Source organism: Acaryochloris sp. 'Moss Beach' (assembly GCF_021497025.1).
Classification (GTDB): Bacteria; Cyanobacteriota; Cyanobacteriia; order Thermosynechococcales; family Thermosynechococcaceae; genus Acaryochloris; species Acaryochloris marina_A.
In genome coordinates this window covers 576,714-634,243 of the sequence record NZ_CP071717.1, presented here as the reverse complement: position 1 = coordinate 634,243, position 57,530 = coordinate 576,714, and the positions used below count along the sequence as shown (strand labels likewise).

56 protein-coding genes and 1 pseudogene (2 of these 57 cut by a window edge) are annotated in these 57,530 nt (G+C 47.3%); 39 read left to right on the top strand and 18 right to left on the bottom strand.

The window, feature by feature from the left end; translation table 11 throughout:
• From HRE53_RS03010 to HRE53_RS02970, 9 genes are all read left to right on the top strand, one after another.
• Positions 1–135, top strand: the 3' end of a protein-coding gene (locus HRE53_RS03010; RefSeq protein WP_235109018.1) for an aspartyl/asparaginyl beta-hydroxylase domain-containing protein. It extends 597 nt beyond the left edge of the window; only the last 135 of its 732 coding nucleotides appear in the window; the start codon falls outside the window, past its left edge; its stop codon occupies positions 133–135.
• Between the two features lie 73 nt (positions 136–208).
• The gene (locus HRE53_RS03005; RefSeq protein WP_235109017.1) at positions 209–991 is read left to right on the top strand and encodes an aspartyl/asparaginyl beta-hydroxylase domain-containing protein; all 783 of its coding nucleotides are present in this window, start codon (positions 209–211) and stop codon (positions 989–991) included.
• A 13-nt stretch (positions 992–1,004) separates the two neighbouring features.
• A complete protein-coding gene (locus HRE53_RS03000) occupies positions 1,005–2,885 on the top strand; it encodes a fatty acyl-AMP ligase (RefSeq protein ID WP_212662157.1) in 1,881 nt (626 codons plus the stop codon).
• Between the two features lie 363 nt (positions 2,886–3,248).
• The gene (locus HRE53_RS02995) at positions 3,249–3,704 is read left to right on the top strand and encodes an acyl carrier protein (RefSeq protein ID WP_235109015.1); all 456 of its coding nucleotides are present in this window, start codon (positions 3,249–3,251) and stop codon (positions 3,702–3,704) included.
• Positions 3,697–5,022, top strand: a complete 1,326-nt coding sequence (locus HRE53_RS02990; protein WP_235109014.1) for an aminotransferase class I/II-fold pyridoxal phosphate-dependent enzyme — start codon at positions 3,697–3,699, stop codon at positions 5,020–5,022. The genes HRE53_RS02995 and HRE53_RS02990 overlap by 8 nt, the downstream gene beginning before the upstream one ends.
• Before the next feature lie 14 nt (positions 5,023–5,036).
• Positions 5,037–5,708: a histidine phosphatase family protein gene (locus HRE53_RS02985; RefSeq protein ID WP_235109013.1), complete on the top strand. Its 672-nt coding sequence runs from the start codon at positions 5,037–5,039 to the stop codon at positions 5,706–5,708.
• A 53-nt stretch (positions 5,709–5,761) separates the two neighbouring features.
• Positions 5,762–6,577, top strand: coding sequence for an SDR family oxidoreductase (locus tag HRE53_RS02980; protein ID WP_235109012.1), 816 nt, complete (start codon positions 5,762–5,764; stop codon positions 6,575–6,577).
• A complete protein-coding gene (locus HRE53_RS02975; protein ID WP_212662152.1) occupies positions 6,577–7,857 on the top strand; it encodes a DNA methyltransferase in 1,281 nt (426 codons plus the stop codon). The genes HRE53_RS02980 and HRE53_RS02975 overlap by 1 nt, the downstream gene beginning before the upstream one ends.
• 18 nt (positions 7,858–7,875) lie before the next feature.
• The gene (locus HRE53_RS02970; RefSeq protein ID WP_235109011.1) at positions 7,876–8,826 is read left to right on the top strand and encodes a cation diffusion facilitator family transporter; all 951 of its coding nucleotides are present in this window, start codon (positions 7,876–7,878) and stop codon (positions 8,824–8,826) included.
• Positions 8,827–8,886: 60 nt separating this feature from the next.
• Here the strand turns inward: HRE53_RS02970 and HRE53_RS02965 are convergent, their stop codons facing one another.
• A complete protein-coding gene (locus HRE53_RS02965; protein WP_235109010.1) occupies positions 8,887–9,279 on the bottom strand; it encodes a hypothetical protein in 393 nt (130 codons plus the stop codon).
• Between the two features lie 141 nt (positions 9,280–9,420).
• Here HRE53_RS02965 and HRE53_RS02960 point away from each other — a divergent pair, with 141 nt between their 5' ends.
• Complete coding sequence (locus tag HRE53_RS02960) at positions 9,421–9,705, top strand: DUF427 domain-containing protein (protein ID WP_212662149.1); 285 nt, start codon at positions 9,421–9,423, stop codon at positions 9,703–9,705.
• A 41-nt stretch (positions 9,706–9,746) separates the two neighbouring features.
• Here the strand turns inward: HRE53_RS02960 and HRE53_RS02955 are convergent, their stop codons facing one another.
• Positions 9,747–10,133, bottom strand: a complete 387-nt coding sequence (locus HRE53_RS02955) for a RidA family protein (RefSeq protein WP_235109009.1) — start codon at positions 10,131–10,133, stop codon at positions 9,747–9,749.
• Between the two features lie 34 nt (positions 10,134–10,167).
• A complete protein-coding gene (locus HRE53_RS02950) occupies positions 10,168–10,695 on the bottom strand; it encodes a GNAT family N-acetyltransferase (RefSeq protein ID WP_235109008.1) in 528 nt (175 codons plus the stop codon).
• Between the two features lie 282 nt (positions 10,696–10,977).
• Between HRE53_RS02950 and HRE53_RS02945 the strand changes: the two genes are divergently transcribed.
• The 8 genes from HRE53_RS02945 (at position 10,978) to HRE53_RS02910 (ending at position 18,743) form a co-directional block, all read left to right on the top strand.
• Positions 10,978–12,189: an S-layer homology domain-containing protein gene (locus HRE53_RS02945; RefSeq protein ID WP_235109007.1), complete on the top strand. Its 1,212-nt coding sequence runs from the start codon at positions 10,978–10,980 to the stop codon at positions 12,187–12,189.
• Positions 12,095–12,340 (top strand): hypothetical protein, encoded by a 246-nt coding sequence (locus HRE53_RS02940; RefSeq protein ID WP_235109006.1) that lies wholly within the window; start codon positions 12,095–12,097, stop codon positions 12,338–12,340. The genes HRE53_RS02945 and HRE53_RS02940 overlap by 95 nt, the downstream gene beginning before the upstream one ends.
• 587 nt (positions 12,341–12,927) lie before the next feature.
• Positions 12,928–13,884, top strand: coding sequence for a hypothetical protein (locus tag HRE53_RS02935; protein WP_235109005.1), 957 nt, complete (start codon positions 12,928–12,930; stop codon positions 13,882–13,884).
• 406 nt (positions 13,885–14,290) lie between these two features.
• The gene (locus HRE53_RS02930; RefSeq protein ID WP_235109004.1) at positions 14,291–15,664 is read left to right on the top strand and encodes an FAD-binding oxidoreductase; all 1,374 of its coding nucleotides are present in this window, start codon (positions 14,291–14,293) and stop codon (positions 15,662–15,664) included.
• 60 nt (positions 15,665–15,724) lie between these two features.
• On the top strand, positions 15,725–16,486 hold the full coding sequence (locus HRE53_RS02925; RefSeq protein ID WP_235109003.1) for a GNAT family N-acetyltransferase: 762 nt from the start codon (positions 15,725–15,727) through the stop codon (positions 16,484–16,486).
• 64 nt (positions 16,487–16,550) lie between these two features.
• Positions 16,551–17,483 carry an NAD(+) kinase gene (locus HRE53_RS02920; RefSeq protein ID WP_212666306.1) on the top strand — a complete coding sequence of 311 codons (933 nt, stop codon included), beginning with the start codon at positions 16,551–16,553 and terminating at the stop codon, positions 17,481–17,483.
• A gap of 210 nt (positions 17,484–17,693) precedes the next feature.
• Positions 17,694–18,383, top strand: a complete 690-nt coding sequence (gene nfi / locus HRE53_RS02915) for a deoxyribonuclease V (protein WP_235109002.1) — start codon at positions 17,694–17,696, stop codon at positions 18,381–18,383.
• 99 nt (positions 18,384–18,482) lie between these two features.
• Positions 18,483–18,743, top strand: coding sequence for a hypothetical protein (locus HRE53_RS02910; RefSeq protein WP_235109001.1), 261 nt, complete (start codon positions 18,483–18,485; stop codon positions 18,741–18,743).
• 104 nt (positions 18,744–18,847) lie between these two features.
• On the opposite strand, the gene HRE53_RS02905 is transcribed toward HRE53_RS02910, so the two are convergent.
• Entirely contained in the window at positions 18,848–19,780 is a 933-nt protein-coding gene (locus HRE53_RS02905) for a transposase family protein (protein WP_396133410.1), read from the bottom strand.
• A 239-nt stretch (positions 19,781–20,019) separates the two neighbouring features.
• Here HRE53_RS02905 and HRE53_RS02900 point away from each other — a divergent pair, with 239 nt between their 5' ends.
• From HRE53_RS02900 to HRE53_RS02885, 4 genes are all read left to right on the top strand, one after another.
• Positions 20,020–20,508: a hypothetical protein gene (locus HRE53_RS02900; protein ID WP_235109000.1), complete on the top strand. Its 489-nt coding sequence runs from the start codon at positions 20,020–20,022 to the stop codon at positions 20,506–20,508.
• A gap of 473 nt (positions 20,509–20,981) precedes the next feature.
• Positions 20,982–22,079, top strand: coding sequence for a DUF4268 domain-containing protein (locus HRE53_RS02895; protein WP_235108999.1), 1,098 nt, complete (start codon positions 20,982–20,984; stop codon positions 22,077–22,079).
• A 106-nt stretch (positions 22,080–22,185) separates the two neighbouring features.
• A complete protein-coding gene (locus tag HRE53_RS02890; protein ID WP_212662142.1) occupies positions 22,186–22,893 on the top strand; it encodes a peptidase E in 708 nt (235 codons plus the stop codon).
• A gap of 193 nt (positions 22,894–23,086) precedes the next feature.
• The gene (locus HRE53_RS02885; RefSeq protein WP_235108998.1) at positions 23,087–26,023 is read left to right on the top strand and encodes a UPF0182 family protein; all 2,937 of its coding nucleotides are present in this window, start codon (positions 23,087–23,089) and stop codon (positions 26,021–26,023) included.
• A 39-nt stretch (positions 26,024–26,062) separates the two neighbouring features.
• On the opposite strand, the gene HRE53_RS02880 is transcribed toward HRE53_RS02885, so the two are convergent.
• The 5 genes from HRE53_RS02880 to HRE53_RS02860 form a co-directional block, all read right to left on the bottom strand.
• The gene (locus HRE53_RS02880) at positions 26,063–27,025 is read right to left on the bottom strand and encodes a methylenetetrahydrofolate reductase (protein WP_235108997.1); all 963 of its coding nucleotides are present in this window, start codon (positions 27,023–27,025) and stop codon (positions 26,063–26,065) included.
• A gap of 174 nt (positions 27,026–27,199) precedes the next feature.
• Positions 27,200–27,670, bottom strand: coding sequence for a DUF192 domain-containing protein (locus HRE53_RS02875; RefSeq protein WP_235108996.1), 471 nt, complete (start codon positions 27,668–27,670; stop codon positions 27,200–27,202).
• Positions 27,671–27,724: 54 nt separating this feature from the next.
• On the bottom strand, positions 27,725–28,432 hold the full coding sequence (gene nblR / locus HRE53_RS02870) for a response regulator transcription factor NblR (RefSeq protein ID WP_235108995.1): 708 nt from the start codon (positions 28,430–28,432) through the stop codon (positions 27,725–27,727).
• On the bottom strand, positions 28,433–29,047 hold the full coding sequence (locus HRE53_RS02865; protein ID WP_235108994.1) for a hypothetical protein: 615 nt from the start codon (positions 29,045–29,047) through the stop codon (positions 28,433–28,435).
• Between the two features lie 120 nt (positions 29,048–29,167).
• Positions 29,168–29,704, bottom strand: a complete 537-nt coding sequence (locus tag HRE53_RS02860) for a hypothetical protein (RefSeq protein WP_235108993.1) — start codon at positions 29,702–29,704, stop codon at positions 29,168–29,170.
• 313 nt (positions 29,705–30,017) lie between these two features.
• Here HRE53_RS02860 and HRE53_RS02855 point away from each other — a divergent pair, with 313 nt between their 5' ends.
• From HRE53_RS02855 to HRE53_RS02845, 3 genes are all read left to right on the top strand, one after another.
• Positions 30,018–30,560 carry an NADPH-dependent FMN reductase gene (locus tag HRE53_RS02855; RefSeq protein ID WP_235108992.1) on the top strand — a complete coding sequence of 181 codons (543 nt, stop codon included), beginning with the start codon at positions 30,018–30,020 and terminating at the stop codon, positions 30,558–30,560.
• Positions 30,561–30,745: 185 nt separating this feature from the next.
• The gene (locus tag HRE53_RS02850) at positions 30,746–31,663 is read left to right on the top strand and encodes a cation diffusion facilitator family transporter (RefSeq protein WP_235108991.1); all 918 of its coding nucleotides are present in this window, start codon (positions 30,746–30,748) and stop codon (positions 31,661–31,663) included.
• 25 nt (positions 31,664–31,688) lie between these two features.
• On the top strand, positions 31,689–31,994 hold the full coding sequence (locus HRE53_RS02845) for a hypothetical protein (RefSeq protein WP_235108990.1): 306 nt from the start codon (positions 31,689–31,691) through the stop codon (positions 31,992–31,994).
• A gap of 6 nt (positions 31,995–32,000) precedes the next feature.
• Here HRE53_RS02845 and HRE53_RS02840 read toward each other — a convergent pair whose 3' ends face one another.
• Positions 32,001–33,206: a glycosyltransferase gene (locus HRE53_RS02840; RefSeq protein ID WP_235108989.1), complete on the bottom strand. Its 1,206-nt coding sequence runs from the start codon at positions 33,204–33,206 to the stop codon at positions 32,001–32,003.
• A gap of 234 nt (positions 33,207–33,440) precedes the next feature.
• Between HRE53_RS02840 and rfbD the strand changes: the two genes are divergently transcribed.
• On the top strand, positions 33,441–34,355 hold the full coding sequence (gene rfbD, locus HRE53_RS02835; protein ID WP_235108988.1) for a dTDP-4-dehydrorhamnose reductase: 915 nt from the start codon (positions 33,441–33,443) through the stop codon (positions 34,353–34,355).
• Here rfbD and msrP read toward each other — a convergent pair.
• A complete protein-coding gene (gene msrP, locus HRE53_RS02830) occupies positions 34,332–35,339 on the bottom strand; it encodes a protein-methionine-sulfoxide reductase catalytic subunit MsrP (protein WP_235108987.1) in 1,008 nt (335 codons plus the stop codon). The two genes, rfbD and msrP, sit on opposite strands and share 24 nt — an antisense overlap.
• Positions 35,340–35,617: 278 nt before the next feature.
• Between msrP and HRE53_RS02825 the strand changes: the two genes are divergently transcribed.
• From HRE53_RS02825 to HRE53_RS02815, 3 genes and pseudogenes are all read left to right on the top strand, one after another.
• Entirely contained in the window at positions 35,618–36,544 is a 927-nt protein-coding gene (locus HRE53_RS02825) for a cell division protein FtsQ/DivIB (RefSeq protein ID WP_212662128.1), read from the top strand.
• A 359-nt stretch (positions 36,545–36,903) separates the two neighbouring features.
• A pseudogene (ftsZ, locus tag HRE53_RS02820) lies at positions 36,904–37,858 on the top strand (cell division protein FtsZ); the annotation flags it as partial.
• Positions 37,859–38,160: 302 nt separating this feature from the next.
• Complete coding sequence (locus HRE53_RS02815) at positions 38,161–39,156, top strand: ribose-phosphate pyrophosphokinase (RefSeq protein ID WP_283250022.1); 996 nt, start codon at positions 38,161–38,163, stop codon at positions 39,154–39,156.
• A 22-nt stretch (positions 39,157–39,178) separates the two neighbouring features.
• Here HRE53_RS02815 and HRE53_RS02810 read toward each other — a convergent pair whose 3' ends face one another.
• Positions 39,179–39,625, bottom strand: coding sequence for a DUF3531 family protein (locus HRE53_RS02810; RefSeq protein ID WP_235108986.1), 447 nt, complete (start codon positions 39,623–39,625; stop codon positions 39,179–39,181).
• 169 nt (positions 39,626–39,794) lie between these two features.
• Between HRE53_RS02810 and HRE53_RS02805 the strand changes: the two genes are divergently transcribed.
• Together HRE53_RS02805 and HRE53_RS02800 are read left to right on the top strand one after the other, a co-directional pair.
• Entirely contained in the window at positions 39,795–40,463 is a 669-nt protein-coding gene (locus tag HRE53_RS02805; protein ID WP_212662126.1) for an ABC transporter ATP-binding protein, read from the top strand.
• A 113-nt stretch (positions 40,464–40,576) separates the two neighbouring features.
• Positions 40,577–41,215, top strand: a complete 639-nt coding sequence (locus HRE53_RS02800) for a Crp/Fnr family transcriptional regulator (protein ID WP_235108985.1) — start codon at positions 40,577–40,579, stop codon at positions 41,213–41,215.
• Positions 41,216–41,224: 9 nt separating this feature from the next.
• On the opposite strand, the gene HRE53_RS02795 is transcribed toward HRE53_RS02800, so the two are convergent.
• The gene (locus tag HRE53_RS02795; protein ID WP_235108984.1) at positions 41,225–42,439 is read right to left on the bottom strand and encodes a TetR/AcrR family transcriptional regulator; all 1,215 of its coding nucleotides are present in this window, start codon (positions 42,437–42,439) and stop codon (positions 41,225–41,227) included.
• A 161-nt stretch (positions 42,440–42,600) separates the two neighbouring features.
• Here HRE53_RS02795 and HRE53_RS02790 point away from each other — a divergent pair, with 161 nt between their 5' ends.
• A complete protein-coding gene (locus tag HRE53_RS02790) occupies positions 42,601–43,458 on the top strand; it encodes a fatty acid desaturase (RefSeq protein WP_235108983.1) in 858 nt (285 codons plus the stop codon).
• Positions 43,459–43,527: 69 nt separating this feature from the next.
• On the opposite strand, the gene grxC is transcribed toward HRE53_RS02790, so the two are convergent.
• The gene (grxC, locus tag HRE53_RS02785; protein WP_235108982.1) at positions 43,528–43,845 is read right to left on the bottom strand and encodes a glutaredoxin 3; all 318 of its coding nucleotides are present in this window, start codon (positions 43,843–43,845) and stop codon (positions 43,528–43,530) included.
• A gap of 39 nt (positions 43,846–43,884) precedes the next feature.
• The gene (locus HRE53_RS02780; protein ID WP_235108981.1) at positions 43,885–45,192 is read right to left on the bottom strand and encodes a pentapeptide repeat-containing protein; all 1,308 of its coding nucleotides are present in this window, start codon (positions 45,190–45,192) and stop codon (positions 43,885–43,887) included.
• 255 nt (positions 45,193–45,447) lie between these two features.
• Between HRE53_RS02780 and HRE53_RS02775 the strand changes: the two genes are divergently transcribed.
• From HRE53_RS02775 to HRE53_RS02765, 3 genes are all read left to right on the top strand, one after another.
• A complete protein-coding gene (locus tag HRE53_RS02775) occupies positions 45,448–46,812 on the top strand; it encodes a cytochrome P450 (protein WP_235108980.1) in 1,365 nt (454 codons plus the stop codon).
• 62 nt (positions 46,813–46,874) lie between these two features.
• Entirely contained in the window at positions 46,875–47,573 is a 699-nt protein-coding gene (locus tag HRE53_RS02770) for a J domain-containing protein (RefSeq protein ID WP_235108979.1), read from the top strand.
• 429 nt (positions 47,574–48,002) lie between these two features.
• Positions 48,003–48,239 (top strand): hypothetical protein, encoded by a 237-nt coding sequence (locus HRE53_RS02765; protein WP_212662118.1) that lies wholly within the window; start codon positions 48,003–48,005, stop codon positions 48,237–48,239.
• Between the two features lie 26 nt (positions 48,240–48,265).
• Here the strand turns inward: HRE53_RS02765 and HRE53_RS02760 are convergent, their stop codons facing one another.
• The 3 genes from HRE53_RS02760 to HRE53_RS02750 form a co-directional block, all read right to left on the bottom strand.
• The gene (locus HRE53_RS02760; RefSeq protein WP_235108978.1) at positions 48,266–48,646 is read right to left on the bottom strand and encodes a response regulator; all 381 of its coding nucleotides are present in this window, start codon (positions 48,644–48,646) and stop codon (positions 48,266–48,268) included.
• Between the two features lie 36 nt (positions 48,647–48,682).
• Entirely contained in the window at positions 48,683–50,827 is a 2,145-nt protein-coding gene (locus HRE53_RS02755) for a PAS domain S-box protein (protein WP_235108977.1), read from the bottom strand.
• 128 nt (positions 50,828–50,955) lie between these two features.
• Complete coding sequence (locus HRE53_RS02750; protein WP_235108976.1) at positions 50,956–52,086, bottom strand: cob(I)yrinic acid a,c-diamide adenosyltransferase; 1,131 nt, start codon at positions 52,084–52,086, stop codon at positions 50,956–50,958.
• Between the two features lie 766 nt (positions 52,087–52,852).
• Here HRE53_RS02750 and HRE53_RS02745 point away from each other — a divergent pair.
• The 4 genes from HRE53_RS02745 to HRE53_RS02730 all read left to right on the top strand — a co-directional run.
• Positions 52,853–53,113 (top strand): hypothetical protein, encoded by a 261-nt coding sequence (locus HRE53_RS02745; protein WP_235108975.1) that lies wholly within the window; start codon positions 52,853–52,855, stop codon positions 53,111–53,113.
• A 43-nt stretch (positions 53,114–53,156) separates the two neighbouring features.
• Entirely contained in the window at positions 53,157–56,312 is a 3,156-nt protein-coding gene (locus HRE53_RS02740) for an AAA family ATPase (RefSeq protein ID WP_235111032.1), read from the top strand.
• Positions 56,313–56,321: 9 nt separating this feature from the next.
• A complete protein-coding gene (locus HRE53_RS02735; protein ID WP_235108974.1) occupies positions 56,322–57,206 on the top strand; it encodes a DUF3237 domain-containing protein in 885 nt (294 codons plus the stop codon).
• A gap of 126 nt (positions 57,207–57,332) precedes the next feature.
• A protein-coding gene (locus HRE53_RS02730; RefSeq protein WP_235108973.1) for an encapsulin crosses the window boundary here: on the top strand, positions 57,333–57,530 show its beginning. Its footprint extends 672 nt past the window's final position; the window shows 198 of its 870 coding nt (coding positions 1–198); it begins with the start codon at positions 57,333–57,335; its stop codon lies off the right edge, out of view.

The window sequence follows — 57,530 nt, the reverse complement described above, 5'->3', positions numbered from 1 at the left end:
TTCCCGATCTCTCTGTTGAACCGAGCTGTGATTCAGCTCTTTTCCTGGTCCCCTTATATTCAAGGTGCAGCCGCTAATCAAAAGAAATGGGACCAGCGATTTGATGCGTTATCAGCGGCTAAAGGGTCCCAATAGCATCGAGACAGATCATGGTGTACATTGGCTGGAGTGTTAATGCGCCCAATTGTTGATTTCTACCCCCTAACTTATGAGTGCATTGAGCCAGTTTTACACCGATTTCAAAACTAAGAACCGTGAGGTCGCCCTAAAAGCAGGTGAAAATCTGCTGCGTCAATTAGAGCGCATCATTCGGTCTGCTTCCCTGGTGGGAAACTCGACGTTCTTTGATACCGCTCAGTTTGAATGGGTAAAAACTTTTGAGGATAATTGGCAGGTTATCCGTAAGGAATTAGATGAAATTCTTAAATATAGAGATGACCTCCCTAATTTTCAAGACATTTCCCCCGATCAGTACAACATCACGAATGATCAGCGCTGGAAAACCTTTTTCTTTTATGCCTACGGGGTGACGGCAGAGCAAAACTGTCGTCTTTGCCCGGAAACGGCGAAACTATTAGCCAGTATTCCCGGTGTAAAGACTGCTTTTTTCTCTATTTTGCTGCCACAAAAGCAAATACCGCCCCATCGTGGCCCCTTTAATGGCGTTCTGCGCTACCATCTGGGACTGGTCATTCCCGAGGCCGCTTCAGACTGCGGGATTCGAGTGGGAGATGATGTGCGCCATTGGCAAGAAGGCAAAAGCCTAGTGTTCGATGACTCCTTCGAGCATGAGGCCTGGAATAATACCGATGAAGTTCGGGTCGTCCTTTTTGTCGATATTGTCCGTCCTCTAAAATTCCCTGCTTCCCTACTGAATCAGTTCATTATCCAATTGATTGCTTGGTCTCCCTATATCAAAGATGCAGAGACCAATCAAAAGAAATGGGATCAGCGGTTACAAGGGCTGTTCAAATCGAAAACGAATTCATAATCCTGTAGTCAGGATGGAGTATAACGTGGCTGAAACAACAAATTGGGACGCCAAGGTCGAAGGAACTTGCCCACCGAAGGTGGAAAGTTTGGTGGATTTACTCCGCTATCGAGCGGCTCACCAGCCAGATCATCAAGGCTTTACCTTTTTAGTCGATGGTGAAGATGAAACCCTCCATCTCACTTATGCAGAGTTGGATGCTAAGGCCCGTGCGATCGCAGCCGCGTTACAGTCTGCTTGCCAACCGGGTGACCGAGCCCTATTGGTGTATCAGCCCGGATTAGAATATGTTGCCGCCTTCTTTGGCTGCCTCTATGCAGGCGTCACGGCAGTCCCGATTTATCCACCCCGTCCCAATCGCTCCCTGATGCGCTTGCAAAGCGTGATTGCTGATTCCCAAGCCATTTTTGCCCTGACAACGTCCCAAATCCTGTCGAAACTCGAACGACAGCTGATTGATGCAGCAGAGTTGAGCGCCCTCAAGTGGCTGGCGACCGATAGCCTCAGCGTCACCGAACCCCGCCAAGCCTGGCAAGAGATTCATCCCCAAGGACAAGATTTAGCCTTTCTTCAATACACCTCTGGATCAACCGCAACGCCAAAGGGGGTGATGATCACCCATGACAATCTCTTACAGAATCTATCTCTAATTCATCAATGCTTTGAGCATAGTTCCCAATGCCAAGGGGTCATTTGGCTACCGCCTTATCACGACATGGGTTTGATCGGTGGGATTTTGCAGCCTTTATATGGAGGGTTCCCCGTGGCGTTGATGTCCCCCTTTATGTTCTTGCAAAGTCCTATTCGCTGGTTACAAGCGATTTCTCGCTATCGAGCCACTACCAGCGGTGGGCCAAATTTTGCCTATGATTTATGCTTGCGCAAAGTCAAACCAGAGCAGCTCCAGGGATTGGACCTGAGCTCCTGGCGGGTGGCCTTTAACGGAGCAGAACCCATCAGCGCTCAAACCCTTGAAGACTTTGCCACCAAATTTGCCCCCTGTGGATTTCGGTCTGAAGCGTTTTTCCCCTGCTATGGCCTTGCCGAAGCCACCCTGATCGTTTCCGGGGGACAGAGAAATGCCAAACCCGCTCTAAAAACAGTCCAAGGCGCAGCCCTAGAACAACATCAAGTTGTCTCTGCCCATTCTAAAGATGCCGATGCCCGCACCTTAGTGGGTTGCGGCTCCGCCCTCCAAGGCCAGGAAATCGTTATTGCCAATCCTGAAACCCTCCAACAATGTTCAGCAGAAGAAGTCGGCGAAATATGGGTGTCTGGCGAAAGCATTGCCCAGGGATACTGGCGGCAATCAGAAGTATCTGGAGAAACCTTTCAGGCCCATTTAGCAGATACCGGGTCTGGCCCATTTCTACGGACTGGAGACTATGGCTTTTTGGTGGGTTCCGAGCTTTTTGTGACGGGTCGCTTAAAGGATGTGATTATTATCAACGGCCGTAATCATTATCCCCAGGACATTGAGTTGACCGTGGTCCAAAGCTATCCCGGTATTCGACCCAATTGTGCCGCTGCATTTTCGATTACAGAAGCAGGTGAAGAACGGCTAGTAGTAGTGGCGGAGTTGGAGCGGAACTATATCAATCGCTATCAAAAAAATGGCAAGAAGCCATCCTCCCAAACCGCTCAGCTCAATAATTTTGTCCCTCCCACAACCCTGACCTCAGACTCAGAACCTGCCGCCGTCGAAAAAGACATCCTCACCCAAATTCGTCGGGCGGTTGCCAAAGACCATGACCTGCAGATTCATGCCCTGCTGCTGCTCAAACCCGGCAGTATTCCCAAGACATCTAGTGGTAAAATTCAGCGGTTTACTTGTAGAGCCAAATTTCTAGAGGGAGACTTAGAGAGTGTAGCCAAGAGCATGCCTCGCGCCTAAAAAAAACAGTAAACCTTGGAACTTTTGCAGGCAGAAAGTCAGTCTCAACTTACACACTTATCTCAGGAAAGACATCAGCCATGCGTAACATGAGGCAGTTTCGACTGAAGCAACCTTGATCACTCCCACCCCATCTGGACTAAGTTATAACTTTCCCATAACGGCAAAGGGCTAGATTGATCAACGGCATTACTAAGGAGACTAGAACATTTAGTTCTAAGGACTTTAAAGAATGGGCCAATTGAGTAATCTCTACATGCCACCTTGTTGCTGTTAAATAAATCTTTTATGATGAACCGAAGTTTTAACTTAAATTCACAATTCGGTTTAACCTGTTGTTTAAGCAATTAGAGTAAAAACAATATGCCAATCCAGGATAACTATCAAAGCACGGTCGCTGTAGCGGAAGCACAGTCTCAGGGAACTGTTTCGCCCCTGCAGACTTCCCCTACATTGGCAGACATTCAAGCCTGGTTAAAAAAACACTTGGCAACTTCTTTGGAAATGAGTCCAGAGGAAATTGATATCGATGTGGATTTCATTGACTACGGAATGAACTCCGTAGAAGTCGTCAATATTTCAGGTGAACTGGAACATTTTCTGGGTCGCCGTTTGGATCCCATGCTTGTTCTAGATTATTCCAATATTCGTGAATTATCAGAGCACTTAGTAACCGATAATGAAGGCAGTTCTCCCACTACTTCAGCATTACCCGCAGATGCCGATGAACTCCTGTCCAAATTGGATGTATTGAGTGACGATGAAGTAGATGGCCTGCTGAACGCGATGTTGTCAGAGCATAATGTTGCCCATGAGTAATTCCTCTAATTCCCTGGATCATCTCTCCGCAGAAGAAAAACGCGAATTGCTGGCGGAATTATTGCAGAAAAAAGCAGAATCTGAACCCGAAATTCCTCCCGAACATTATCGCTTCGATCTCTATCCTGAATATCTTCAGCTCAAAGAGCAGCAAGCCCAACTGCAAGCGAATGATATCCGCAACCCTTATTTCTCTGTCCATGAAGGGATTGCTCGAGATACAACCTGCATTGATGGCAAAGAGCTGATCAACTTTTCCAGCTATAACTATTTAGGGCTAGCCGGACATCCAACTGTTTCTGACACAGCCAAACAAGCCATTGATCGCTATGGCACTTCAGTCTCAGCTAGCCGCCCCGTCTCTGGCGAGAAAGCCTTACATTTAGAGCTTGAACAAGGAATTGCAGACTTTATTGGTGTAGATGACGCCGTTCTCTACGTCGCGGGTCATGGTACCAACGTCACCACAATTGGACATTTATTTGGCCGTGATGACCTGATTCTTTACGATGCCTATAGCCACAACAGCATTTTTCTCGGATGTATGCTGTCAGGTGCACGGGCCATGTCCTTTGCCCATAATGATGCAGCAGATCTAGAAAGACTCTTGAAGCAGCATCGGCAACGCTATCAGAGGGTTTTGGTGGTGATTGAAGGGGTGTACAGTGCTGATGGCGACATTCCCGATTTACCCAAATTTATTGAACTCAAAGAACGCCATAAAGCTTTTCTAATGGTGGATGAAGCCCACTCGATTGGAGTTTTGGGCGAGCACGGTCAGGGTATTAGTGAGCATTTTGGTATTGACCCTAAAACCGTTGATATTTGGATGGGCACCCTCAGTAAGTCCTTTGCCAGCTGTGGAGGCTATATTGCTGGTTCCCAGCCTTTGATTGAATACCTCAAATGTACGGCACCCGGCTTTATCTATAGCATTGGCATTACCCCTGCCAATACGGCTGCGTCTTTGGCGGCACTACAGGTCCTAAAGCAAGAACCAGAGCGCGTGGCTCGGCTTCATGCTCGGGCTCAATTATTTCTAGACTTAGCTAAAGAAAAAGGGTTGAACACCGGGACCAGTCGCGGTTCGGCTGTTATTCCTGTGATGGTGGGCGATACCCTCAAAGCGCTGCATCTATCCCAGCAGCTCTTTCACCAAGGGATTAATGTCCAACCTATGACCTTTCCTGTGGTGCCCCAAAATGAGGCTCGACTCCGCTTTTTCCTGAGTAGCACCCATACGGAAGCCCAAATTCGCCAAACTGTAGAGACCCTTGCTTCTGCTCTGTCTCAAATAGAGACTGAAATCCCTGCCTAATTTGGGGTGCCAATATGTCTGAAGTAGTCTGGATTGCACGCCATGGCCATCGGCAAGATTATGCTGACTTAGGCTGGCGCAAACGGGCAGAACGTCCTCATGATCCAGGTCTCTCAGCGGCAGGGGTGGTGGAGGCTCAGGATGTGGCTCGGTGTCTTAAGTCAGAACCCATCGAGCATATCGTTGCCTCCCCTTTTTTACGAACCGTAGTGACGGCGGCCCATACAGCAACGGCTTTGAATTTGCCCATCCATCTGGAGGCTGGATTGGGAGAGCATATGAGTTCCAAGCTGTTTAAGCATTGTCCAGAACCGCTGCCTGTTGGTGAGATGGCCGATCGCTTCCCTCAAATTGATCGACATTACCGGAGCCACATTTTTCCCTCGTTCCCAGAAACTGAAGCAGAGGCACTTGTCCGAGCAGGAAAAGCGCTTCAGCTATTGGTGGAGACCTTTTCGGGGCCGCTGCTCATCGTCACCCATGAGTTAATTGGCAAGGGAGCCGCTTGGGGACTGGTCGATCAGCACTCTCCCGTTCGCTTTCCCACCTGTGGGTTAACCAAACTGGTCCATGAGCAAGGACAATGGAACATGGCTTTTACGGGAGAAACTTCCCATCTGAGCCAGCCTCGCCACCCCATCCCGGAGATCTGGAATTATCTGCTGCGACAGATTGTTCATCGATAGGGATGAGCGTTCGGGGTAATTTCTATCGTTAAGGACAACTATTGAGTCAACGGATGGACTTTTATCAACGCCATGTCATGATTACGGGTGGATCGAGTGGTATTGGTAAGGCTACCGCTTGCCTCTTAGCCAGTCATGGGGCAAATATTTCCCTGATTGCCCGCACTCCTAGTCAATTAGAGATAGCCGCTCAGGACATTAAAGCAGTCCAGTCCGGCCAGCAAGTTTTAGCTTTAGAGGCGGATGTCGCTGACCGAGAAGCCTTAAACCAAGCTATTTACACTGCAACTGCACAACTGGGACCACCCGATATATTAATGACCGCTGCAGGTATGGCCCGTCCAGGTTATTTCCAAGATGTTCCCCTCGAAGTCTTTGAGCAAACGATGGCGGTCAATTACTTTGGCACTTTGTATGCCGTTAAAGCGGTTTTGCCCCTAATGGAAGAGCGTCACCGGGGACATATTGTGTTGATTTCGTCAGGGGCAGGACTAGTGGGGCTCTTTGGATATACCCCTTACAGCCCCAGCAAGTTTGCACTGCGGGGGTTGGCTGAATCCTTGCGGGGAGAATTGAAAGGGACTGGGATTGGCTTGTCAATTGTCTATCCTCCCGATACGGATACCCCCCAACTGGAAGCGGAAAATAAAACAAAACCCCCAGAGACGAAGAACATTACCGCCTCTGCGGAAATGTGGCAGCCGGAAGATGTGGCCCAAAAGATTGTCCAAGGGGTAAAAAATAACCAGTTTGTGGTGGCTCCTGGATTGGAAATGGGATTATTGGCCAAACTACACAGCGTTCTAGCTCCAGGACTGAACTGGTATTTTGATCGGATTGTTACCCAGACGAGATCGCAATCCTCTTAATGGACGCCTCTAATCCCAAGGATCTCAATCTGAATCGCTTGCAGGAGAGCGATCGCAGTTTTCATGATTGGTATCGCTTTATCTTGTCCTTTCCACCCCATTTGGTCCGGACCTATATTGATAAGTTCGGTCTAACGGCGAACAGCACCCTCCTAGATCCTTTTTGTGGCACTGGGACCACGATTGTAGAAGCTAAGAAACAAGGGATTCCTGCTGTGGGAGTGGAGGCGACTCCCATGTCCTGGTTTGCCTCCCGCACCAAAACCACCTGGACCGCTGATCCAGATCAAGTGCGAGGAGCCGCAGAACGGATTTGCTATCTCCTCTCCCGCGACATTACACCTAAAAATACAACCCACCTAAAAAAGCTGGCACCAGAGGCACAATCGCTGCTGCTCAAAAACTCCATTGGCGATCTGCCCCTCCATAAATGTCTAGTCTTGCGGGATGCTATCGATGCCGAACGGAATCCTCAACTGCGACCTCTCCTCCAGCTTGCCCTGGCCCATACCAGTGTCCATACCGCCAGTAACCTGCGATTTGCCCCAGAAGTCGGTATCAGCCGCCAGCGCAAACAGGATGCTCCCGTTTTAACCGCTTGGCATCAGCAGGTTTTGGCGATGGCCGTAGACTTAGGTGGCATCGATTGCCCCCCGCCGACGGTTTGCCATCACCAGGATGCCAGGGATTTAACCCGAGTGATTCAGCCAGAATCCATTGATGCGGTGATTACCTCTCCCCCCTATCCGAATGAAAAAGACTACACCCGCACCACGCGGTTAGAGTCGGTACTGCTAGGGTTTCTTCAGGATCCATCCGACTTAAAAGCCTATAAACAGTCATTGCTCCGCTCGAATACCCGCAATGCGTTTGCCGCCGATCGGGATGATTTATGGGTGGCAAACACACCGCAAGTCACTCAGCTCGCCGCGACTATCGAGCGCCGTCGCTTGGAAATGGACAAAGATTCGGGGTTTGAGAAGTTATATCATAGGGTCACCGCCCTCTACTTTGGGGGCATGAAGCGCCATTTTGCGAACTTGCGCCCTATTCTAAAGCCGGGAGCCCAACTGGCCTATGTTGTGGGTGATCAGGCTTCTTTTCTCCAGGTTTTAATTCGAACAGGAGAGCTGTTGGCCGCCATTGCTGAAGAACTCGGCTATGAAGTCCGGGGCGTCGAGCTGTTTCGAACTCGTTTATCCAGTGTCACGGGCGAACAACTGCGAGAAGAAGTTGTTTGGCTGGAATGGCCAGGGTATGAACAGTTGTCCTCCCGTTAGTCACAGATAGACAGTGAAATGATAGCTACGACAACAACACCGCCGGATCAGGGTACCCAAGAGCAATGGGCATTGACTCTATCGATCATAGGATCGACTGTTTTTGCCGTGTTGGGTGGGGTGTTTGGGCTATATACCCATTCTGGAGCTATCTTGCTGGATGGGTTTTACTCTCTGATGACTATGACTATGAGCTTTGTCAGTCTCAAAGTAGCAGCTCTGATCCAGGAAGGCCCCAGTCGTCGCTACCAGTTTGGCTATTACGGATTTGAGCCTTTTATTAATACGATTAAAGGCATTATTGTTCTATCCGTCAGTTTATTTGCTTTCGTATCGGCGATTGAAGACTTGCTGCATGGTGGGCGAGATCTTGTCGTGGGCTTAGCCTTGGCCTATGCTACCCTGTCCACAATGGGGTGTTTTACCTTTGCCATCTTGATGCATCGCTATGCCCGACGGTTGAACTTACCGTTGCTAGAGGTTGAAGCCCGAGACTGGACGGTGGATGGCTGTATTAGTAGCGCAGTTGCCTTGACCTTTGTGGTGACGATGTTACTGCAAGACACCGCTTGGAATATTTATCTCCCTTACGTTGACCCGCTGCTAGTCGCTCTTTTGGTGCTGGTTATCATCCCCCTACCATTACGCACCGTATTTGAAGGGGTCAATCAACTATTAGGCGTTGCCCCAGAAAGCGAGTTGGATCGAGAGATTCGCAAGACCATTTCCCAAGTTGCTCGCAGCCAAAAACACCCCATCGATCGATTTCATTTGCAGATGATGGTTCAAGGACGAGTGCTGTATGTCTTTATTCAGCTTCTCGTCCCTGCTGAGTTTGCGGTTGAGCGGGTGCAAGAACTCGACCAGTTGAGGCAGAAGTTTGCAGATGCGATCGCAGATTTACATCCGTTCCCTGAAATCGACATTGTCTTTACGGAAGACCCCTACTGGCTGAAGGATGGGCAATAGATTGAATCTGTCCCATATCACCTCACACCCTAAACACTGTAGGTTTTTCCCGCAAATGGGTTAACTATCAATACCGTGAACAATCAGCAGCCAAAATTCCAGGCCCACAACGATCAGGGGAAACCCGATTCCTGCCAAGCCCAGCCAACTACCCATATTCGCGAAGGCAACCAAGAGCTTTTTTTTAGGATCGGCTTTATGCAGTCGCACATGGCAGTATTGCAAACAGCTTGAACAAATACCAATGATGATCGACCCAGCGATACCCAGAGGGGTAGTAATCAAAACCCAGGTCAGGGTTTTATTCTCCCCGGAGATGAGGGTGAAGTTGGGTAAGAGAATAAAGCTAAACCCTTCGAGAATAATCCAAACCACTAAGGCACTCAAAATATCTTGCTGAGTGAGAAAAGAATCAATAACTTGAACGGGGGGCCTGGGTTTTGTTGGAGCCATATTCCCTAGTTTGTATTGGATAAAAGGATTGTCAGGTCGCCAAAAAAGTCTATTTGGCCCTAACCACAGGTTTCCCATTCACTTGTCAGATTTGACACGGTACGTTACAAGGAAGAAGAGTTTGAGTCGGAGAGAGTCTTAATGTCAAAAGCAGTTTGGAATGGAGTAGTTATCGCTGAAAGCGATCAATGCGAAGTAGTAGACGGAAATCAATACTTCCCCCCTGATGCCGTTGAAACTGACTACTTCAAGGCCAGTGATACCCATTCAAATTGTCCGTGGAAAGGCGTTGCCAACTACTACAGTCTTGAAGTGGAGGGTCAGGTAAATAAAGACGCCGCTTGGTATTACCCTGACCCCAAAGATGCAGTCAAGAATATTAAGGGGTACGTTGCTTTTTGGAAAGGGGTGCAGGTTACAGCCTAATTGGGTGGTATTCCAAGAATGCTTTTTTGGTCTGTATGATCTTATGTCTCTTGGATAATAGTGGCGTCAATTTCGACTAGCTGATCGACATAGCCTAATTGAGCGACTCCTAAAAGGGTTGCAGGGGGTACTTCATCATCAAACCACTGTTCGACAGCATTCCAGGCACTAGCAAGATTGGTAGCTTCACCGACCACATAAATGGTGACCTGCTGAATGTCATTTTCGCTAAATCCATTCACAACAAGAAGCTGGCGAAGATTGGCTAGGCATTGAGTTGCTTGGACGGATGGAGCTGATTGACCAACCAGTTGGCCATTGGAATCGTGTGGAACTTGTCCAGCCACAAATAGCTGGTTGCCTACTCGTTTGGCATAACGATAGTTTGATGTTTTTGGGAGTCCCGCTGCTTCTTCTGCTTCGTTCATGTCTCTATTCAACTCATTCTGCATCAACTACGACTCAGGGAGAGTAGGGTGGCACTTGAGGCAGAATGAGCTGCATGATGGCAACATCTTGCCAGCGATCAGCAACATGCCCAACCTCTTTTTGCACACCGACCATTTCAAAACCAAAGCCCTTGTGGAAGGCAATACTGTCATCATTGGTAGCGACAATTTTGACGACGACATGGTGGTAGTCTAGCTCAACCACCTTTTCTAGCAGAGCAGTTTGCATCATTTTCCCCAACCCTTGACCCTTTGCGGCAAAGGTCAGGTAAATCGATGTTTCGCAGCAGACCCGATACCCAGGGCGATCACTATATTGTTTGACAATGCCCCAGCCCAGAATCTGCTGCTGACGCTCGATCACTAATAGACATTCGCGATCGCAAAATTTATCTACCCAGGCTTGAATATCTTTTGCTTCGAATTGACGAGTATCGAAGGTGATACTGCCCGTTGCGATCGCTTCGTTGTATATGGATGCGATCGCAACATAATCCGCTGGCGTACAAAATCGAATCTGAACCTGCTCTGAGTCTGACATGTAAGGCGTTATCCCTGGCAACCCAAGCCAGTTCTAACACGTCAAGGGAGTTAGAGAGAGGAAAGTTATGCCTCCCTCATGGGCCGGGAGAATGGGATGAAAAGAAAGGGCGACTACGGATAACTCTATAAAGTTTCAAATATAATTAAAAAATGGGATTAAAGTACTATATTTTGAATTATAAGACTCAATAGTCCTATAAAAGTTTCATTTACTTTATTAGGAACTAAAATAATTAGCAATCCATCATTTATCACTGAAATTAATTTTTTGGTGACCTGCATGATGACACCCTCACACCAATGGAAATCTTCAACGGCTGCGCTTTTGAGTTTGGGACTCTCTACCGCTCTGGTTAGTCCCTTCCTCGCTCAATCCACCGTCCTTGCCCAAACTCGCTTTTCAGATACTCAAGGTCATTGGGCCCAAAGTTGTATTCAATCCCTGGCCCAACGCAATATTATCAATGGTTATCCCAACGGCGAATTTCGCCCAAATGCTCCTGTCACCCGGGCCGAATATGCCACGATGGTGGTCAATGCATTTCCCAATGCAGCTCGAAGCCGCAATGCCCGTTCTTTCACCGATGTTCGGTCTAACTTTTGGGCCGCCAATGCGATTCGGACCGCTTCCCAAACTGGATTTCTAACCGGCTACCCCAGTGGTGAGTTTCGTCCTTCCCAACAGATTCCACGAACTCAAGTCTTGGTGTCCCTCAACAATGGTTTGGGGTACACACCCACAGGATCAATTAATGCCACCCTCGGTAATACCTATGCTGATGCCAGTGCAATACCCAGTTATGCGCGTGATGCGATCGCAGCCGCAACCCAAACTCAACTTGTTGTCAATTATCCTGATGTTCGGTACTTAAAACCCAACAATAGAGCAACACGGGCAGAAGTTGCATCATTCCTTTGCCAAGCGCTCAAGACCCCGCAACAAGCATCATTGATTTCTGGCAACTACATTGCAGGGGTTCCATCTCAAGGTTTACAAGTTCGAACCGAAATTCCGGTCTTTTATGATGTGGCCCAAAAAGTGATTGTCTCTCCCCAAGAGACCGCACCCTTAACCCTCAAGGTGGCTCAGGACATTAAAGATAGTCAGGGCAATATTATCATTCCCAAAGGCAGCTCTATCAGGGGCGAACTTCAACCCCAAAGGGATGGGACTCAATTTGTTGCCCGTGAGGTCATGATTGATGGCAAAAACTATTCCCTTGATGCCTCTTCTGAGATTATTACCCGTACTATCAGCGCTCGTGATCCCAATTTGTTAGCCCTGGCTCGAAATGCTGTTTTAGGTGCTGGTGCTGCTGCAGGGTTGTCGAGTGTGATTGGAGACGGCAACATCACGGCAGAAAAAGTCCTGACGGGAGCTGCGGTAGGGACGGCCATTGAAACCAACCGCAATCGTCCTTGGCTTTCAGTGGCTAGAGACTCTGCTCTGGGGGGCTGCCGCTGCCGCTGGCCTATCAACGGTCATTGGTGATCGCACCATTACAGCCGAGAAAGTTCTAGCAGGCGCTGCTTCGGGGGCAACGATTGGTGGCGTTATCGATCCTGCCGTGGATGAAGTCGTTGTTATCGATCCACAGACCGACCTCAACCTCATTTTGGAAAAGCCGTTTAACCTGAGCTAGAACAGCTTTATTCCCCTCTTGAGAGTGAATCCTCCGTCAAAAGTGGAGGATTCACTCTATTTAGCTGTTTTAAGATGATTTACTGCAGATAAATAAATATCTATTCCACTTTTCTAACCTTTTTGGATAAAACAAGTTGAATTTGGCATTAACTGTCGATGCTGATAGCTAGAGGGAAAAAAAAGTATGCCAAGAAAAAAATATTATCAAGGCTCTATTGATGTATTTGAACTAACTACTAATGCAAAAAAAAACTGTATTTGCTGATAACTGGCTATAAAAAAATATTCTTTATGAAATAAATAAAATAATATCTATTTAGGAATTCACAAGATCTCTTTTTCTATATCAAAAACTGACAATATATTAATGTATTTTTTCATTACTTCACTAAATTAAATATTTCTGCAATAATCATTTACGTAAATAGTAATTTCTGTATTAGTTGTCGAAGAAGTATCTCTCAAAAAAATTAAGCTCAGAGAGAAAAAATAGATTCAAGTATTTTACCTATACGAAGGGGATCGGGATGAAAAAAGTTCTTGCTCATATCAACCAAAAAAAAGAAAGAATTTGCGCAATTGCCTTTGTTTGAATTCCTCCAAGATCAAACCATTGATCCAAGGCGAAGATTAGCCTTTGCACCCTGTATTGCACCATTTGCCATGAGTTTTGGTGAGCTAAATCGCCAGGTTTTTCGGGATGAACCGACCACAGATGAGCTCCAGAAAATTATTAATGTTCATACCTATGAAGATGACCATCACTGGCCTTGGTTGCTCAGTGATATGGACAAGCTCAGATTCAACCCCAGACTGAGCTTCAATGAATCTTTGGAATTCCTTTGGAATGAGCAAACGATCAATGCCCGCGCGGCTGCGTACTACCTTTACAATGCGACCTACCAGGCGAGTCCAGCCCGTAAGTTCACAATCATTGAAGCCACTGAATCGACGGGAAATATTCTGCTCGCTAACTCAGCGGCTCCTGCTCGTGAGCTCACAAAAAAAACTCAATATGACTACGAATACTTCGGTGCAGGCCATCTAGAAGTCGATACAGGTCATACGTTCTGTTCAACCGAGTCACGACAGGTGATCGAAGCGGTAGAACTATCGGAGGAAGAGCGGCAAGCGGCTTATGTGGCGGTAGATGAAACCTTTGCGGTGTTCACGAACTTGATGAATGAGTTGTTGGCCTTTGCACAGCAAGCGAATATTCAGCCTGCTTTGGAAAGTGAATATCTCGATTATCTCAAAGTTACGACTCAGAACAACCTCTATACCGATCGACTGGCTGCGCCGGCAACGGCTGCACCTACTGCAGACTTAAAGCCATTTGGTTGCTATTTGTTAGAAGCAAATTTAGTCACCCATGCCCAGCTTGAGGAGGCATTACAAGAGCAACAAGAGGTGAACAAGCCTATTGGGAAACTCCTTGCTGATAAGGGGTGGATTCATCCCCATACCGTTGAGTACATGATGCAAAATGTGGTGTTGCCTCAGCGTAATCATCAACAAGCTTCCATCATTAACGTAGGCTAAGTCCTAAGTTAAGTAGAGGTAGAGATATGGTTCAGTCTTATAGAAGGGAACTAAAACCAGTTTCTATCATGAAAGGACGTTGAATGCTATCTAATTCCACTCTTTTTTGAGTACCTAGAGGATTTTTTTCTAGTAATTGCATGTCAGATAGATAACCATATCTTTAGCTCTACGAAAATGTTGCATCAGCAGAAATCAAAAATAGAAAAAGCTATCTATTTTTGATTTCCCAATATTTTTGAAGAATTTCTTTCTAAAATCAGAGATTAAACAGAATGCTGATGTGATTAAATCTCATTTAAGTGAACTATCGGTGACTTTGATTCACCTTTCGACTAATTAACGATTTTTTGAAAATGACTGGATAACTTTTTCGAGTTTAGAGCTTTTTTGGAGGGGTGAGACAGTGTTTCAGAAAACTTTTGCATTAACTCATGGAGTTAGCGAAATTGGATTGCCGTTTGATAGTGATCCTGCTGTTTTAACTACTGCTAGTCATGATTTTGGACATCTGATTCAGGGACAATCACGCTTAGTGGTTCAACCTCGGCATGGGGAGGATGTGGCTGCATTGTTGCAGTTGGCTAATCGTGACCAGTTGCCGGTCACGCTGCGGGGCAAAGGATGTAGCCAAAATGGACAGTCTATTAGTCCTGGGGGGATCACTTTGGATACCTCAAGATTGGATGATATTAACTATTCTGAAACTTTGCCTCAGCAAGTGACCTGTGGTGCTGGCACTACGTGGCGACAGTTGGTTGCTGCACTGAAGCCCTATCAGCATTTGCCTTGTATGATGCCCCTCAATCTGAATTTAACGGTGGGGGGAACGTTATCAGCGGGAGGATTTGGGGCCAATAGTCATCGGTATGGGCCTGCGATCGCAAACGTGATTGCCCTAGAAGTGGTGACCGGGGCAGGGGAAAGACTTTGGTGTACCGCCGATAAAAATCCTGATCTCTATGCCGCAGTCCTGGGGGGACAGGGACGATGTGCAGTCATCCTATCGGCAACTCTAGCCACGCGACCGATTAAACCTCAGATCCGCACCTATTTTTTAGTCTACGAAGATCTAGAAACCTGGATGAAGGATCAGAATCAGCTGTGCGATCGCATCGATTACTTAGAAGGATTTTGCTCTGCTAGTATGCAGGGTTTACAGAAAACGCCTACAGGGCGTCGCCCCCTAGTGCAGTGGTTGTGGGGCCTACATGTCAGTGTAGAGTTTGATCCTGCAACGCCTCCCCAGCAAGAACAGGTATTGGCAGGCTTGAATTACCACAAGCTCCTTCATACAGAAGATGACGATACGGCTGATTATGCTGCCCGTTACGATTTACGGTTTCGATCTATGCAGGCCAGCGGGGCTTGGCAACAGCTGCATCCGTGGTTTGACTGTCTATTGCCCTTAAGTGCCGCAACAGAGATCATTCCAAAAATTCTAGAGATTTTGCCCCCCTACTTTGGTGATGGTCATCGAGTGTTGTTGGTCGCCGAACAACCTACCCCTCGATTCCTGATGAAGCCTGAACGGGCCTTTCTCTTTGCCGTATTACCGACCGGCATCCCGCCCTCCTTAAAGACTCAAGCGTTGACGGCCTTAGAACAAGTCCATCAGTTAGTGATGGGCGCGGGCGGTAAGCGCTATTTGTCCGGATGGTTGGGAGAGACTACCCCCGATTTCTGGTCCCAACACTTTGGTTCTGATTGGCAAGCATGGCAGCAGGCCAAAGACACCTTCGACCCCAATCATATTCTTTGCTCTAAGCTATTTCCCTAGCCAAAGCCTTTCCGCAAATCACCCGCCGAAGAACCGCGGAGATTCTGGCGGGCAAATGATATGAATGGAACAGACCCTTCCTATGACCCTAGCTCCATGTCAACCTCTACTCCTTACGTGCTGCGTCCTGCCCAACCTCAAGATAAGTGGGCCATACAACAAATGCTTTGGCAATTTACCTGGGATGAAGGCATTGAGCTAGATGTACGACTTTTTAGTTTTGCCTTTTTCCGTTTAGGGTTGGTGGGATTGGCTTTGTGGCTCCAGATTTACTGGCGACAATCGACACCAGAGATTGATGTTCAGTTTATTTTGGCCATCGCTAATGTGGCGACGGCGGGTCTGGGCTTTTACCTCGCCAGTCTGGTGATAGGGCAGTTGATTATGCGATTTTTCGGAGCTTTATTTAACTGGTCTCGCTTTCAGGTGATTGAGCAAGAAGGAACCTTAGCAGGCTGTGCACTCCTCAATGCCTATACCAACCATAGTGAGTTGGCCTATGTTTTTGTCCAATCTCAATTCCGTCATCAGGGGTGGGGAGCACAAATCGTCCAAACCCTGATTCAGGAATCTGACCAAGACGTTTATCTCGCCTGTAAACCTCCAATCGTTCCTTTCTACGAACGGCAGGGATTTACCGTGCAATCCTGGCAAGATCTTCCCGTCGGCGTTAAACACTGTTTCCGTATCTTTCGTCCCCATCCTCGGTTATGGGGATTTAAATTGAACTTTATGCAGTGCCCAATGGCACCTGTAGTAATATCACCTGAATCTGTTGCCGTTGAAACTGCTCACCGATCAGAATCTACCCCCCACTCATAAATCGCTGCGAACAGGGTACGGTGATTACATACGCCTGAGCAAAGCAGAAAAGGGGACCGATCGGGTGCAGTTACAGCAAGTCATCATCGTCTATAAAGCTGGGGATGCCCACAGCCAACGCTGGGCAGAGAAATGTGCCCGTCAGTTAGAAGCCCAGGGCTGCCATATTTTGATGGGGCCTAGTGGTCCGAAAGATAATCCCTATCCCGTGTTTCTGGCCTCTGCCACCCAGCCCATTGACCTAGCCATTGTGCTGGGCGGAGATGGTACTGCCTTGGCCGCTGCCCGTCATTTGGCTCCAGATGGGATTCCGATGTTGGCAATCAACATTGGCGGCCATTTAGGGTTTCTCACTGAACCCGCCGATCTATTTATGGATACTGAACAGGTCTGGCAAAGAATTCTCGAAGATCGCTATGCCGTTCAACAGCGGATGATGCTACGGGCCCGAGTGGCCGATCGTGATGTTGATCCGACAGATACTCCGGATGAAGAACCGTTTTACATTGCCCTCAATGAAATGTGTATTAAGCCCGCATCGGCTGATCGCATGATTACTTCGATTCTAGAGCTGGAAATTGATGGCGAAGTGGTGGATCAGTATCAAGGAGATGGGTTATTAGTGGCTACTCCCACGGGATCAACCTGCTATACCGTCGCGGCTAGTGGACCTATTTTGCATCCAGGCATGGAAGCCATGGCGATCACACCGATTTGCCCTTTGAGTTTATCCAGTCGGCCCATTGTATTACCACCTGGATCTCGTGTGAGTGTCTGGCCTCTTGCCGATCGGGAACTGGCGACCAAGCTGTGGATGGATGGGGTACTTTGTACCTCAATTTGGCCGGGACAGCGAGTGGATATCTGGATGGCCAAATACCGGGCCAGGTTTGTATTACTGCGGGAAAATTACTCGTACTATCGCACCCTTCGCGAGAAACTAGACTGGGCAGGTGCACGAATACAGTACAATAACAATCATCGCATTACAAATTGATATATATCTCATAAGAATTTAATATGTATTTATTCAGACCGTTACTTTTGGTCATAATTCTTTTCTTTTTTGACGGTAGTTATGTGTGCGCTAGGGAGTCTAATTGCCGTAGCTAACCCCTTAATATTCATCCTGGGAATCATGGGTGGCATGCTCGGTTCCCTCATGGTGATGGACTATATCGATACCCACTGGCTACATAAGTGGTAAGTGCGAATTCCAAATATTGAGAATTGGCCCCAAACTGCTCCAGAGGCAATACAACTCCAAAAACAACTGTGTTCCCAGGTCATCCCTACCGACGATTTTAGTGAGGTGCGCTACGTCGCCGGGGTTGATGTGGGGTTTGAAGACCAAGGCAAAACCACTCGTGCGGCCATTGCAGTCCTTACTTGGCCTGAGCTGAGCCTTCACGAAACAAAGATTGCTCGCCAACCGACCACTTTCCCCTACATCCCCGGTCTCTTGTCGTTTCGAGAAATTCCAACGGTCTTAGCTGCTTTAGCTCAAATTCAAACTACGCCTGATCTGCTCCTTTGTGATGGTCAAGGCCTCGCCCATCCCCGACGTTTTGGGATTGCCTGCCATTTAGGGGTGCTGGTTGATCTGCCTGCAATTGGTGTTGCCAAGTCTCGCCTGGTGGGGAAACACGAGCCTGTTGACCAAACCCGAGGCAATTGGCAGCCTTTAATCGACAAGGATGAACAGATTGGGGCAGTCCTCCGCACTCGCCCTCAGACAAAGCCCCTGTATATTTCTTTAGGACATCGGATTAGTTTGGACAGTGCCGTTGAGTATGTGATGGGCTGCACTACCCGCTATCGGCTGCCGGAGACGACTCGTTGGGCTGATAAGCTAGCGTCTTCAAAAACTCCCCCCAACCCTGAACAGAGGAGTTGAAATCTCCTGGTTGAGCGAAGTCGAAGTCTTTGACGTCTAATCCTTTTTAGAAGTGTATTATCCAACACTCGATGTATAACCATAGTTAGACGACTGACCATGATTAACGCCACTGACAACCCGGTCAACTGGGCACTTTTACTCTACGAACTGGATGACGCGAAGGAACATATTGAGTCGCTGATGAGCCAGATGGGAGAGCAGGGTCAAATTGACGATATTGACTTCAAAATCGAGATAGCCCACGTCTATGCTCACCTAAACCGAAGCTGGAACACTCGAAATCTTGCTGATGATACTGATGAAGAAAGATTTGAAGAAAGATTTTCTGAGTTTCCGAACGACTTGGAGCCTATCTAACGACACAGAGGCATTGGCTAGCAATGCCCAGGTTCTATGCAATAGACCTTATCGGAAATAACGTGGACACCTCGCAGAAGTGCTTTTTACTGTGACGTTTGTGATTAAGCAGTTCCAAATTGCCCGGTAGTTTTCCCACGACGGTGAGTCAACCGGAAATTATGAAGCCCACAAGCCGTTTCCATCACGTCATCAACATAATGGTCAACCCAATTTCTAAATTTCTGAACCACTATCTGACAGCGTTTAATCCCCCCAATTTGATGCTCTACCTCAACTCGGACCTTTGAAACTTGTCGATTTTCCTCTTTCTGTGGATCGGTCAATTCTGCTTTTTGAGGCTTCTTCTTTGGTTGCTTGATGCTCACCCCCACTGGGGCAAATCCTTGGAACCCAGTATCTTGCCAAAGCTGACTCCCTTCTGGGAACTGATACCCTTCCTCATCAGCAATCTTCTTATCATGCTTTTTGCCTTCATAGGTGTCACTCAAAAACAACACCTTGCCTCCCCGTTCGCTGATGATATTGTTTTTGACTGTATGGGCTTTTTTCTTGCCACTGTAATAGGTCTTGCAGTCCTTCTTATCCTTCGGTCGATTAATTGGGTGTTCTGTCCCATCAATCATGAACTCTAAGCTCGGGCAAACGTCGAGTACTGCTTTTAGGTTCGCTGGTTCTCTCTCTGGCAGTTGCTTCTCATGGCCTAATGCTTGATTGAGCACACCACTGAGTCGATGGATCCATTCATTTGCTTGAGCTTGACTCATCCCAAATAGAAATCCTTGGACTTCTTGGGTTGGATATAGACGAAAATACACCAAAATGAATAGCAGCTTATCTTCAAGGCTTCTCAGGTGAGCTGTCCTGCCACCCCCGTAAGCTCGTTTGCGTCCTTCGCGCTGAAACGTTTCTTGAACAAACGCTTCCCAGGCTGCCTTAAAGCTGACCATGAGCGCTGCAAACTCGTGAACATTGATGCTAGTCAAGCTTTGTAAAACCCGAGGTTTATCCTGAAGCTCTTCAAAGCTCATTTTCATACTTATACTTCAGCACTGAATGACGGTACTCAATTCTAAATGCTTAATTCCGATAAGGTTTAATGGGCCTGTTGGATATTAGCGGTGAAGCTGAGATCAACCAACAAAATCGCTGAGACTATGCATTGCGATCTTGATAAACAAATTACGGTAGCTTAGATCGACACATCCCATGAAATATCAATTAATCGATAGGGTGGAGTGGCACAGAGATAGAAATGTTGGAACAGGTATAGAACATGACTTGGAAGGTCATTGATAGAAAGATTGGGCGAGCCGGTGGGATAAAAAGGAGAGAGGCCCGACAACGCGATTGGGATAAACAATATGGTGAGGGGAATTGGGCGATTGGGTATGTGATAGATGGTGAGTTTGTCGATCAAGATACAGCTCTAGATACGATTTACTACCAGAGTTATGTTGAACATTTTGAACATAATCAACATGATTTACGAGAATTAGTAACGTTAGCTAAAGTACTACGCAATCCTCATGCTGAAGCAACGACAGGGGTTGATCTGCAAGTACCAGCAATCATGGAATATTTCAAGCGACACGAGATCACGTTAGAAGGAGAAGAAGTGGTCGATATAGGTACATGGCAGGGACAGTGTTCGCATCCGATTAGTGTCAGACTAAGCCCACTAACGATTAAGTGTTGTATAAAACCGAAGATGACATTGGAGAACTTCTGGCAAAGTAAGAAATGCTTAGCGGTTTGGGAATGAAGCCAATAGGCTCAGAATTGACCATGCCTAACCAGGTGCAGTAATTAAAGTTTGGTGGGCCTGCGATACTCATGCGGGGAAACGAACCAGAGAATTCTAGTTGCCCCACTCAAAACCAGAAAGATTTTTGAAACAGTTTCTAGATTGGATAAAAATTGAGATATCTAGAAAGAAGTACAGTCAAAGAGATTCACCTGTTGTATTCATGGAAATCAATATCGTAAGCATCCCCTAGCTCCCCACCGTTTTTATCGTTACACAACACTAATCCTAGGAATTAGATCAATAGTTCCGGAATATGCAATACGGCTTAGGAGTTGGTGCTGTATTTTTGGTCTGTCCCCAAGTTGAATATTGCCGTTGATTTGGCTGATCCGAGGGACTCTATACCCGTTAAGCTATTGAATATTAAGCCCTTTTCCTCCTTGATGTGATTTGACAATCGGGGAGGATGAATCGTTAGAGCGATACCCATGTCTGCCAAGCCTCCCTCCAAACCCAATTTGGGTCGTCTAGAGAAAGTCGATGTCACCCAATATTGGCAGTCTGCTACTGAGGATTTTGCGCCCTGGCTATGCCAGGAGCAGAATATACAGCTTTTGGGCGAAGCCATTGGTCTGTCTTTGGAAGTGGTTTTAGACGCGCAGCAAATGTGCGATCGCCAAGCGGATTTGCTTTGTCGGCAGGCAGGAACCAAAAACTGGATTTTGATTGGTAGTCAGCTATGTCCCACGGATGGACAACATTTCGGGCAGCTTTTGACGGAAGGGGCCGATATTAGTGCAACAGGCATCATTTGGATTGCTAGCCAGTTCTCTGACGAACATCTCAAGCTGCTTAATTGGCTTAATCAGCACGCTCAACCTTCACTGCAATTTTGGGGCGTGGAAATTGAGCTATGGCAAATTGGTAAAACCGCAATGGCCGCCCAGTTTAATCTGGTTTCACCGGCTGAGGAACCGACAGAATCCTCCCAAATCGATTCAACCGAATTGGATTTGGAGAGTCAGCTAGAACAACAGGCAGAAGCACTACCTGAGCCTAAATCAGAGCCAGAGGAGTCTGAACCCGAACCCCTAACAGCAGAACAAGAACAGCATGTCGCGTTCTGGTCAGAACTCTGTGATCAGTTAGAACAACGGGGCAGTGTGGTCAAAGCAGTAGCTCCGCCCCCTGAAGACCACATTGATTTTGCCATTGGTAGAGCGGGCTTTTTACTATCTGCCCATGTGGATCGCGGCCATGCCTCTTTAGCCATTGAGCTACGATTATTTGATGAAGATGCCCAAGCTCATTACGAGTTACTCGCCGCGCAACAGGAACGGATTGAAGCTGAACTGGGATTTGCCCTTAACTGGGAGAATCTGGTCTCAGAATGTGTCATTTACTGTTCCCTTCCCGAGACGGACATCAATGCCACGGACCAATGGCCTGACTATATTGATTGGCTATGTGGGGGATTGGAATGTTTTCATCTCACCTTTGCGGATATGGTGCAGTCTCTGAATGCCGATGACTATCATCGGGGGCACCACCATCCAGCTCCCAACGCATTGAGTGTGCCCAGTTGACAATTCTCAAGCAATTAATATTTTTGCGATCTACTCAGTGAATTAAATTACATCATAGAAAACAACTATTGGTATAGGCTACGGATGATTGTCAACGGACGGCTAGATGACAAAAGGACAGATTATTGCAATCGGTGGCGGTGGCTTTTCTGAAGGGTCGGAACCTGGCCTCGATGCCTATGTGTTAGGGCAGAGTGCAGCTAATGTTCCCAAAGTCGGTTTTATTGGCACAGCCAGTGGCGATGCAGAAAGGTATCTACTAAAGTTCTACTCTCGATTTTCCCAACTCAACTGCACCCCGTCTCATCTGACCTTTTTTCGACGAACCCCCAACCTTTGTGATTGGATTATGGCTCAAGATGCCATTTTTGTCGGTGGAGGTAATACGTTTAGTATGTTGGCTGTGTGGCAGGCTTGGGAAATTGCCCCTTTACTGAAGGCAGCCGCAGCTCAAGGAACCGTCTTATCAGGAATCAGCGCAGGCGCAAACTGTTGGTTTGAGTCCTGTTTAACCGATGCCAAAGCCGATGGGTTTGGCCCGCTACAATGTCTTAATTTTTTATCAGGGAGCTGTTGCCCCCACTATTCGTCAGAAATTGCCAGACAGCAGACCTTTGAACATCTGATTGATATAGAAGCATTACCCCCCGGTATCGCTATTGATGATGGTGCCGCAGCCCATTTTATCGACGGTCGACTCACCCGAATCATTTCAGGAACAGAGGGCGCGACTGCCTATTCCGTCGTTCCCACTCCCACAGGTGTGACCTCCAAACTGTTCGATGGGATTGAGATAGTAAATCTAGCAAGATAAGAGCCCATGGGGCATTCGATGCCTGTTTTTGCCTCACCATTTAGTGAACAATTGACCAGTACTCACTACAACACCTGTCCCCCACCCACAATATTGCGAACTATGGGGTTAAGTTACGTCTCTCTCCTAATGCGTTGATCCAGAACAGATCCTCTATGATTTGAAAGTTACATGCCAAGAGCGGTTCCTTGTGATGTCCTCTAAGGTTGTTGGTTGGTTAGTTAAGTCCCTGCTCCTCGTATTGGGAGTGGTATTTGGTCTAGATCTACTGGCTCATTTTATTGCTGAGTTTGCCTGGTTCCAAAATCTAGGCTATTTATCCGTCTTTCAAACTCAACTAGTGGTCAGAATCGGGCTATGGGTTCTAGCGCTTGCCAGTACGGGAGGGTATCTGGTCGGCAACTTAGTCCTGGCCCGTCGCTGGCGCTACCACCACCCCGTTGATATTGACAAGACTGAACCCGGTGCTCTCAATCTGACGCAATTACTGCTGGTGTTAGTGGGGCTGAGTTTGTTGCTGGCAAGTCTACTGACCCATATTGGTCAGGTGATCATCCATTTCTGGTATCCCCCCACCGAAATTGCGACATCCAGCTCCCAGATTTTGCAGCAGTTCACCTTTTCCTCCACGGCCAATCTACTCAAACATTGGCTACAAATGCCCTGGCAACTGCTGTTAGTGGCTGGATTTACAGCACTTTTGCTCTGGCATCCTGGGTTTGTACTGGGTGCGATCGCACTTTGTCTCAGCCTTGGTTTAGGGTTAGTTGCCTCCAACCACTGGACCACGATTCTGGCCTTTCTTCACGCCACGCCCTTCAAAAACGTCGATCCGCTATTTGGCCATGACATTGGCTTTTACGTATTTGTCCTGCCCCTATGGGAACTGCTGCGCTTTTGGCTGATGGGAGTGACCCTCACCGGATTTATCAGCGCCGCCTTAATCTATCTTTTGGCTGGGGACAGTGTGAGTCAAGGCCGTTTTCCAGGGTTTACCCTGTCCCAGAAGCGACATCTGTACGGACTAGGGGGAACCCTCGCCTTAACCCTGGCCTGGGGGTTTTGGCTAGACCGCTATTCTCTCCTCTATTCCACCCAAGGCATTCTCTATGGGGCAGGTTATACCGACGTTACGGTAGATTTACCCACTAAAACCCTGCTCTGTTTTGGTGCTGCCACCATTGCTGTGGTCTTTTTTGGACGAGCGGTGTTTCCTCGTCCTGCTCGACGTCCGGTGAAATTATCCTGGATCCTCAGTTTTTACATTGGTATTGCCGTAGTGGCAGGATTGATTTTGCCCCGAGGTGTGCAGGCCCTGGTGGTTCAACCCAACGAGCTGGCCCGAGAAGAATCCTATATCGAAAAAAGTATTCAATTGACGAGAGCTGCCTTTGATCTCGACAATATTGAAACCAAAACTTTTCAGCCCAAAGCCGACTTAACCCCTGCCAAGCTGAAGGCCAATGATTTTACGTTGCGCAACATTCGGCTTTGGGATACCCGTCCGCTATTAGAGGCTAACCGCCAACTCCAGCGGATTCGTCTCTACTATGAGTTTCCCAGCGCGGATGTGGATCGCTATACCCTTAAAACCTCTCAACCCGCTGATTCAACCGGGGAAGGCAGCACCCAATCGAGTACGGAAAAGCGACAGGTGCTGGTGGCAGCTCGTGAGCTGGATTATGGCAATGTCCCCCCAGAAGCCCAGACCTGGATTAACCAGCGTCTCATCTATACCCACGGTTACGGCTTTACCCTCAGTCCTGTCAATACTGCTGAAACCAGTGGTTTGCCCACTTACTTTGTTAAAGATATTGGTGCTGGGAATGACGAGGGAACCTTGCAAACAGCAACCTCGGATATTGCCGCCAGCATTCCCATCAATCTGCCCCGGATCTACTTTGGGGAACTGTCTAACACCTATGTCATGACCCGCACAAAGGTGCAGGAACTAGACTATCCCAGCGGCAATGACAATCGCTACAACACCTATGACGGCACTGGTGGTGTTGCCATTGGCTCTTGGTGGCGACGGGGGATGTTTTCCCTCTACCTGCGGGATTGGCAAATGCTGTTTACCCAAAACTTCACTCCTCAAACGGAAGTTTTGTATCGCCGCCAGATTAAAGAACGAGTGGAAGAGCTGGCTCCTTTTCTCCGATTTGACAGTAATCCCTATTTAGTGACGGCTAATGTTGATGTAGAAGCCTTCAACCGCACCAATAAACCAGCGGTTCCCGGCACTTTATTTTGGGTGATTGATGCCTACACCGTTAGCAATCATTACCCCTATTCCGATCCAGGCCAAGAAAGTTTTAATTACATCCGCAATTCCGTCAAGGTGGTGGTGGATGCTTACAATGGCTCGGTGACCTTTTATAGTGTCGATCTCAACGATCCAATCCTGAAAACCTGGCGGGGAATTTTTCCCCAGATGTTTCAGCCCTTGGCGGCAATGCCCCCCAGTCTGCGCAGCCATACTCGCTACCCCACGGATCTATTTCGAGCCCAATCCCAAAGTCTACTCACCTACCATATGACCGACCCCCAGGTGTTCTATAACCGGGAAGATCAATGGCGAGTGCCCAATGAGATTTATGGTGAGAAAAGCCAGCTCGTCCAGCCCTATTACTTAACGATGAAGCTGCCGGAAGCCGATACCGAAGAATTTATTCTGCTCTATCCCTTTACCCCCGTTCGCCGCAATAATCTAATTGCCTGGCTCGCTGCTCGCTCCGATGGTGAAAACTATGGCAAGCGACTGCTGTACCAGTTTCCCAAACGAGAGCTAATTTTTGGCCCTGAACAAATTGAGGCTTTGATCAACCAGGATCCAGTCATTTCCCAACGAATTTCTCTATGGAACCGCCAGGGGTCGCGGGTCATTCAAGGCAACCTATTGATCATTCCCATTGAGGACTCGCTGCTCTATGTGGAACCGTTATATCTAGAAGCAGAAGAGAATAGCGTACCGATTCTAGCGAGGGTGATCGTTGTCTATGAGAACAAAATTGTGATGGCCAAAACCCTTGACCAAGGGTTGGCAGGCATCTTTCAGACAGATGGACAGGAGACGGAAGCTATTGTTCGCCCAGTTGATACTGAAGAGTTAGCTCCTCCTCCGTCTTAAGCTCGTTGAATGACCCTAGAAACGTGCTATTTGGCAGACTTATGACGTAGTCTGAGTTTTCCTCACGGGTGTAACACCTGCTTGAGCCAAAATCTGGGGAATCAGATCTTCTCGACGAATCGCCATCATGTGGACCCCTTGGCAGAGTTGACGGGCCTGTTGGACTTGCTCAGCGGCAATCGCAATCCCTTCTTGCAGCGGATCGGTGGCTTTGTCCAGACGATTAATGATGGACTCGGGAATATTAACGCCTGGAACACAGCGATTGATAAATTGAGCATTCTTTGCAGATTTGAGTAGAAAAATACCCGCCAAGATTGGTTTCTTGGCAGGGGCAGCGATCTCTGTCATAAATTTTTCGAGACGATCGAAGTCAACGATCAATTGACTTTGGAAAAATTCGGCTCCCGCCATCACTTTTCTCTCAAACCGGCTTTGTAGTCCTGACCAACTCGCCAATTGAGGATCAACCGCTGCACCCACTAAGAGCTGGGTTGGGCCATCGGGGAGTGGCTTCTCATTCCCATCTAGGCCATTGTTAAGATGGCGAATGATGTTAAGCAAGCGGACAGACTCTAGATCGAATACGCTTTTTGCTTTGGGAAAATCTCCCGCCTTGATGGGATCTCCAGTGAGAGCCAAGATGTTTTGAATGCCCAAAGCATGGGCTCCCATGAGATCGGCTTGGAGGGCAATACGGTTGCGATCGCGGCAAGCCATCTGACAAATAGGTTCAAGTCCCTGTTGGCGCAAGATAGCGGCAACAGCTAAAGAACTCATTCTTAATACTGCTCTACTGCCGTCCGTAATATTGACTGCATGGACCCAATCTTTGAGTTGGAGAGCTTGGTCCAGCATGTGCTGGATGGAACCACCTTTTGGAGGCATTACCTCTGCGGTCACTAAAAACTCTCCAGCATGAATTGCAGCCTGGAATCGATGCTCAATCGGAGAGGATAGCTGTTCAGACAGATCATGAACAGAGGAAATAGGAGATGTCATAAAAGATTCACAGGTTAGCAATAAAGGATGACTTTATACCTAAAAAACAGGGATGAACAATAAATAGGTATGAGAAAAAGTTAAATCAGTCTCAATACTTGTATCATCCTGACGAGCATGCTTGCCAACCTTCAAGCTACAATCATCAAATTTTGGGGCTATTCTGCATCAGTTTCACGATTCAGAGGAAACGGTCTGAATCGTGATGAGATCCCCCGCCTGAATCCCTAATTCAGCTGCTCTCCCCCCCCGAAGCTCAATCACTTGATCAATAATTTCACCCTTAGGCCCATAGGTAGGACATGGGAAGGATTGGCAGGGTGGAGCACTATGCTGAATTGCGATGACCTTTCCTTGCCGCAAAAAAACCATATCCAAATCAATGAGGACATTTTTCATCCAAAAGCTGACGGATTGAGGGGGGCTAAACGGAAATAACATGCCACGGTTATCTGCCAGACTTTCTCGACTCATGAGTCCCGTCGCTTGCTGTTGGCGAGTTTGGGCAACTTCCAATTCCACTATAGAGTCTTTGATCAGGGCTTGAGCGGTAATGGGTAATTGTTGTCCAGGGGGGTGGCTACAGCTACGGAGGGAGCTGGCTGGGGAGTCGTTGCCTCCGTAGCTTGATTCAGGGGCTGACATCCCAGCATCAGCACCCCAGCAATTAAACCAAATAGGGGTAACATTCGATGTTGATTAGGCTTCTCGGAGGACATATCCAACTCCACGAACAGTATGAATGAGACGCTTTTCAGGGATGACTTGCACCTTGAGCCGCAAATAGCGGATGTAGACTTCGATCACATTCGACTCTCCCCGAAAATCGAATCCCCACACATTTTCCAAAATTTGCTCACGGGTTAATATTTCCCGGGGATGCTCCATTAGATATCTCAAGAGCTCAAATTCTTTCATGGTCAGTTCTATGGTCCTGCTTCTTCGTTGAGCCCTGCGGGTGGCTAAATCGAGCTGTAGATCTTGGAAACTGAGGAGGGTCGTTGGCAAGACAGAGTCTGATTTAAGATACTGTCGCACCCGCTGCAGCAGCACTTCTCCTGAATAAGGGCTCAGGACATAATCATCTGCACCGGCTTCTAAGCAGGCAATTCGGTCATCAAGGGTATCTTTATCCATTAGGAGTAATAGGGGGATTCTGACGCCTTCAGCTCTCAACTGACGACAGAGCTGGCCTCCCGATTGTTCCGAAATCTGCTGGTCAATCATGGCCAACGCCGGAGGTTGAGTCTTGCATTGTGCGATCGCATCTTTTGTATCCCGAACCACAGTGACGTTATATCCCTGGGCAAGAAACGCTTCACGCAAGCGCTGAGCTAACTCGGGCTGATCAAGCACCAGCAGAACATGGGGCAAATTTTCTGGTATCACCCGCGACAGGTCGGACATCTAGTCTTCTCGAAATGAATCATCAAATTCATCCCAATTATCATCGGTTTCAGGTCCTTGGGGTGGTTTGATTACGCGATATTCTGCATCAAAGACCGATTCTCGCTGACTGCTTTGCTGGGCAAATTCAGGATCGCGATAGCTATAGGAATAGGCCGAGTCCCGTTTTTCCCAAGGGGGCGTTGGATCATCATAGTCATCCTCTTCGGGATAGTCGACCGGATCGTCATAGTACTCTGGCTCATCGTCAAAGAAGGATTCAGCTGGTTGAGCATTCCACTCCGTAGCAACGGGTTCATCCCAATCTGAATACCCGGAGGAGCGACTTTCCCGTTCCACCCTAGGTTGGGCAGGACGCTTAAAGGGAGACCATTGAGTAGACGAACGACGTTTAGTCTTGCGAGAGGGGACAGGGGTAGCTGAGAGAATGGCAAATAAACCTAAGCTGAGGAGAGCGCCAATCACAACCGCTCCAGCCATCCAAAGTCCTAAAGGTAAGGCTTGCGATCGCATTCCCAAAAACACTAAAGCCAATGTTGGACTTTGATTTTGGAGCAGGATCGTGATGACACTCAGCACGATACCCAACACCGTTACGACTCGAACCAGAACCATTGTGTAGGACTTCCTTCCCATTGCTCTCTATTCTATTCTTTCTTTAGGGAATGCGAATAGGGGCGTTTTCTCAAATAGGCCGGGACTATCATACCTAGCTCTATTGCCTAAGTTCCCTAATTAAGGAACTTGTACATCACTAGCCCTGCTTCGCTTTGTTTCTTCAAGGTTGCCGCGATCGCTTAGGGATAGCGAGAGGGCCATCGGCTGGCTCGGGCAACACAAGCCGTCATTGTCACCATAGCCAAAGCCCGCTAGAACTAGAGCCTGGTTTTCATAACTCAAGGTTGTAAATAGACGATCCCCTTTGCCGCCGACTTTCTTAAATGAAATCAGGCGATACTTTTTGGGTGCTTTTCCCAACTTCAGATCTTCATTGACAGCATAGACAGCAACATATTGGCTATTGGTATTGCCCCCAGCCCAACCCCCCATACTCATCAATACAGCAACACCTGACTTGAATCCTAAAGATGGATAGCTCGGTATTTCAACAACTTGAGATTGCTCAGGATAGAACTTTGCATACCCATCACTCAGAATGTTGCTTAAGACCACTGACTCCTTAGCTAGATCTTCTGGCAACGCCATCAGTTTAGTTGGGTATGAAATACTCAACATGGTTAGCAGAATTGTCATGCCCAGCATTCGTTTCATTCGTTTTCCCATCTCACTGAAAAATATTTTAACTACTGCAACTGCATCTTTAAGACTTGAGCAATATCGGCATTCGCCGTGGAATTTCCCCGCTGTGCCTTTTGCCTAAATGCAATAGTTTCTCTTATCAACGGGTGACCCACGACAACCGTCATGCCATTTACGACTAGATCTCCCTCACTAGCAAACGATGCTGTGGTTTCTTACTCCTCAAAGCAAAATGAGAGGATCCATCTCTTCTATTACGGCAAGATAAGCTAACCCAGTACCAGTTTCGCTAGACTCTGAGTAATCCTCTGTGAGTGAAATACCCATGACCAAAATTGTTGGCATTGGCGGTAGCCTCAGAACCGCTTCTTACAGCATGATGGCGCTAGAATTAGCAGCCGAGCGAGTTCAAGCCCTGGGTGCTGATATTCAAATCTTGGATTTGAGAACGATGAAGCTACCTTTTTGTGATGGTGGCAAAGACTATTCAGAGTTTCCAGATGTTCATATTTTGCAAGAGGTGGTCACCGCAGCTGATGGTCTAATTTTGGCCACCCCGGAATATCATGGCAGCGTCAGTGGCGTAATCAAAAATGCCCTGGACTTAATGGGCTTTACAGAGTTGGGTGGCAAAGTCACTGGGTTGATCAGCGTTTTGGGGGGACAGCCCAATAGCAATGCCCTCAATGAAATGCGACTGATTATGCGATGGGTTCACGCCTGGGTCATTCCAGAGCAACTTGCCATCGGTCAAGCTTGGCGGGCTTTTGATGAAGACGGCAAATTAATGGACGAAAAATTGGCAGAGCGGTTAGATTCATTCGCCCAAAGTTTGGTCACCAATACCCAGAAGCTGAGTCAGGAATAGTATCAAAGCTCCCCTGGAAACTGACTAAGAGTGGAAAAGTGGGGCAAGCCAGGGCACTATTATTAGTGACCCATCTCAGTGATGGCAAAACCGTTTTTTGGGCAGTGGGGGCTTGCAGACTATCCTCAACGATTCCACGCTCTCACCCTTAAACCGATCCGAACTAGCGACTGAACTTCACTTTTATGTCTAACGCGCACTCGTCTAAGGTTTCAATCTATGCAGCCATGGCTGCCAACATTGCCATTGGCATCGCTAAGTTTATCGGGGCTGGAATTAGCGGCAGTTCTGCCATGTTATCGGAAGGCATTCATTCCGTAGTGGATTCGACCAACGAAGTGCTACTGCTCTATGGTCTTCATAAGAGTGAAACGAAGCCAGATGAACAGCATCCCCTCGGCTATGGGCAAGAGCTGTATTTTTGGTCTTTGATCGTTGCCGTTTTAATCTTTGCCTTAGGGGGCGGCCTGTCCATTTTTGAGGGCATTACCAGCATGCAAGTGCAGGCCCCAGCCCACGACCCTAGGCTCAGCTACATCGTTTTGGCATCTTCAGCGGTATTTGAGGGAATTGCCTTATTTGTGTCTATTCGTGAGTTTAATAAGGCCACACCGAAGACCTCCAACAGCTTCTGGAAAACCTTAAGCAACAGCAAAGATCCCAGTTCGTTTATTGTTATTTTTGAAGACTGTGCCGCCTTGATTGGTCTAGGAGTTGCCTTTCTCGGCGTATTTATGACCGAACTGAAAGGCAATTCTGTATATGACAGTATTGCCTCCATCGTGATTGGGCTATTGCTAACCGTGGTTGCCGTTGTGCTTGTCATTGAGACCAAAGGCTTACTCATCGGTGAAAGTGCTTCACCCGAAACCCGCGAGAGCATCAAACAGATAGTTAAATCAGATGATGCCGTCACCCGTATGGAGTCTCCGATTACGCTTCATTTTGGCCCTCAAGATATAATGTTGGCCATGAACATCGAATTTAGGGATGACCTCTCTTCCGATGAAATTGAAGCGGCTACGCGCCGTATTGAGCACAAAATCCGAGAATCTCACACAGAAGTCAAGCGAATTTTTCTAGAAGCTGCTTCTGTAGTCTGACAAGCACTATCTAGGGAGCTAGGTGATGAGTCATCAGCCTTTCCAACCGCCAGATGACTTTGAGTCTTTACGTTCAACTCAACGCCGAAGCAACACTGATCTAGAACGAGATTTAGCTGAACTGTCAGAAGATAGCCGCCGAGCCGTAGCGGACAACCAACGGACGATGCAGAAATTTTTTGGGATTCTGCTGGTGGTTGGCTTGGCATTGGGAGCGGTCACTGCTGTTGGGGTAGTGCATTTCATCCAGTGGTTGCGCTCGACGACAAACGCCGAACCTCAGCAGCCCAACCAGAGCTGGGTGAAGACCTCTAAGCATTTTAGAATCTAAGGCTTTCTAAGGCCGATGCGCTGCAAATAATTGAGAGAGTTTCACCACCTCAGTTTCTATATTGTGATCCGCATTTACCCGTTCAGCTCCAACTTCCCCCATTTCTTGGAGTTTGACCGTGCTGGTAGTTAAACTGACTCGGATAGCATCCTTCAAAGCTGAAACCGAACCTGCTGGAATCAACCAGCCATTATTAGGTTTTACTAATTCAGGGATGCCAGCAATATAAGTGGAAATTACGGGGCGTCTAAGGGCTAAAGCCTCCATTAAAACTACGGGTAAACCTTCTGCAAAGCTCGGTAAAACTTTAACTTTGGCCCCTAGTAAATAGTTGCGAATATGGATACTACTCACCCATCCTGTGATAGTGATCACCTCTTCCAAATGTGCTGCTGCAATGGCGGATTCTATGGCAGTACGGGATTCACCATCTCCGACCAAAGTTAACTCAATTTCGACTCCTTCTTGGATCAACTGGGAAACAGCCTCAACCAGCAAAAGTTGTCCCTTTGCAGGACAAAGACGGCCAATACAAACAATATGCGGCGTTTCTGGCAACGCGGTAGGGGGTTGATGCAAAAATATTTGATCTAATCCACAGCGAACGATGTGTATTTTGGACCAATGTTGAGGGTTACTCCAACGATAGAGTTGGCTTTGGCCAAAGGAGCTAACTGCCACCACAAAATTAGCATGGGCAATCTTGGTCGCTAAGTGGAGAATCTGGGGTTTATCAAATTCGTCGGGCCCATGCACCGTAAAGCTATAGGAAGGCCCACCCAACACATGACACAACATGGCAACGGCAGCAGGGTTCGTGCCGAAATGGGCATGGACATGATCAACCCCTGCAACGCCCAGCCAAAATAGGAAAACACTCGCTTCTGCTAAATAGATAAAGTGCCGCCACAAGCCCCGATCAGAATTCCAACCGATCTTAAGGGTTAACCCCAGAGCCTTGACAAAGGCGAGGGGGCGGCTAAACATGACCCAAATAAATGCCAAAACAAGCCCCAAGACGCCAACGGATAGCAGGACTTGAGTTTTATCTAGTTCTGCTACATCATCTGGGTCGATGAGCTGATCAGGACATGAACGAATGGAATAACGTCGAATATTAATCCCCTGGGCTTCTAGGGCCAAAATTTCACGGCGAATAAAGCTATGACTGACCTTGGGGTATTGATTTATCAGATAAGCAACCGTAGTCATAATTGGGTCGGCAATGGTAGTCCTAGACTACCCTGGGTAGCAATTTTTCTTGCGCTGCATATGGAGATGAACGGCCTGAATTAACATCAGCTCCAGCACCTTTCACTCACATACTACTGCGGTGAGAAATATCAAGTCGTGATTTGGATCTGTACCTTCTTCTTTGAAGCAGCTAGTAGATATCTGTTCTTTGAACAAGATAGGATCCGTGTTAGTGCACGATAGGAATTCCCCATGGCAAAGTCCCGCATTCTCCTGCTTGGTGCACAAGGACAATTAGGCCAAGAATTACAAAAAGCTTTGCCAACGATGGTTGAACTGATTGCTGTGGGAAAAGAGACGGTCAACCTGGCTATCCCTGAACAATTACACGAAGTGATCCTACCCGTTCAGCCAGACATTATCGTTAATGCCGCAGCTTATACGGCGGTTGACCGGGCTGAATCAGAGGCTGAATTGGCTCATACAGTAAATCAAAAATCCCCTACAGTCCTAGCCGAAATCGCCAAGACATTAGGAGCGTTACTCGTCCATATTTCGACAGACTATGTGTTTGATGGGACTCAAGGTCATCCTTACACTGAATCCGATTCTCCCCATCCTCAAAGTGTCTATGGTCATTCAAAATGGCAAGGAGAAGAGGGCATTCGCCATATCTGGAATCAGCATATTATTCTAAGAACGGCCTGGGTTTACGGTACCCAAGGTAAAGGTAATTTTGTGAAAACGATGTTGCGACTCGGCAAGGAGCGATCAGACGTTCGGGTTGTGGATGACCAAATTGGATCGCCCACTTGGGCTAAGGATATTGGAGATGCGATCGCATCCTTAATACATCACTGGTCCAGCTCAGATTCAGCCACTCAAGCAGAAATCTATGGCACCTACCATTTCACCAATCGAGGGGTTGCCAGTTGGTATGATTTCGCCGTCGCTATCTTTGCCGAAGCCCAGAGCCTGGGCTTCCCCCTCCAGATCGAACAGGTCATCCCCATCACCACATCTGAATATCCATTACCTGCCCCAAGGCCAGCCTATTCCGTCTTGAGTAATAGCAAAATCACCCCCATTCTTGGCAAACCTGCTCCCCACTGGCAGCAGTCTTTACGCCAGATGTTGAAGGAACTAATTCAAGACCCCTCCGTATAATGGGGCCACTTCTGGATAGCCGTTATAGATCAAAGTAGGCTGTCGCTCCCATACCGCTGGATGCACCCCGGTACCAATCAAGCGCTCTTCTGCCTGGGACCAGCGAGGATGGGGAATATTCGGGTTGACATTGGCTTCAAACCCATATTCATCAGGAGCCAACGCATTCCAGAAGGTGGGTGGCTGAAAGTTCATGAACTCAATTTTGACAATGGATTTCGCTCCCTTGAATCCATATTTCCAAGGGGTAACCATGCGGATCGGTGCTCCATGCTGTTTTGGTAGCAGGTGGCCATAAATCCCCACCGCAAAAAAGGCTAAGTCATGGGCCATTTCATCAATGCGCAAGCTTTCGGTGTAAGGCCAGGGCAATCCGCTTGAATCCGTAAACCCCCCAGGGCCAGGTGTTACCTGGGGATCGTAGTAAGACGTAAAGCGGACAAACTTGGCATTGGACTTAGGATCGACGTCTTGAATTAGCGATCGCATCGGGAATCCCAACCACGGCACCACCATGGCCCAGGCTTCAACACATCGAAATCGATAGATGCGTTCTTCTAACGGAAATTTCTGGATCAAGTCATCTAAATCATAGGTTTGAGGCCGGTTCACCAATCCCGTTACCTCCACTTTCCAAGGATCTGTAGGTAAGGCTTGAGCGGCTTGCCAAATATCTTTCGTACCGCCAAATTCATAGAAATTGTTATAGCGGCTCGTTTTAGCCTCTGGGGTCACTGTCAGTCCCTGTCCAGTATAGATCGGAGACCGTTTGACATTCGGCAGCTGGCCTTGAGGTAACGTTGCCTGGAGTTCTGGCTCAATCTCGCTATCTGACCGAGAACAGCTAATGCTAGGAAAAACGGTTGCACCGATGCCAAAGCCAATCATATTTTTCAGAAACCGTCGCCGATGCCAATAAGCAGTCTCTGAAGTGATCGGCTGCGACTCTACCTGCCAAGGCTTAGGAATACGAATGAACACCATAAAGTGAACCCAATAACACGAGGTCTATGTCTGTATCTTGCCCGCTTGAAGCAGTACTTCCACCGCATCAAACAGATATCTAACCCGAAGTGAGACGGGTTTCCAGCTTAGCGAAGGAGGAGAACCTAGTGAATGCTTGCCATAACCGCTATGCTCTTGCCAGCAGGAATCAGGCAGCTTTTAATTGAGTAGATGCCCTGAGCATTCGTTTCTCACCCAATGATGCTGAAGATAATCTATTTCTTTAAAGAGTCCAGCCAATCTAGTCTTTGAGCAACATGACTGATTCAACACCAGAATCTCCAATCGTCAATATTAGAGATCGACAACAGCAACTCATTCGCCAGCGCAAACAAAAATTTCGGCGACGAGCTTGGCGGACATTGGTCATCTTAGGCATGACAATTGGATTAGGATGGGCGGTCTGTCAGCCCGAATGGCAAATTCAACAATCAAATCAAGTCACCCTTAAGGGGAATGAAGAAATCGATAGCCAAACCCTTGAACACTTGATGGTGCTGGAATTCCCCACTTCCCTGATTCGCTTTCAGCCGCAAACCTTGATCTCTCAGCTGAAAAACAATGCCCATGTCAGTCATGTGATTGTGACTCGAAAGCTTTTTCCCCCTAGAGTCAGCGTGGTCGTTCGGGAACTCCCCCCTGTGGCCATGACGGAATGTAAAGGATGTACCTTAGTCCTGAAGCCCGGTCAAACTGATTCCATCACCCTTGGCCCTGCCAATGTTTGGTTATTAGATCAGCGGGGGGTCGTTTTACCTGCCGATAGTTATCCCAAGCTGGAAAAAGCCCATCAACTTCCCAAACTCACCTTGAAAGGCTATTTACAACCTGAAGCCAAAGAGGATACCTCGAAAAATACGCCTGCCGATTCTGCGACGCAACTCGTTTCGATTGATTATCAAAGACAACGTCAATGGCAGCAGATATATGCCTCGATGGAGACTAGCCCTGTTCAGATTAAACATCTCAATTGGGAAAACCCTAATAAACTGATGTTGCAAACTAAATTGGGCCAGATTCATATTGGTCCATTTAGTGACAATTTTGATCGGCAACTTCAGGCCTTAGATGAAATGCGAACCTTACCAAAATCAGTCGATCCAAAGCAGATTGTTTATATTGATGTACAGAATCCTGAAAGTCCCGTTCTAGAATTACGGAAACAATCACAACCCAGTCCTTAACCTTAAGAAAAACTTCTGTTTTTCAAAAATGCAGTGAAACGGGTTTTTACCCGTCAGAATCAAGAGGTTTACAGCCAATATCGCTCAATTGGTTTTTGGAGGAACTTGTCCTATAGTTGAGTAACGAAGATCGCCCATCCATTTTTTGCTGTTCATAACTAGTCAAAATGACGCCTGCAGATCAAACCTTTACCGATTCCCTATTCACAAATGAAAATGATGACCGCCTTAATGGAGGTCCAGTGGATCAATTAGGGGGAACGGGGGAAAGTTCTGACTCAGGATCTCAGGAGAGTTTGGAAAATATTTTTGACTTTGAGGACAGCGCTCCCCCCTCTTCACCTCGTAAGGATGTGAGTATGGAAGATGACAGCATTGTTCGACATGGTGCAGCCACCATTAAGGTGATTGGTGTCGGCGGTGGTGGGGGAAATGCAGTCAATCGCATGATCGCTAGCAATGTCTCTGGCGTAGAATTTTGGTCTATTAATACAGATGCCCAGTCCTTAACCCTGTCGTCTGCGGCGAAGCGCCTGCAGGTCGGCCAAAAGTTAACCCGTGGTCTGGGGGCAGGCGGCAACCCCGCCATTGGTCAAAAAGCAGCAGAAGAGTCTCGTGATGATATTGCTACGGCACTAGCAGGGTCTGATTTAGTCTTTATTACTTGCGGAATGGGAGGGGGCACTGGAACAGGTGCTGCCCCGATTATTGCTGAAATTGCCAAAGAGATGGGAGCGCTCACAGTAGGGGTTGTCACTCGCCCTTTCACCTTTGAAGGACGCCGCCGTAGCCATCAAGCCGAGGAAGGAATTTCTGCGTTGCAAACTCGGGTTGATACGCTGATTATGATTCCCAACGATAAGATTCTGTCAGTGATTGCTGAGCAAACGCCAGTACAAGAAGCCTTTCATACCGCAGACGATGTTCTCCGGCAAGGTGTACAGGGCATTTCCGATATCATCAATGTTCCAGGTTTGGTGAATGTGGACTTCGCAGACGTCAAAGCCATCATGGCAGATGCGGGTTCGGCCATGATGGGAATTGGGGTAGGGTCTGGTAAATCTCGGGCGAAGGAAGCAGCCATCGCAGCCATCGATTCTCCACTACTCGATGCTTCGATCCGAGGAGCAAAAGGGGTTGTCTTTAACATTACGGGCGGGAATGATTTATCGCTGCATGAGGTAAATACCGCGGCTGAAACTATCTACGAAGTGGTAGATGCCAGTGCCAATATCATTTTCGGTGCTGTGATTGATGATTCTCTCCAAGGTGAGATCAGGATGACCGTGATCGCTACAGGCTTTTCGAGCGAAGCAGGTGACTCGCCTCGTAAATCAGAGGCAAAACCAAAAGCTAAGATCTCCGCCAAGCCTGAACAACAGCAGAAAGCTGCTCCCAAAACGGTGACTCAGCGACCTCCAAGTCGAGGGGGCAATCTTGACATCCCTGACTTCTTACAAAAAACGTCGTCCAGGTCGTTCTTAAGTTTTTTTCACCTAGTATTTTAGGTATATTAGGATCCCTCAGAGGAATTTAATTAAAACTCACAATTCTCAACTGTGTTAAGGGCAATTTGGGATGTTAAGATTGCCTAGAATGTGTTTTGGGGACTCGTAGTGATCCGTCCTGCAACTCTAACTCTGCAACCTCCTCTGCCTTTGGTTGCCGAGAATAATCGGTTGAAAATCTTCTCCGGTTCTGCCAATGTTTCGCTGGCCCAAGAAGTGGCCCGCTACCTAGGCGTTGATTTGGGCCCCATGGTTCGAAAGCGCTTTGCAGATGGCGAACTTTACGTCCAAATTCAAGAATCGATTCGCGGTTGCGATGTCTATCTGATTCAGCCCTCCTGCCATCCTGTCAATGACAATTTGATGGAGTTGCTGATTATTATCGATGCCTGTCGCCGGGCATCTGCCAGGCAAATTACGGCAGTGCTGCCTTACTACGGATATTCAAGGGCTGATCGTAAGACAGCCGGTCGAGAATCCATTACGGCCAAGCTAGTCGCCAACTTAATTACCCAAGCAGGAGCCAGTCGCATCCTGGCGATGGACCTACACTCCGCTCAAATTCAAGGCTATTTCGATATCCCGGTAGATCATGTTTATGGGTCTCCCGTGCTTTTGGATTACTTGGCTCGGAAGGAGTTACCCGACCTAGTGGTGGTTTCCCCTGATGTGGGGGGCGTGGCCAGAGCCCGTGCCTTTGCCAAGAAGCTAGACGATGCCCCATTAGCCATTATTGATAAACGCCGTCAGGCCCATAATGTCGCCGAAGTGATGAATGTGGTCGGTGATGTCCAAGGGAAAACGGCTGTTTTAGTGGATGACATGATCGACACGGCCGGCACTATCTCTGCTGCGGCCCGACTCCTTCGTAAAGAAGGGGCTCGCCAGGTATATGCTTGTGCCACCCACGCTATTTTCTCTCCCCCAGCCATTGAGCGTTTATCGGTAACAGGATTGTTTGAAGAGGTGATCGTCACCAATACGACCCCCATTCCCCCTGAACGCCATTTTCCCCAGTTGCGGGTGCTATCGGTGGCTAGTCTGCTAGGTGAGACTATCTGGCGGGTGCATGAAGACAGTTCTGTTAGCAGTATGTTTCGCTAGTGCCAGCGGCTAAATGTTGAGTTTAAGGCTCTTGGTAGAACCGATCCCGATGTTCTGGCAGGGGCCAATCTTCGTTTTCACCTCCGATCAACAGCTGGTGAATTTCGATAAATTCTTTATTAAAGTTAACCAGAGCATTGAGCAGAACATCAAGTGCGATCGCATCGCTAGTACCCAAATCAAACCAGCACCGGGCCCAACAGCCTTCGTACTCAATCTCCCCCATATTATGCATTAGGGCCATGAGATTGCTATCTTTGGCTTCTACTTCATAATGGAGATAGCTCAGTTCATAGCCAGCATCTTGTACCTGCAAATTCTCGGCATTAAATCCCCCTAGCTTCCCCAGAAAAAACCAGGAATCAAAGACTTCTTCCAAGTATTGTTTCTCTTGTTCCGACAACACGGTTTCAAATTCTAACCAAAGCCATAAATCAAAAGAATTAAATTCACGAAACTGAATGTTCATAGACTGAAAACAACATAACGAGCCAGAGCAAGAAGATTAACAAGAGCCTCCTCTTTGCCCCCTAGTGTCAGCAAGTAACGTCCTCTTGATTGGGCATGCTGATATAAAGGGGAACGGTGCAACCCTCAAACCTGCTCCTGATTGTAGTTGATTGCATTACGCTAAAAGAATGCTTCGATTAAAACAGCTCCTTTATCATCCAGCAGCAACTTCAACTGCAATTCTCAAGGCAGTCACTCTGGAACTCCCTCCTCAACAGCTAGGGCTGGTGATTGGTCCGAGCGGCTCGGGAAAAAGTACCCTACTAGAAATAGTGGCTGGCTTAGCAGCGCCGACATCAGGTGACCTCTATTGGCGTCAGCAAGAACTCAAACCTAATAATCTGCAGCAACTCGCAGGCTTAGTCTTTCAATTCCCAGAGCGGCATTTTTGCGGGGGCACCATTTTGGAAGAACTACGCATTGGTCATCCCGAATTGGGATCAGAACAGGTGCATCAAGCCTTATCAGAAGTAGGGTTAGGAGATTTATCCCTCTTTACTTCTCCTCAATCTTTGAGTGGTGGACAACAGCGGCGTTTGGCTCTAGCAGTCCAGTTAATTCGTCAACCCCATCTGCTGCTCTTAGATGAGCCCACAGCGGGTTTAGACTGGTCCATGCGGCAACAGTTGGTGACCCTCTTGGGGAAACTCAAACAGCAGTGGAGTTTGTTGATTGTCACCCATGATCCTGCAGAGCTTATCAGTATTGCTGATCGATGTTGGACTTTAAATCATGGCCAATTAGCCACCGTCGATCCGGCCTCGTTACAGATGAAGACGTCAGTCGCGTCTTTATAGAAAGAATTTTTAGTTGTGAGAGCTTAATCTGTTCACAACCTTATATTTACCTGCGCTTTAGCACTATCTCTTAGTCTGTAGACAGATCACTACACCCCATTCACCTCTAATAGATGCTGCGAACCCAGGTATCCGTAGCGCCAGCTCCTACCGACTGGCGTCAAGTTTTTGAAGAAGCTTATCAGGGAAGACATACATATGATTTCAAAAGTGGACGGTCTATTCCGATGGGGCCTCAAGATTTGTGGATTGTCTGTCGGGGCATCGTCCAGCTGGGCACTTTATTCCCTTCCGGTGATGAGGCCATTTTGGGATTTGTTTACCCAGCGATGCCCTTCGGTTTGCCATTAACTCAGCTTGATCCCTATGAGGCAGTGGCCCTCTCTGATGCAGTGTTGATGCGCTTAAATCAGGTTGAGTTAGAAAGTTCGCCGTTATTAGCCCAAGGCGTTCTTCAGCAATTGAGTCGGCGATTGCAGCAAACCGAGGCAATTTTAGCGATGATTAGCCAACGACGAGTATACGATCGCTTACGGCAGCTATTATTGATGCTGAAACAGGAAGTCGGACAGGTTACGCCGAATGGTGTGCGTTTAGAGGTGCGCTTGACCCATCAACAGCTCGCCAACTTACTCGGCACCACACGGGTCACCATTACTCGCCTTTTAGGCAATCTACGGCAGGAGGGGTGGCTGTCCATCGACCGCACGCGGCACTTTGTCATTACTGATGCCCCTTCAGAGAGTCTGTAGCTGCCCAGCTCAATCTTTGCTGGATGGTTTCTGATCCAGACGCGTTGCTTGTTCTAAAGCCGCTTTTTCTTTGGCTCGTTGGTCATAGGGGTGGAGCTGTTCTAACGTCCACCCCGTCAATAAGCTCAAATTATCGAGGGTCACTCCCCGCATCAGCATATCGATGCACCAGGTGTGTTGGGCCTGTTCCAGATGGGGAGGGTGACCTGCTAAGGTAGTCATCCCTTCCGTCCAGCTTTTCCACCGATCGGCCAGCGTTGTCAGCGTCAGGGGTTGTTGCTGATCATCCACAAACATTGTAGGTTCATCATCTTTGCGAAATTTTAGCCATTTGGTCAGGGGATTGGAGGTATAGGAGCCAAGACGTTTCCCCATGACCCACTGATTGACGGCCACCTGGCGGCTAGCCTGGATTTGCAGCAGATGCTGTTGGTTATTGCTGATCTGTTGCGATCTCAATAGGTCGATCACTTCGGGTGATGATAAACCTGCCCCAAATAAAACATAGGCCAGAGCATGATCTTGGGTACTCTGTTTCTTGGCTTGTCGGAGAATAAGATGAACGGTTTCCGCAGGTAAATCAGCTACGACTGTAGTCGTTTGCGGAGAAGGGCTAACGACAGTGCCACTTGCAATGCTGCCAAACAAGATCATCTGCACCGCATGCTCTAAAAAGTCGTCTTGATGATTCCACAGCTGATGGTACTCACTGGTGAACTCGATAACAGCATACCCGAGCAGCAAACATTCCAATAAGCTTGCCAGTTTTTCTGTTGAGAACTGGGGTATCAACTGTCGCTCAGCCATAAAGGTTTCTAGATACTGAGCCATATATTGGGTGATTTCTGTCATCCGCTTTCCCAAGGCCAGCCGATTGTCCGCTGGATATTGGTTGGCTTCTCCCACCAGAGACCGAATTAAATCGGGCACTTGCTCTAATGCATGCAAGCAATAACTTGCATATTCCTGAAAAGCTTGTTCTGTAGATTCAGAAGACTGGTTGTGACTGTTCAGAGCCTGCCCCAGACTCTGAAAGGCTGTTGACTCTTCTAAGACTCCTAATAAGAGACCATGTTTACTGCCGAAATGACGAAACAGCGTTACTTCGTTTACTTCTGCTGCTTCGGCAATTTGGCGAGTGGTTGTCCCACTAATCCCTTGAGTGATAAATAGCTGAAAAGCTGACTGAATCAAGCGTTGACGAGTTGAAGATTGAGAAGGCATAGACAAAATGCAAGTAGCACTTGCAAGGCTTAAGGATGGGTGTTAGCATGACAGCATGCAAGTGATGCTTGCATTATTACTTTAACCAGTATTTCGACAAAAAGCGAAGCCCACCTCTGCAGATATGGGCTAGCGTTGTTCATCTTTTTAATAGGACTGTTATGACTACCAATCCTGTCGTCACTGCCCCCGTGGTCAGACCCGCCCTAAGCTGGGTCAATGTTGGCTTTTTTGGTGCGTTTCACCTCTTAGCCATCGGCTTAGCACCCTATTATTTCTCCTGGTCAGCAATAGGTGTCGCCCTATTCCTGCATTGGCTGCTAGGGGGAATCGGGATTTGCTTGGGGTATCACCGCCTCCTCAGTCATCGAAGTTTCCGGGTGCCCAAGGTATTGGAATATGCGATCGCAACCCTTGGTTCCCTCGCCATTCAGGGCGGTCCTATCTTTTGGGTCAGCGGTCACCGCCAACACCATGCCCATACCGAGCATGTCAATGATGATCCCTACTCTGCCCAGCGAGGATTTTGGTGGAGCCATATTCTCTGGATTTTCTACCCTCGCCCAGAGTATTTTGATGCCAACCACTATCAAAAAAATGCACCAGACCTAGCCCGTCAGCCCTATTATCGCTGGTTAGATCGGAATTTCCTGATGCTCCAGATTCCTTTGGCTGCTGTGCTCTATGCCCTGGGTGGGTGGTCCTTCGTGGTCTATGGTATCTTCGTCCGGGCCGTCATTCTTTGGCATTCCACATGGCTGGTAAATTCTGCCTCTCACATGTGGGGATATCGCACCTTTGAATCAGATGATGGCGCTCAAAACCTGTGGTGGGTTTCTCTGTTGACCTATGGCGAAGGCTGGCATAACAACCATCACTCCTATCCCCATGTGGCAAAATCTGGCTACCGTTGGTGGGAAATTGATTTCACCTGGTGGGCCATCTGTGCCCTCAAGCAAATGGGATTGGCCAAGAAAATTGTGACCTACCCTAAATCTCTTCAATACAGTAGGAAGTAACGGCTCACCTTAAAATAGACATTTTGAACTCCCAGAGCATGCTCTGGGAGTTCTTCATTGGTAACGGTTCTAACCCGCAGCCGGTTGAGATAATAAGTCGTCTAACTGGCCCTTTGTATCCATTTGATAAAGGTCATCACAGCCGCCAATATGCTGATTATTGATAAAGATTTGAGGCACTGATCGGCGGTCATTCGCCCGTTCAGCCATTTTGGCTCGTGCGGCTTCATCTCCATCAATCTTGTACTCGGTGTATTGCACCCCTTTCCAAGACAACAATAGTTTGGCTCGAATACAAAATGGACAAGTTTGCCAGGTATAGATTTCGGTATTGGCCTTGACTCGCTCAGGATGGCGTCCCAAAAGGTTGTTCAAGAAATTTGGCATGGGAAATTCCTAATTGGCAATAGATAAGAACTTACCCCTTTATTGTGACGCAACGGACTGATCTGCGATTTTGAGGGAAGCACAATCTCGATTGGCATCTAGATCCAGATGCTCAGGTAATTTAGTCCGGCAAAGTTTGCACTCCACCAACTGCTCGACCTCTAGGAAAATAGCCCCCCGTAGATCAGCACCACTCAAATTAGCCTCTCGAAATTGAGTTCGTTGGAACGAGACCTCCCTGAGATTGGCATCAGTAAAATCTGCCCCCACCAGACTGGCATCACTCAAATCAGCCCCTGTGAAATTGGCTTCACTCAAATCTGTATTCGTGAGTTGAGTCCCGATCAGCTTAGCAGTGCGAAGATTGGCACCAATCAATTTAGCTTGACTGAGATTGGCATCACTGAGATAAACCCCAATTAAATCTGCACTATTCAGGTTCGCTTCCAAGAGATTCGCATTGCCAAGATAAGCACCTCGCAGATTGGCCCCGGTCAAATCAGCATTCTGGAAATTAGCGCTATTTAGATTGGTACCTAACAAATTAGCGCTACTGAGATTGGCCTGGGTCAGATCTGCTCCACTTAGATTGGCACTCAATAGATCCGCATTGCGAAGATTGGCTTCTCGCAGGTCCGCCTCCCGGAGATTGGTACCAATCAAGTACGTACCTTGGAAGTTAGCGCCCTGAAAGTTGGCTTGAATCAGGTTAGCTTGAATCAGATAAGCATCTTGAAAATCTAGGTGACTTGTTTCGAACTGAGAATGACTCCGTGCTATCACGGTCAAGGCTGCTTGAATATCCGTGGGAACTCGCAAGGTATTGACTTCATTTGAGCCTAAATGGCGGGTATCCCCTACTTTGGTGCTATGTTCCCGGATATAAGCCGTTAGGACTTCCAATACAATCGCTTGTTGTCCAGGAGAATCACTGGCGATTTGCTCTAGGAGATATATCCCGCCCAATCGTACTTCTATTTTGTCTTTTGCCGCCAACAATTCCACTGCTTTTCGGAACTCACTGGTATCTTGCTGTCGACGTTGACTATGGTAATTTTGCCAGGAAAAATAGATCGCCATCCCTCCCCATAGTCCTAAAGCTATGAGGATCAGGGTGTTACGCTGCTCTTTTTCAGCTTGTGCTCGATGATATGTTTCTTCAAGCTGCAATTGAAGCTGGTCCGTTAGGGGTAATTGTTGCAGCCGAGCCCGATCTAAGGTTGGAAGTTGGTTGACCTGCCACTGGGGTACAAACCAAAGGAGCAGAACCAAACCAAAGCCTGCTGAAGCCAGAGCGAACAGCATCCTCTGAGTGAGATGATTTTTGGGAGAGGGATACCTGGCCACTATGCGTCTCACAGTCCCAACTGTGGGCTACTCATCATCTTTCGGCAAGGCTGAAGGCGGCATTATATTGGCACTCGTTTAACCCTTCCTATAGGGCTGACCTGCAACCTATTGGGATCTAGTGTAGCGGTAGACGTCTTGATTCTATGCGTTATTAACTGAACCGGTAATCGTGCAGACCCGCAGGTGCGTTAAACTGCCGTTGAGTGCACCTCCCTACAGCACTGTCTCCCTAAGCTTGTTAGGAAAAGATTTATGCCAACGATTGTCACTCAACGCTCCACTCAAAATTTACCCGCAGGTCCCTCCTCTTCAGGATTGTGGCAAATATTGCAATGGATCGGACGCCCCCTAGAGTTCATGGAAGCTTGTACACAACGGTATGGCGATTTATTTACATTGCAGCTGGGGCAATTGGGCCAAATTGTTTTTTGTAGCAATCCCCACGGCATTGAAGAGATTCTCACTGCAGAGCCCAACAAGATGGATGCGGGCCACAATAATTCTATATTGTTGCCCTTGCTCGGTAATGCATCTGTCATCCTCTTGGATGGCGAATCCCACCAACGCCAGCGACAGCTCTTAATGCCCCCGTTTCATGGGGAACGGATGCGAGCCTATGGCTCATCCATCACTCAGATTACTGAAGAAATAGCTTCACCTTGGCAAATCAACCACCCCTTTGATGTGCGGGAGGCCATGCAGGCCATTTCTCTCAACGTCATCCTCAAAACGGTGTTTGGAGTATCGAACTCTGAACGATACCAAGCTTTGCAGGCGCTATTACCCAACTTCTTGGACTTAACTGGATCACCCGCTGGTGCGAGTTTGCTGTTTCTACGGGGATTACAGAAGGACTGGGGCGCTTGGAGTCCTTGGGGTCGGTTTCTGCAGGTGCGATCGCAACTCGATCACCTCCTGTATCAACAGATGGACGAGCATCGTCACCAATCTGAAATGGGGGCAGATATTCTCTCCTTAATGCTGGCCGCCACGGATGAAGCTGGCAATCCCATGACCGATATAGAACTGCGAGATGAGTTAGTTACCTTGCTGTTAGCAGGGCATGAGACTACTGCTTCAGCGTTGACCTGGGCACTATATTGGATTCATTTCCTCCCAGAAGTGAGGGAAAAACTGATCGCTGAGTTAGCCACCGCTGACCTCAATGATGCCAAAGGCATTCAACGCTTACCCTACCTGAATGCAGTGTGCTCTGAAACCCTTAGGATTTACCCGATTGCCCCGATCACCTCTCCTCGAACAACGAAAATGTCATTGCCCTTAATGGGATATAACCTCCCAGTTGGAACCACTGTAGCCCCCTGTATTTATCTCACCCATCGACGTCCTGAACTCTATCCCAATCCTCAAGCCTTTCAGCCAGAGCGATTCCTAGACCGTCAATTTTCCCCCTACGAATATCTGCCTTTTGGTGGCAGTAATCGCCGTTGTCTGGGGATGACCTTTGCTCTGTTCGAGATGAAACTTGTGCTCTCGACACTTCTGACTCGATATCAATTCCGGCTTGAGCAATCTCAACCCTTAAAACCCGTGCGTAGGGGGGTGACCTTAGCCCCTCCCTCTCACTTCAAAATGATCTTGACCCAGCGAGATTAAGGGAACATAAAGTCCATGCTGTTGCCATTCTCAACCTCGTTGAGCTTCAGTACAATGACCTCATGTCCGGTCATAATCACTACCAAACCCTAGAAGTCGATCCAGCCGCAACGCCAGCTGAGATCAAATCGGCCTATCGACGTTTGGCCAAGTTATTTCATCCCGATAGCCATCATCAAATGGCGAACCATGAGCGTATTGCCCAGGTCAATGAGGCCTATGAAGTCTTAAAAGATCCGCATCGGCGGTTGGCCTATGACAATCATCGCAATACTGCTATATCCGCAGACTCATGGGGAAATAACCAGGCTGGAACTCCTCGTAGTCAATCCTACCGACAACCCACCCAAACGGCCCGCACGACAGAGATTCACCTCCAGCAATGGCTGAAGCAGGTGTACACTCCTGTCAATCGACATCTAGCCAACATTCTTAACCCTCTCGCCGATGAGATTCAGTGCTTATCTGCCGATCCCTATGACGATGATCTAATGGCAGATTTTCAGGATTACTTGTCAGATTGTCGCAAACGCCTTGAATCTGCCCAAAGGGTCTTCCAGTCCTTTCCAAATCCCGGCAACATTGCCAGCGTTGCTGCTCATTTATACTACTGTCTCAATCATATTGAAGATGGTATTGATGATCTGGAACGGTTTACCTACTGCTACGACGATAGTTATCTGACCACAGGCCGAGAACTTTTCCGCATCTCTAAAAAGTTACGGAATGAGGTGCAAGCTGCCATGAAAGCCGTAATTTAAAGTTAATTCAGTTGATTAAACTAGCAGCACAGTCTTGCCCTGCATTGCTCCCCTCTCCAAGTAATCATGGGAATTCACCCCTACAGCTTCTTAATAAAATAGCCTCAATCGAACCGCAGGGATTTGGCTCACCTGTACAACCTCTGGACGACCTGAATTGTTAAATTGCATAGCGCTCATGATAGAGATTTTACTGTTAATAACTCGCAATGAAGATTAGGTTAAGTATTGAAAAAAACCTATACTTAGCAGGGTTTTTAGAGTTTTATCTATAAAAGCAGTATTTATATTTCTCTACGCTTGCACATGAAAGTCAATTTATTTCATGAGCATAATGTAACTTTTATGTTTTCTTCCGCCAGATCCCTCTCACCTCAAAATTTCTCATGTAACCTGATGAATATAAAGAGAATCTTAAAGGCCGGGTTCATGTCTCCTGAAGCAATCCGTAAATTTTGGTCATTAATTGAAGAGACACAAACCAATATTTTATTGACCCTAGACAATGATGCTTTGGTGAACTGGTTATCTCGACAGCTTCGTCGGGAAGAGTTCCTAAAAATGGTCGATGCTAGTGACTTAAACGCCTATATCAGCGCTAGATTGCCTTTAATTCGAGATTTAGCCCAGGAAAGGCTTGCATATCAATCTCATTCCTCTGGTTAGCACTCTGCCTTTGGCCAATCAGCGAGCTAAATAGACCACCCCAATACCTTAGCAATTTGGCTAGCTAGGGTCAGCGAATTAAAGGGCTTCGTAATCACCCCAGCAACCCCTAAACTCTTAAATTGCTGCTGTTCCGCTGCTTGAGCTTTAGCCGTTAATAAAATAACCGGGATATTACGGGTTAAAGAACTTTGTTGTAGCTGTTTGAAGGTTTCTATTCCATCCAACATCGGCATCATCACATCCAGCAAAATAGCATCGGGTTGCTCCTTGACGGCAATGGCGATACCTTCAGCCCCTGAATTGGCGGTGATGACCTTCCAGCCAGCTTCCATCTTTAAACTGAGGCTGGCTACAGCTTGAATTGCTTGCTCATCATCAATAATCAGGATGCGTTTTTCTGCCATAGATTAGGACTAAGTATGGGGGATGAAGACCAACGATTAACTGACCTCAGCTTTTTCTACTAACCAGCAAGACATCGGCAAGGCAACAAAAAAGCAGCTTCCTTGGCCCAAAACACTTTCGGCCCAGATTTTGCCACCATGTTGCTCGACAATTTTGCGGCAGATTGCTAAACCAAGACCTGTACCGCCTTTTTCTCGAGCATCTGAAGCATCTACTTGCTGGAAGCGCTCAAAAACGCTTTCCAGTTTATCAGCAGGAATGCCTTGGCCCTGGTCAATTACTTGAAACCACAGTTCGGTGTGTTTAATAGTGATGGGAAAGTGGGTGTCCTGCCCCTCTGGCGGAGAGGGACTCCCTTTGGCTCGACGCTCTTCAATTCGCAGCTCAGCTGCTAACTCAACCGTTCCACCGGGCTGGGAAAACTTAATGGCATTGCTGAGTAAATTAGTTAGGGTTTGCACCATGTAATCTGGATTGGCCCAAACCATGGTTAGGAGGGGCGTGCTTTTTAAAGTGACATTATGGTGGTACGCCATACTGCGCATTGCGTCAGTAGCATGGGTCATTAAATCCGCTGCATCGCAAAGCTGCTTATAAATTTTGGCTTGCCCTGATTCTATGCGCTGTAGGTCCAACACATCACTGACTAAGCGGACGAGGCGATCGGTATTTTGATCCGCAATATCGAGCATTTGCTGGCCATCATCTGATAAATCACCCAATTGACCTGTGGCCAGTAGTTTGATTGATCCGTGGATTGAAGTTAGAGGTGTGCGTAATTCGTGACTGACTACAGAAATAAATTCGTCTTTAATGCGCTCTAGCGCTTTGCGATCGCTAATATCGCGCTGTACCACCAAAATAGACTTTTGTCCCAGTGGATCTTTAACAACCTTAAATGAGCAATCTACCGTCAGAATGGCTCCGTTTTTGCCCATGAACTCCAGTTCTTGGCGGTGACTCCCTAAGACTAGTAAATCTGAAAATTGCTGCTGGCAAAGAACCTGAGATTTAGGTGCAAACAAATTGACAAAGAGGTGACCCTCTAGCTCGGATCTCCGGTAACCTGAGCGCTCAATCACCACGGGGTTGACATGTTGAATCACCCCTTGCGTATCCAAAACATAGATAAAATCGGGTGCAGCCTCAAACAACGACCGGAATCGTTGTTCACTTTCTTGCAAGGCTGCTGTTCGTTGCTCAACTCGCATTTCCAACTCCCGATTGAGTTGTTGTAATGCCACTTCTGCTTGCTGGCGAGCACTGACGTCTTGGGCCATGGACAGGATAGACACCAAGTTTCCCTCTCCATCAAACAGAGCGGAGCTGTACCACTCACAATCAATCAGGTCGCCTGTTTTTGTATAATTTCGGGTCAGCCGTTCCATGTCTGGATTTGAGTAGTTTGGGAAGGGATGTCCTGTCAGGTTTAAAACATGCTCTCGAAAAAGATGGAGATCGTCCGTATGAATAAACCAGTGATCAGGCCCCCGCCCCGTGACCTCTTCTGCCGACCAACCAAAAATGCGTTCTGCTTGTGCCGACCACCGTTGAATCCGACAGGCATGATCCCACTCAATCACAGCAAGGGGAGAATTTTCCACATGAAACCTGAGCTGTTGATGAGCTTGGTTCAGATCGGCCAACAGTTTGGCTTGGGCTAGAGCGATGCCCGCTTGATCCGCTAGCTGTTTGAGCAAGTCCACTTCAAAGTCTTGCCAGACTCGAGGGGCTGAGCATTGATGGGCAATCAGTAGCCCCCAAAGCTGCCCTTGGCTAATGATCGGGATAACAAGATTAGCCTTAACTTCAAATTGCCGCAGTAGATCAGCATGGCAAGGGGTAATGGGGGCTTCTTCTATATTGTTGATGACGGAAACGCGGCCATTCCGATAAGACTCAACAAAGTTCGTGCCAAAACAGGTATCCACAATATTTTGGTTAATCGATTGCGACCAACCTGGTAATACTGCTTCTTGCACTACGGTTCCCGCCCCATCGGGATGGATCTGAAACATGACAACCCGATCCGCATCTAGCAGTTGCCGCACTTCAGTGACGGTGGTTTGCAGAATTTCATGTAGATCCAGGGATTGCCTAATCTTGTAGGTAACATCTGCTAACAACTGCATCCGTTGGTTGTGCTTCTCTAAGTTCATTGCGGATAACGGCAGACTCATGGATAAAAGGTTGGGATTTCTTTGCAGATTGCAGCAGTCAATTCTTCAGTTTAGGAATAAGAATCTGCCCCCATCATAAATGTCAAACGTAGGGTCTGGGCATCTATGAGCAAACTGCAACAGATTCGTTAAAAGTCTACACCGCGTTTGAGATCAACTCCTTTTTCTGCATAGTGTTTATGGCAAACCATCTCTGAATGGGTACTCGCCAATTCAAAATAGGCAGGAGGATTCTGACAGCGCCCTGTGATGATGATTTCTGTATCACGAGGTTTGCGTAAAAAAGCCTGCATGATTGGTTCTTCTGGCAGAAGTTCCAAATCAACCGTGGGATTGAGTTCATCTAAGATGATGGTTTTGTAGAGACCCGATGAGATCGCAGCTCGGGCAATTTCCCAACCCCGCTCTGCTTCTACATAATCAATCTCTTGTTGTTGACCTCGCCAAACAATGGCATCTCGGCCACAACGCTGATGATCCACTAGATTGGGATAACTTTGCTGCATGGCGGAAATGGCAGCGTCTTCCGTATATCCGAGGCCACCTTTGAGCCACTGCATAATCAGGACACGATGAGATTGATCCTGGCTAATGCCACGCCCAATCGCCTGAAGGGCCTTGCCTAGAGCACTGGTGGATTTACCTTTACCTGAGCCGGTATAAATTTCAATCCCTTCAATCCCTTGGCGGGTGCCTTCATGGGAATGGGGCTTCATCTCGGAGTGGAGATCGGCAATATTGAGCAGGCCTTGGGGCGTCCCTCTACCGGTGGAGATAACCTCCAAATGGTCCGGCTTTTTGCGCAGAGATTGGACCACGTCATTTATGTCTAAGAGGCCCAAATCCAAGACTGGGTTGAGTTCATCCAGAACAACAACGGAGTAGAGCCCTGATGCGATTGCACCTTTGGCAATGTCCCATCCTCGTTGGGCTTCTTGGCGGTCAAACTTGGTGATATCGTCCGCCCCAAAGAACTCAGCTCTTCCCGTTCGCACCTGATCAATTAAGTGGGGAAAGGCACGCTGCAGAGCTTCAATGGCAGCATCTTCGGCATAGGGGCGGCCAGGACCTTTTAAAAACCGTAGTAGCAGAACACGGGTCGGAAATGCAGACGCAATACCTAAGCCAATTGAACGCAGTACAACGCCTAATGCTGCTTGTGATTTGCCTTTGCCAGCTCCGTCATAAACATGAATTTGGCCAACAATCCGTTCTGAGCGATCTTGGGCTGTATTGATACCAATCCCATTCCTGGCCATAATTACTCTGTCAGTTTCCTTTGAATGATTAAACGGTGGGTTGAACTTTTGTTGTTCCTTGATAAGGGGGCAAAATCTATCTTATAGACTAGATATCCTCTCTATGAGCCTGTAGAAGGATTTTGTTAGACGATTAGGACCAGAAGTACTCTACCTGATTCTGAAACTCTCTATATCTTAAGGGGATTGCTATCAATCTCCCAGCGAACCTCAATATAGTCCAAGCGCTTCTTCAGAGAATGCTGATTTCAGCTTTCTACTGTGACCGCTCGTCTTCAGCCCGAAAGTTACCCTGTTTTTTGGTGAAGAGAGTTACGGCACTAGGGCTACACTTTGAAGTCTTTCTATTCTAGGTTTGATAGAAAGGGTTGAAGAGATGAATATCAAAGGTCAGCTGTTACAAATGGTTATATTGATCTGGGTATTCGCAAGAGGTCGATGATATTAGAATATAGTGACCCAGCATGTGGTTTCTACGGCATGAATACCAGCTAAGTCATCTAAGTTAATAGACTGTCTAATATTAAGAACCTTAAGACCTTTAAGCAAGGTATCGGTTATTGAAAAACCCCCTGCAATCGTCTTTGCCTAAATCTCACTCTATTGTCCTCCCTGCATAGCTTCTATGCTCTGCTGGGATTATAGGGCGATCTAACTACGGCTAAAATCTCAATCTCTTTGACTAGACACTGACCTCAAATTTGGAGAAATATTGTAACTTTTTGAGCTTAAATACTTTCTCTCAGCAAGAGAGCTGCGACTTGAAATGAGTTTTGAAGAGATTCTAGAACAAACAATTGAGATTTTGCATCGTCGAGGCCAAGTTTCTTACAGAGCGATTAAGCGACAATTTGGCATTGATGAGCAATATTTAGAAGATATAAAATATGAGATTATTGATGTTCTAAAAATTGCAGTTGATCGCAATCAAGAAGTACTGGTCGCGCAGACTTTAGAAGCTCATCAAATTTCCTTACATAAAAAATTATACTCACAAGCTGAAAACAAATATAAATACTCCATCTGAGGATGGGTGGAGTCGGGAAACAGAACGACGGCAATTAACCGTGATGTTTTGTGATTTGGTAGAGTCTTCACCGCTAGCAGAAAGATTGGATCCTGAAGATCTCCGGGACGTTTTTCTGGCCTATCAAGAACTCTGTGCTAAAGCAATTTCGAATGCTGAAGGATATATTGCTCGATACTTAGGGGATGGGGTTCTGATCTATTTTGGCTATCCTCGGGCCCATGAAGATGATGCCAGGAGAGCCGTTAGCAGTGGTCTACGGATATTAGAATCCCTGCAAAAGCTCAATCCCCAAATTATGAAAAAGTGGGGAGAGCGTCTTTCGGTCCGCATTGGCATTCACACTGGATTGGTTGTGATTGGTGAAATGGGGGTGAAGAATGCACCTGATCCCATGGCCATTGTGGGGGCAACACCCAACATAGCGGCTCGCTTACAGTCCCTGGCCCAACCCAATACAGTCATCATTAGTGCTGCAACCCAACGTCTAGTGAAAGGGTTTTTTGAATGCCAGCAATTGGAACAACAAAAACTGAAAGGGATTTCAGATCCCATCGTGATTTTTCAGGTTCTTAAGGAAAGTAAAGCCAAAAGCAGGTTTGCTGTTGCTGAAAAGTCGGGGTTAACTCCTTTTGTTAATCGAGTTGCTGAAACAGCACTGTTGTCTGAACGGTGGCAAGAATCTATTGCTGGTCATACCCGTGCGGTTCTGCTGCAAGGAGAAGCAGGGATGGGAAAGTCTAGGTTAGTTTGGGAGATCAAAAAAAATGTTGCTCAAAACCAAGACGTATGGCTCACTGAGATTCAAGGTTCACCGTACTATCGTAATAGTGCCTTCTACCCCATTACTGAATTTTTAAAGCAAGCTACATTTAACTTTTCTCAGGATGATACATCTGCTGAGAAATTAGAAAAAATTGAACAATTCATGGGGCAATGTTCCTTGCCTCAAGGAGAATATGCCCCTTTATTTGCAAGTTTACTGGCCGTTCCCTTTGAAGAACAGTATCCGCCGTTAAACTTGACCCCTGAGCGGCAAAAACAACAAACAATTGAGGCAATGACAGCAGTTTGTTTGGCGTTAGCGAAGCAACAGCCTGTCTTACTGGTGATTGAAGATCTCCATTGGATGGATGCGTCGACCCTCGATGCCATTACTTATTTTTTGGATCATATTCGAGATCATCGCTTACTCATTTTATTAACCTGTCGTCCTGAATTTACGTCGTCTTGGCATACTTATCCTCACCTTCACTCTTTGAAGCTCGATAGCCTAGGACGGGAAGAAATTCAGGTGATGGTTGAGCAAACGGCTCAGGAGAAATCCCTGCCCCAGTCCCTTGTCCAACAAATTGTGCAGAAAACAGATGGCATTCCCCTATTTGTGGAGGAATTGACGAAAACGGTTCTAGAAGCAGATGTTAATGAAAGCCCTGCCTTAAACCGTTCTAGTGATGACAATGTCGCGCTGGCAATTCCGACAACGTTGCATGACTCTTTGATTGAGCGTCTGGATCGTCTTTCTGTAGTGAAGGAAGTGGCTCAACTCGGCTCGACCTTAGGACGCGAATTTGACTATGAATTATTAGAAGAGGTATCTCAGTGGAATCAAGCCACTCTACGCAATGGTCTGAATCAACTGGTTGAATCGGGACTCCTCTATCAAGAAGGGTCTCCCCCTTTTGCTAAGTATCAATTTAAACATGCACTGATCCAGGATGCGGCTTACCAATCTTTAGTGAAAATACGTCGGCAAGCTTACCATCAGCGCATTGCCTATACCCTGGAGCGACGCAGGGATGATCAAGGAACAATTCGCCCAGAGCTGTTGGCCTATCACTTCACGGAAGCGGGGCTTTTGCATATTGCCATCCAATATTGGTTACAGGCTGGACAACGAGATTTAGAGCAAGCCGCGAATTCGGAAGCGATCGCACATCTGATACGAGGGCTTGAATTACTTGACGGTCTTTCTGATAACAACGAACGAGATGGATTGGAACTGAAGATACAGCTTTGCCTTGCTCCCGCCTTTATGGCGATTAAAGGTTGGGCGTCTGTAGAAGTTGAACAAACCTGTCTTCGCGCAAAGGTACTCAGCCTAAAAACTGAAGACCAGCAAAGTCAATCTAAGGCTTTATGGGGACTGTGGACGAATTACTTTCTCCGTGGCCAAATGGATGAAGCCCTTGAGGCTGGAGGAGAAGTATGGCAGAGAGCTCAACTCGCTGATCAACCGATCATGCATGAGATGGCTTGCCATGCAGTGGGCTATACCCAGTTTTATCGGGGTGAATATGTTGATGCCAGAGAGGTCGCTAATGAAGGGTTAACCAGATTTGAGTTTGAAGCAGAGCAACATTTAGTATTTGAAACCCAGCTTTCTTCCGCAGTATGTATACACATGTTTCTGGCAGGCAGCCTTTGGATGTTGGGCTATCCAGATGAGTTGCCCAAACAGGTAGAAACTGCTATGGAACTTGCCCAAAACCTGAACCACCTTCCCAATAAAGCTTATGCCTTAGGTGCTAGCTTGCATCAGTATCAACTGACTCGTAACTTGCCCTTAGTTGAAGAAAAATCAGCAGAATTACTGGATATCTCCCGCACAGAAGGGTTTCTATTGTGGATTCCTGTGGCGATGCTCTTTCATGGATGGTCAATTGCTTGGCAAGGGAAAACTCAAGATGGTCTGCAGGAAATGATCGAAGGGTTGGAGTTATTTAAGAACACTGGAACTTCAGTTATTTTTCCACAAGTTATGGGGATGTTGGCGGAGGTTTATTGGTTGTCTGAGCGTTTTGAGGAAGCCTTTCAAGCATTAGAAGCAGGAATTCAAGAGGCGACAACTCGGAATGAGCATCATATGGAGCCTGAGTTATATCGTTTGAAAGCTGAGTTTTTATGGCAACAATTCAGTCAAACTCAACCCATACTCAAGGCTTCTGATGTCAACATCGTGAAAGACTGCTTTAAAAAAGCCACATCCCTTGCCCGTAAACAAAATTCAATCATGTTGGAACTTAGAGCTGTTCTTGGCCTAGGTCATTTTTGGCTTTCCCAGGGTAGCGTGAACGCAGCTCGGGAATGTACCTCCGAAATTTATAATCGGTTTACGGAAAGCTTGGGTACGCCTGACCTTAGTCAAGTCCGTATTTTTCTAGATGAATTAGAAAGCTCTGTCTCTTTAGAGGGATGATAGGTTCTCATGGAAGTTTGCCAGGATGGGTTAAAGCTTTGGTATGGAACGGAGGATGCTCCAGCATCTGAGAGCTTTATAGCAACTAGGCAAGGCATCTCTATTACAGTTGGGGTTTATCCACTACATCCGGCAAATAAGGTTACCGTCTATTATCGTTCAAATAAAAATAGACTGGTTCAATCCACTGCTGGTGTACTTCGCCACTCTGATTATGTCGCTGCAAAGCAATACTTCTCAGTTCATTTCCTGTCATTATTGGAACCCCAAAAAGTAGAGTATTTGGTAACCCTATCTTGTGCAGGACGGCAAGTACCCAATGTTTGCAACACGCAGCAATTTCCTTCCTCCTTTGTTATCAATGATTTGCCATCGTCATTAACTACTCCTCAATCTACATCAAAAACTCCAACCAGTAAGTCATCGCAGTTTCATCGATTCCCATATAATTTAAATTATCTTGCTACTGTGCAAGTTCAGTTACAAGAGCCTCCTGAAATTATTGGAGAAACTCCGGAGGGCTTGAAGGTCAACTGGTCCATCAAGGCAGGACAGGTGAATGGTCCAAAGTTAAATGCCATTTTTGGTCCACAAGGGGGAGACCATATGACTATTCGTCATGATGGAATCGGTATTGTAGGGGCTTATGCCACACTTCAAACGGTTGATGGAGCCCTGATTCAAACAAGATATTCAGGGGTTTTTGAATTAGGACAAAAGGGATATCAAAATTTCCTTAAGCAACAATGGCTCAATGCCCCTCCACTCAGAGTAACCCCTCGATTCTTAACTGAGCATCCAAAGTATAAATGGCTAAATCGACTCCAGTGCATCGGAATTGGGGAAGTGCAAATGTCAGATTTACTCGTAATTTATGATTTGTATGCCCTCTAGTTTGTTGTAAACTTTTGGCAATTCCATTTTGTTTATACATCTGATTTTCTGCATTGGGTTTTCTACTAATAACTGTGTTGTGCAAGCAGTTAGCTTATCTTTCGATATTTAGGATATTCAGCCCCTATGAACTCTCAAATTGATTGGACGTCTGAGCAGTGGGATCAGATACAACAGCTTGTTGCTGATGAGGTGAGTAAAGCTAGTGTTGCAGGATCGTTTCTGGCTTGTTGTGGTCCATTAGAGCGAAGTGCCACTGTGGTACGAAGTCAACGATTATCAGATCAGCATGCGCCAATTACTGTAGATGATGTTTCAACCCTT

What these genes read in the sequence shown, in the direction of transcription:
- HRE53_RS02755 (WP_235108977.1), bottom strand. Translation starts at nt 50,827, where the DNA reads ATGAGTCTGCCGTTATCCGCAATGAACTTAGAGAAGCACAACCAACGG.
- HRE53_RS03005 (WP_235109017.1), top strand. Translation starts at nt 209, where the DNA reads ATGAGTGCATTGAGCCAGTTTTACACCGATTTCAAAACTAAGAACCGT.
- HRE53_RS02890 (WP_212662142.1), top strand. Translation starts at nt 22,186, where the DNA reads ATGACAAAAGGACAGATTATTGCAATCGGTGGCGGTGGCTTTTCTGAA.
- HRE53_RS02865 (WP_235108994.1), bottom strand. Translation starts at nt 29,047, where the DNA reads ATGGTTCTGGTTCGAGTCGTAACGGTGTTGGGTATCGTGCTGAGTGTC.
- HRE53_RS02840 (WP_235108989.1), bottom strand. Translation starts at nt 33,206, where the DNA reads ATGACTACGGTTGCTTATCTGATAAATCAATACCCCAAGGTCAGTCAT.
- HRE53_RS02950 (WP_235109008.1), bottom strand. Translation starts at nt 10,695, where the DNA reads ATGTCAGACTCAGAGCAGGTTCAGATTCGATTTTGTACGCCAGCGGAT.
- HRE53_RS03000 (WP_212662157.1), top strand. Translation starts at nt 1,005, where the DNA reads ATGGAGTATAACGTGGCTGAAACAACAAATTGGGACGCCAAGGTCGAA.
- HRE53_RS02975 (WP_212662152.1), top strand. Translation starts at nt 6,577, where the DNA reads ATGGACGCCTCTAATCCCAAGGATCTCAATCTGAATCGCTTGCAGGAG.
- rfbD (WP_235108988.1), top strand. Translation starts at nt 33,441, where the DNA reads ATGGCAAAGTCCCGCATTCTCCTGCTTGGTGCACAAGGACAATTAGGC.
- HRE53_RS02860 (WP_235108993.1), bottom strand. Translation starts at nt 29,704, where the DNA reads ATGAAACGAATGCTGGGCATGACAATTCTGCTAACCATGTTGAGTATT.
- HRE53_RS02960 (WP_212662149.1), top strand. Translation starts at nt 9,421, where the DNA reads ATGTCAAAAGCAGTTTGGAATGGAGTAGTTATCGCTGAAAGCGATCAA.
- HRE53_RS02825 (WP_212662128.1), top strand. Translation starts at nt 35,618, where the DNA reads ATGACTGATTCAACACCAGAATCTCCAATCGTCAATATTAGAGATCGA.
- HRE53_RS02990 (WP_235109014.1), top strand. Translation starts at nt 3,697, where the DNA reads ATGAGTAATTCCTCTAATTCCCTGGATCATCTCTCCGCAGAAGAAAAA.
- HRE53_RS02760 (WP_235108978.1), bottom strand. Translation starts at nt 48,646, where the DNA reads ATGGCAGAAAAACGCATCCTGATTATTGATGATGAGCAAGCAATTCAA.
- HRE53_RS02795 (WP_235108984.1), bottom strand. Translation starts at nt 42,439, where the DNA reads ATGCCTTCTCAATCTTCAACTCGTCAACGCTTGATTCAGTCAGCTTTT.
- HRE53_RS02745 (WP_235108975.1), top strand. Translation starts at nt 52,853, where the DNA reads ATGAGTTTTGAAGAGATTCTAGAACAAACAATTGAGATTTTGCATCGT.
- HRE53_RS02900 (WP_235109000.1), top strand. Translation starts at nt 20,020, where the DNA reads ATGACTTGGAAGGTCATTGATAGAAAGATTGGGCGAGCCGGTGGGATA.
- msrP (WP_235108987.1), bottom strand. Translation starts at nt 35,339, where the DNA reads ATGGTGTTCATTCGTATTCCTAAGCCTTGGCAGGTAGAGTCGCAGCCG.
- HRE53_RS02765 (WP_212662118.1), top strand. Translation starts at nt 48,003, where the DNA reads ATGTCTCCTGAAGCAATCCGTAAATTTTGGTCATTAATTGAAGAGACA.
- HRE53_RS02875 (WP_235108996.1), bottom strand. Translation starts at nt 27,670, where the DNA reads ATGTCAGCCCCTGAATCAAGCTACGGAGGCAACGACTCCCCAGCCAGC.
- HRE53_RS02895 (WP_235108999.1), top strand. Translation starts at nt 20,982, where the DNA reads ATGTCTGCCAAGCCTCCCTCCAAACCCAATTTGGGTCGTCTAGAGAAA.
- HRE53_RS02850 (WP_235108991.1), top strand. Translation starts at nt 30,746, where the DNA reads ATGTCTAACGCGCACTCGTCTAAGGTTTCAATCTATGCAGCCATGGCT.
- HRE53_RS02985 (WP_235109013.1), top strand. Translation starts at nt 5,037, where the DNA reads ATGTCTGAAGTAGTCTGGATTGCACGCCATGGCCATCGGCAAGATTAT.
- HRE53_RS02880 (WP_235108997.1), bottom strand. Translation starts at nt 27,025, where the DNA reads ATGACATCTCCTATTTCCTCTGTTCATGATCTGTCTGAACAGCTATCC.
- HRE53_RS02885 (WP_235108998.1), top strand. Translation starts at nt 23,087, where the DNA reads ATGTCCTCTAAGGTTGTTGGTTGGTTAGTTAAGTCCCTGCTCCTCGTA.
- HRE53_RS02750 (WP_235108976.1), bottom strand. Translation starts at nt 52,086, where the DNA reads ATGGCCAGGAATGGGATTGGTATCAATACAGCCCAAGATCGCTCAGAA.
- HRE53_RS02735 (WP_235108974.1), top strand. Translation starts at nt 56,322, where the DNA reads ATGGAAGTTTGCCAGGATGGGTTAAAGCTTTGGTATGGAACGGAGGAT.
- HRE53_RS02845 (WP_235108990.1), top strand. Translation starts at nt 31,689, where the DNA reads ATGAGTCATCAGCCTTTCCAACCGCCAGATGACTTTGAGTCTTTACGT.
- HRE53_RS02805 (WP_212662126.1), top strand. Translation starts at nt 39,795, where the DNA reads ATGCTTCGATTAAAACAGCTCCTTTATCATCCAGCAGCAACTTCAACT.
- HRE53_RS02980 (WP_235109012.1), top strand. Translation starts at nt 5,762, where the DNA reads ATGGACTTTTATCAACGCCATGTCATGATTACGGGTGGATCGAGTGGT.
- HRE53_RS02965 (WP_235109010.1), bottom strand. Translation starts at nt 9,279, where the DNA reads ATGGCTCCAACAAAACCCAGGCCCCCCGTTCAAGTTATTGATTCTTTT.
- HRE53_RS02905 (WP_396133410.1), bottom strand. Translation starts at nt 19,780, where the DNA reads ATGAAAATGAGCTTTGAAGAGCTTCAGGATAAACCTCGGGTTTTACAA.
- HRE53_RS02995 (WP_235109015.1), top strand. Translation starts at nt 3,249, where the DNA reads ATGCCAATCCAGGATAACTATCAAAGCACGGTCGCTGTAGCGGAAGCA.
- HRE53_RS02740 (WP_235111032.1), top strand. Translation starts at nt 53,157, where the DNA reads ATGTTTTGTGATTTGGTAGAGTCTTCACCGCTAGCAGAAAGATTGGAT.
- HRE53_RS02925 (WP_235109003.1), top strand. Translation starts at nt 15,725, where the DNA reads ATGAATGGAACAGACCCTTCCTATGACCCTAGCTCCATGTCAACCTCT.
- HRE53_RS02955 (WP_235109009.1), bottom strand. Translation starts at nt 10,133, where the DNA reads ATGAACGAAGCAGAAGAAGCAGCGGGACTCCCAAAAACATCAAACTAT.
- HRE53_RS02810 (WP_235108986.1), bottom strand. Translation starts at nt 39,625, where the DNA reads ATGAACATTCAGTTTCGTGAATTTAATTCTTTTGATTTATGGCTTTGG.
- HRE53_RS02790 (WP_235108983.1), top strand. Translation starts at nt 42,601, where the DNA reads ATGACTACCAATCCTGTCGTCACTGCCCCCGTGGTCAGACCCGCCCTA.
- HRE53_RS02945 (WP_235109007.1), top strand. Translation starts at nt 10,978, where the DNA reads ATGATGACACCCTCACACCAATGGAAATCTTCAACGGCTGCGCTTTTG.
- HRE53_RS02775 (WP_235108980.1), top strand. Translation starts at nt 45,448, where the DNA reads ATGCCAACGATTGTCACTCAACGCTCCACTCAAAATTTACCCGCAGGT.
- grxC (WP_235108982.1), bottom strand. Translation starts at nt 43,845, where the DNA reads ATGCCAAATTTCTTGAACAACCTTTTGGGACGCCATCCTGAGCGAGTC.
- HRE53_RS02770 (WP_235108979.1), top strand. Translation starts at nt 46,875, where the DNA reads ATGTCCGGTCATAATCACTACCAAACCCTAGAAGTCGATCCAGCCGCA.
- HRE53_RS02800 (WP_235108985.1), top strand. Translation starts at nt 40,577, where the DNA reads ATGCTGCGAACCCAGGTATCCGTAGCGCCAGCTCCTACCGACTGGCGT.
- HRE53_RS02855 (WP_235108992.1), top strand. Translation starts at nt 30,018, where the DNA reads ATGACCAAAATTGTTGGCATTGGCGGTAGCCTCAGAACCGCTTCTTAC.
- HRE53_RS02910 (WP_235109001.1), top strand. Translation starts at nt 18,483, where the DNA reads ATGATTAACGCCACTGACAACCCGGTCAACTGGGCACTTTTACTCTAC.
- HRE53_RS02970 (WP_235109011.1), top strand. Translation starts at nt 7,876, where the DNA reads ATGATAGCTACGACAACAACACCGCCGGATCAGGGTACCCAAGAGCAA.
- nblR (WP_235108995.1), bottom strand. Translation starts at nt 28,432, where the DNA reads ATGTCCGACCTGTCGCGGGTGATACCAGAAAATTTGCCCCATGTTCTG.